The organism is Maricaulis maris (genome assembly GCF_003634045.1).
GTDB lineage: Bacteria > Pseudomonadota > Alphaproteobacteria > Caulobacterales > Maricaulaceae > Maricaulis > Maricaulis maris.
Genome location: NZ_RBIM01000001.1, coordinates 55,897 through 109,439, shown reverse-complemented (window position 1 = coordinate 109,439; position 53,543 = coordinate 55,897). Strand labels below are relative to the sequence as shown.

Annotated in this window: 65 protein-coding genes (1 of these 65 running past the window's edge); 39 read left to right on the top strand and 26 right to left on the bottom strand. The window is 63.6% G+C overall.

The genetic code is table 11. The annotated features are described in order from the left end of the window. The 8 genes from C7435_RS00630 to C7435_RS00595 all read left to right on the top strand — a co-directional run. Positions 1-2,426 carry the 3' portion of an ATP-binding protein gene (locus C7435_RS00630; protein WP_121209639.1) on the top strand. 187 nt of this gene lie to the left of the window's left edge, so the window shows 2,426 of its 2,613 coding nt (coding positions 188-2,613); its start codon lies beyond the left edge, outside the window; its stop codon occupies positions 2,424-2,426. Further along, positions 2,423-2,875: a response regulator gene (locus C7435_RS00625; protein ID WP_075188606.1), complete on the top strand. Its 453-nt coding sequence runs from the start codon at positions 2,423-2,425 to the stop codon at positions 2,873-2,875. The genes C7435_RS00630 and C7435_RS00625 overlap by 4 nt, the downstream gene beginning before the upstream one ends. Positions 2,876-2,947: 72 nt before the next feature. Continuing rightward, positions 2,948-3,526, top strand: a complete 579-nt coding sequence (locus C7435_RS00620; protein ID WP_121209638.1) for a tetratricopeptide repeat protein — start codon at positions 2,948-2,950, stop codon at positions 3,524-3,526. Between the two features lie 3 nt (positions 3,527-3,529). Further along, positions 3,530-4,522: an alpha/beta fold hydrolase gene (locus C7435_RS00615; protein ID WP_233350638.1), complete on the top strand. Its 993-nt coding sequence runs from the start codon at positions 3,530-3,532 to the stop codon at positions 4,520-4,522. A gap of 55 nt (positions 4,523-4,577) precedes the next feature. Then, positions 4,578-4,862, top strand: coding sequence for a DUF2312 domain-containing protein (locus C7435_RS00610; protein ID WP_075188604.1), 285 nt, complete (start codon positions 4,578-4,580; stop codon positions 4,860-4,862). 27 nt (positions 4,863-4,889) lie between these two features. Further along, entirely contained in the window at positions 4,890-5,348 is a 459-nt protein-coding gene (locus tag C7435_RS00605; protein ID WP_233350637.1) for a hypothetical protein, read from the top strand. An 88-nt stretch (positions 5,349-5,436) separates the two neighbouring features. Beyond that, complete coding sequence (locus tag C7435_RS00600; protein ID WP_147422586.1) at positions 5,437-5,877, top strand: hypothetical protein; 441 nt, start codon at positions 5,437-5,439, stop codon at positions 5,875-5,877. Positions 5,878-5,949: 72 nt separating this feature from the next. Next, positions 5,950-6,426 carry an ASCH domain-containing protein gene (locus C7435_RS00595; RefSeq protein WP_121209636.1) on the top strand — a complete coding sequence of 159 codons (477 nt, stop codon included), beginning with the start codon at positions 5,950-5,952 and terminating at the stop codon, positions 6,424-6,426. A gap of 95 nt (positions 6,427-6,521) precedes the next feature. On the opposite strand, the gene C7435_RS00590 is transcribed toward C7435_RS00595, so the two are convergent. After that, positions 6,522-7,985, bottom strand: coding sequence for a sigma-54-dependent transcriptional regulator (locus C7435_RS00590; RefSeq protein WP_121209635.1), 1,464 nt, complete (start codon positions 7,983-7,985; stop codon positions 6,522-6,524). Between the two features lie 193 nt (positions 7,986-8,178). Here C7435_RS00590 and C7435_RS00585 point away from each other — a divergent pair, with 193 nt between their 5' ends. Both C7435_RS00585 and C7435_RS00580 read left to right on the top strand, forming a co-directional pair. After that, a complete protein-coding gene (locus tag C7435_RS00585) occupies positions 8,179-9,012 on the top strand; it encodes a CPBP family intramembrane glutamic endopeptidase (RefSeq protein ID WP_121209634.1) in 834 nt (277 codons plus the stop codon). A 31-nt stretch (positions 9,013-9,043) separates the two neighbouring features. Beyond that, positions 9,044-9,991, top strand: coding sequence for an alpha/beta fold hydrolase (locus tag C7435_RS00580; RefSeq protein WP_121209633.1), 948 nt, complete (start codon positions 9,044-9,046; stop codon positions 9,989-9,991). 21 nt (positions 9,992-10,012) lie between these two features. On the opposite strand, the gene C7435_RS00575 is transcribed toward C7435_RS00580, so the two are convergent. Continuing rightward, a complete protein-coding gene (locus tag C7435_RS00575; RefSeq protein WP_075188554.1) occupies positions 10,013-10,270 on the bottom strand; it encodes a hypothetical protein in 258 nt (85 codons plus the stop codon). A gap of 209 nt (positions 10,271-10,479) precedes the next feature. On the opposite strand from C7435_RS00575, the gene C7435_RS00570 reads away from it, so the two are divergent. The 7 genes from C7435_RS00570 (at position 10,480) to C7435_RS00540 (ending at position 15,125) form a co-directional block, all read left to right on the top strand. Beyond that, a complete protein-coding gene (locus C7435_RS00570; RefSeq protein WP_075188553.1) occupies positions 10,480-10,785 on the top strand; it encodes an aa3-type cytochrome c oxidase subunit IV in 306 nt (101 codons plus the stop codon). Positions 10,786-10,913: 128 nt separating this feature from the next. Then, complete coding sequence (locus tag C7435_RS00565) at positions 10,914-12,044, top strand: Re/Si-specific NAD(P)(+) transhydrogenase subunit alpha (RefSeq protein WP_121209631.1); 1,131 nt, start codon at positions 10,914-10,916, stop codon at positions 12,042-12,044. Beyond that, positions 12,044-12,454, top strand: coding sequence for a hypothetical protein (locus C7435_RS00560; protein WP_121209630.1), 411 nt, complete (start codon positions 12,044-12,046; stop codon positions 12,452-12,454). Before C7435_RS00565 ends, C7435_RS00560 begins: the two co-directional genes overlap by 1 nt. Further along, positions 12,441-12,785: an NAD(P) transhydrogenase subunit alpha part 2 gene (locus tag C7435_RS00555; RefSeq protein WP_075188551.1), complete on the top strand. Its 345-nt coding sequence runs from the start codon at positions 12,441-12,443 to the stop codon at positions 12,783-12,785. The genes C7435_RS00560 and C7435_RS00555 overlap by 14 nt, the downstream gene beginning before the upstream one ends. After that, the gene (locus C7435_RS00550; RefSeq protein ID WP_147422585.1) at positions 12,782-13,354 is read left to right on the top strand and encodes a hypothetical protein; all 573 of its coding nucleotides are present in this window, start codon (positions 12,782-12,784) and stop codon (positions 13,352-13,354) included. The genes C7435_RS00555 and C7435_RS00550 overlap by 4 nt, the downstream gene beginning before the upstream one ends. A gap of 25 nt (positions 13,355-13,379) precedes the next feature. Then, positions 13,380-14,783: an NAD(P)(+) transhydrogenase (Re/Si-specific) subunit beta gene (locus tag C7435_RS00545; protein WP_075188549.1), complete on the top strand. Its 1,404-nt coding sequence runs from the start codon at positions 13,380-13,382 to the stop codon at positions 14,781-14,783. Positions 14,784-14,825: 42 nt separating this feature from the next. Beyond that, the gene (locus C7435_RS00540) at positions 14,826-15,125 is read left to right on the top strand and encodes a 7(1) septoil knot domain-containing protein (protein WP_121209627.1); all 300 of its coding nucleotides are present in this window, start codon (positions 14,826-14,828) and stop codon (positions 15,123-15,125) included. 17 nt (positions 15,126-15,142) lie between these two features. Here the strand turns inward: C7435_RS00540 and C7435_RS00535 are convergent, their stop codons facing one another. Then, entirely contained in the window at positions 15,143-15,616 is a 474-nt protein-coding gene (locus C7435_RS00535) for a DUF6265 family protein (RefSeq protein ID WP_121209626.1), read from the bottom strand. Between the two features lie 106 nt (positions 15,617-15,722). After that, on the bottom strand, positions 15,723-16,343 hold the full coding sequence (locus tag C7435_RS00530; protein ID WP_121209625.1) for a class I SAM-dependent methyltransferase: 621 nt from the start codon (positions 16,341-16,343) through the stop codon (positions 15,723-15,725). A gap of 124 nt (positions 16,344-16,467) precedes the next feature. Here C7435_RS00530 and C7435_RS00525 point away from each other — a divergent pair, with 124 nt between their 5' ends. Further along, complete coding sequence (locus tag C7435_RS00525; RefSeq protein ID WP_170150289.1) at positions 16,468-17,022, top strand: DUF4269 domain-containing protein; 555 nt, start codon at positions 16,468-16,470, stop codon at positions 17,020-17,022. On the opposite strand, the gene C7435_RS00520 is transcribed toward C7435_RS00525, so the two are convergent. Together C7435_RS00520 and C7435_RS00515 are read right to left on the bottom strand one after the other, a co-directional pair. Next, positions 17,019-17,762: a 2OG-Fe(II) oxygenase gene (locus C7435_RS00520; RefSeq protein ID WP_170150288.1), complete on the bottom strand. Its 744-nt coding sequence runs from the start codon at positions 17,760-17,762 to the stop codon at positions 17,019-17,021. The two genes, C7435_RS00525 and C7435_RS00520, sit on opposite strands and share 4 nt — an antisense overlap. 102 nt (positions 17,763-17,864) lie before the next feature. Then, positions 17,865-18,188 carry a TraR/DksA family transcriptional regulator gene (locus tag C7435_RS00515; RefSeq protein WP_121209622.1) on the bottom strand — a complete coding sequence of 108 codons (324 nt, stop codon included), beginning with the start codon at positions 18,186-18,188 and terminating at the stop codon, positions 17,865-17,867. A gap of 89 nt (positions 18,189-18,277) precedes the next feature. On the opposite strand from C7435_RS00515, the gene C7435_RS00510 reads away from it, so the two are divergent. From C7435_RS00510 to C7435_RS00500, 3 genes are all read left to right on the top strand, one after another. Continuing rightward, positions 18,278-18,775: a DinB family protein gene (locus C7435_RS00510; RefSeq protein WP_121209981.1), complete on the top strand. Its 498-nt coding sequence runs from the start codon at positions 18,278-18,280 to the stop codon at positions 18,773-18,775. A 93-nt stretch (positions 18,776-18,868) separates the two neighbouring features. Then, positions 18,869-19,807, top strand: coding sequence for an ABC transporter ATP-binding protein (locus tag C7435_RS00505; protein ID WP_121209621.1), 939 nt, complete (start codon positions 18,869-18,871; stop codon positions 19,805-19,807). Beyond that, positions 19,807-21,207, top strand: coding sequence for an ABC transporter permease (locus C7435_RS00500; protein WP_075188944.1), 1,401 nt, complete (start codon positions 19,807-19,809; stop codon positions 21,205-21,207). Before C7435_RS00505 ends, C7435_RS00500 begins: the two co-directional genes overlap by 1 nt. A gap of 126 nt (positions 21,208-21,333) precedes the next feature. On the opposite strand, the gene rpsU is transcribed toward C7435_RS00500, so the two are convergent. After that, positions 21,334-21,570 carry a 30S ribosomal protein S21 gene (rpsU, locus tag C7435_RS00495; protein WP_075188542.1) on the bottom strand — a complete coding sequence of 79 codons (237 nt, stop codon included), beginning with the start codon at positions 21,568-21,570 and terminating at the stop codon, positions 21,334-21,336. A gap of 153 nt (positions 21,571-21,723) precedes the next feature. On the opposite strand from rpsU, the gene C7435_RS00490 reads away from it, so the two are divergent. Continuing rightward, positions 21,724-22,401 (top strand): COQ9 family protein, encoded by a 678-nt coding sequence (locus C7435_RS00490; protein WP_233350636.1) that lies wholly within the window; start codon positions 21,724-21,726, stop codon positions 22,399-22,401. Between the two features lie 143 nt (positions 22,402-22,544). Continuing rightward, positions 22,545-23,189 carry an alternative oxidase gene (locus C7435_RS00485; protein ID WP_121209980.1) on the top strand — a complete coding sequence of 215 codons (645 nt, stop codon included), beginning with the start codon at positions 22,545-22,547 and terminating at the stop codon, positions 23,187-23,189. On the opposite strand, the gene C7435_RS00480 is transcribed toward C7435_RS00485, so the two are convergent. The 3 genes from C7435_RS00480 to purE are packed head-to-tail and all read right to left on the bottom strand — an operon-like array spanning position 23,186 to position 25,617. Continuing rightward, positions 23,186-23,971 carry a bis(5'-nucleosyl)-tetraphosphatase PrpE gene (locus C7435_RS00480; RefSeq protein ID WP_121209619.1) on the bottom strand — a complete coding sequence of 262 codons (786 nt, stop codon included), beginning with the start codon at positions 23,969-23,971 and terminating at the stop codon, positions 23,186-23,188. The genes C7435_RS00485 and C7435_RS00480 overlap by 4 nt on opposite strands. A 40-nt stretch (positions 23,972-24,011) precedes the next feature. Then, a complete protein-coding gene (locus C7435_RS00475; RefSeq protein WP_121209618.1) occupies positions 24,012-25,091 on the bottom strand; it encodes a 5-(carboxyamino)imidazole ribonucleotide synthase in 1,080 nt (359 codons plus the stop codon). 4 nt (positions 25,092-25,095) lie between these two features. After that, complete coding sequence (gene purE, locus C7435_RS00470) at positions 25,096-25,617, bottom strand: 5-(carboxyamino)imidazole ribonucleotide mutase (protein ID WP_075188537.1); 522 nt, start codon at positions 25,615-25,617, stop codon at positions 25,096-25,098. 158 nt (positions 25,618-25,775) lie between these two features. On the opposite strand from purE, the gene C7435_RS00465 reads away from it, so the two are divergent. Continuing rightward, on the top strand, positions 25,776-26,516 hold the full coding sequence (locus C7435_RS00465; protein WP_121209617.1) for a GGDEF domain-containing protein: 741 nt from the start codon (positions 25,776-25,778) through the stop codon (positions 26,514-26,516). A gap of 17 nt (positions 26,517-26,533) precedes the next feature. On the opposite strand, the gene C7435_RS00460 is transcribed toward C7435_RS00465, so the two are convergent. Continuing rightward, positions 26,534-26,746 (bottom strand): YdcH family protein, encoded by a 213-nt coding sequence (locus C7435_RS00460; protein ID WP_083634880.1) that lies wholly within the window; start codon positions 26,744-26,746, stop codon positions 26,534-26,536. Positions 26,747-26,997: 251 nt separating this feature from the next. Between C7435_RS00460 and C7435_RS00455 the strand changes: the two genes are divergently transcribed. The 5 genes from C7435_RS00455 to C7435_RS00435 all read left to right on the top strand — a co-directional run bounded on the left by C7435_RS00455 (position 26,998) and on the right by C7435_RS00435 (position 32,356). After that, positions 26,998-28,401, top strand: a complete 1,404-nt coding sequence (locus C7435_RS00455) for an amidohydrolase family protein (protein ID WP_121209616.1) — start codon at positions 26,998-27,000, stop codon at positions 28,399-28,401. Between the two features lie 180 nt (positions 28,402-28,581). Further along, complete coding sequence (locus C7435_RS00450; protein ID WP_121209615.1) at positions 28,582-29,058, top strand: hypothetical protein; 477 nt, start codon at positions 28,582-28,584, stop codon at positions 29,056-29,058. Positions 29,059-29,066: 8 nt separating this feature from the next. Then, positions 29,067-29,465: a hypothetical protein gene (locus C7435_RS00445; protein WP_121209614.1), complete on the top strand. Its 399-nt coding sequence runs from the start codon at positions 29,067-29,069 to the stop codon at positions 29,463-29,465. Next, positions 29,462-30,466, top strand: a complete 1,005-nt coding sequence (locus C7435_RS00440; RefSeq protein ID WP_121209613.1) for a hypothetical protein — start codon at positions 29,462-29,464, stop codon at positions 30,464-30,466. The genes C7435_RS00445 and C7435_RS00440 overlap by 4 nt, the downstream gene beginning before the upstream one ends. Before the next feature lie 9 nt (positions 30,467-30,475). Next, the gene (locus tag C7435_RS00435) at positions 30,476-32,356 is read left to right on the top strand and encodes a VWA domain-containing protein (protein ID WP_121209612.1); all 1,881 of its coding nucleotides are present in this window, start codon (positions 30,476-30,478) and stop codon (positions 32,354-32,356) included. A gap of 7 nt (positions 32,357-32,363) precedes the next feature. On the opposite strand, the gene C7435_RS00430 is transcribed toward C7435_RS00435, so the two are convergent. Beyond that, entirely contained in the window at positions 32,364-32,951 is a 588-nt protein-coding gene (locus tag C7435_RS00430) for a UbiX family flavin prenyltransferase (RefSeq protein WP_121209611.1), read from the bottom strand. Between the two features lie 88 nt (positions 32,952-33,039). Between C7435_RS00430 and C7435_RS00425 the strand changes: the two genes are divergently transcribed. From C7435_RS00425 to C7435_RS00415, 3 genes are all read left to right on the top strand, one after another. Next, entirely contained in the window at positions 33,040-33,228 is a 189-nt protein-coding gene (locus tag C7435_RS00425; protein WP_075188529.1) for a YdcH family protein, read from the top strand. Positions 33,229-33,319: 91 nt separating this feature from the next. Beyond that, positions 33,320-34,189, top strand: a complete 870-nt coding sequence (locus C7435_RS00420) for a tetratricopeptide repeat protein (RefSeq protein ID WP_121209610.1) — start codon at positions 33,320-33,322, stop codon at positions 34,187-34,189. A gap of 102 nt (positions 34,190-34,291) precedes the next feature. Next, positions 34,292-35,092, top strand: coding sequence for an SDR family NAD(P)-dependent oxidoreductase (locus C7435_RS00415; protein ID WP_075188528.1), 801 nt, complete (start codon positions 34,292-34,294; stop codon positions 35,090-35,092). An 82-nt stretch (positions 35,093-35,174) separates the two neighbouring features. Here the strand turns inward: C7435_RS00415 and C7435_RS00410 are convergent, their stop codons facing one another. Together C7435_RS00410 and C7435_RS00405 are read right to left on the bottom strand one after the other, a co-directional pair. Then, complete coding sequence (locus C7435_RS00410; RefSeq protein ID WP_075188527.1) at positions 35,175-35,843, bottom strand: DUF1013 domain-containing protein; 669 nt, start codon at positions 35,841-35,843, stop codon at positions 35,175-35,177. 164 nt (positions 35,844-36,007) lie between these two features. Continuing rightward, on the bottom strand, positions 36,008-37,000 hold the full coding sequence (locus C7435_RS00405) for an NAD(P)H-quinone oxidoreductase (RefSeq protein ID WP_121209609.1): 993 nt from the start codon (positions 36,998-37,000) through the stop codon (positions 36,008-36,010). Between the two features lie 61 nt (positions 37,001-37,061). Between C7435_RS00405 and C7435_RS00400 the strand changes: the two genes are divergently transcribed. Together C7435_RS00400 and rcdA are read left to right on the top strand one after the other, a co-directional pair. Next, the gene (locus C7435_RS00400; RefSeq protein ID WP_075188525.1) at positions 37,062-37,259 is read left to right on the top strand and encodes a DUF1192 domain-containing protein; all 198 of its coding nucleotides are present in this window, start codon (positions 37,062-37,064) and stop codon (positions 37,257-37,259) included. Positions 37,260-37,338: 79 nt separating this feature from the next. Continuing rightward, positions 37,339-37,866 carry a protease adaptor protein RcdA gene (rcdA, locus tag C7435_RS00395; RefSeq protein WP_121209608.1) on the top strand — a complete coding sequence of 176 codons (528 nt, stop codon included), beginning with the start codon at positions 37,339-37,341 and terminating at the stop codon, positions 37,864-37,866. Between the two features lie 86 nt (positions 37,867-37,952). Here the strand turns inward: rcdA and rpmE are convergent, their stop codons facing one another. Continuing rightward, entirely contained in the window at positions 37,953-38,171 is a 219-nt protein-coding gene (rpmE, locus tag C7435_RS00390; protein WP_075188523.1) for a 50S ribosomal protein L31, read from the bottom strand. A 199-nt stretch (positions 38,172-38,370) separates the two neighbouring features. On the opposite strand from rpmE, the gene C7435_RS00385 reads away from it, so the two are divergent. Both C7435_RS00385 and C7435_RS00380 read left to right on the top strand, forming a co-directional pair. After that, on the top strand, positions 38,371-38,634 hold the full coding sequence (locus C7435_RS00385; RefSeq protein WP_121209607.1) for a type II toxin-antitoxin system CcdA family antitoxin: 264 nt from the start codon (positions 38,371-38,373) through the stop codon (positions 38,632-38,634). Further along, positions 38,635-38,943, top strand: a complete 309-nt coding sequence (locus C7435_RS00380) for a CcdB family protein (RefSeq protein ID WP_121209606.1) — start codon at positions 38,635-38,637, stop codon at positions 38,941-38,943. Positions 38,944-39,517: 574 nt separating this feature from the next. Here the strand turns inward: C7435_RS00380 and C7435_RS00375 are convergent. The 3 genes from C7435_RS00375 to C7435_RS00365 form a co-directional block, all read right to left on the bottom strand. Then, positions 39,518-40,351 (bottom strand): hypothetical protein, encoded by an 834-nt coding sequence (locus C7435_RS00375; RefSeq protein WP_170150287.1) that lies wholly within the window; start codon positions 40,349-40,351, stop codon positions 39,518-39,520. A 182-nt stretch (positions 40,352-40,533) separates the two neighbouring features. Further along, positions 40,534-41,523: a peptidoglycan-binding protein gene (locus tag C7435_RS00370; protein WP_121209604.1), complete on the bottom strand. Its 990-nt coding sequence runs from the start codon at positions 41,521-41,523 to the stop codon at positions 40,534-40,536. A 3-nt stretch (positions 41,524-41,526) separates the two neighbouring features. Further along, positions 41,527-42,519 (bottom strand): hypothetical protein, encoded by a 993-nt coding sequence (locus C7435_RS00365; RefSeq protein WP_075188519.1) that lies wholly within the window; start codon positions 42,517-42,519, stop codon positions 41,527-41,529. 260 nt (positions 42,520-42,779) lie between these two features. Here C7435_RS00365 and C7435_RS00360 point away from each other — a divergent pair, with 260 nt between their 5' ends. Beyond that, complete coding sequence (locus C7435_RS00360; protein WP_121209979.1) at positions 42,780-43,388, top strand: FMN-dependent NADH-azoreductase; 609 nt, start codon at positions 42,780-42,782, stop codon at positions 43,386-43,388. 40 nt (positions 43,389-43,428) lie between these two features. Here C7435_RS00360 and mddA read toward each other — a convergent pair whose 3' ends face one another. The 5 genes from mddA to thiE all read right to left on the bottom strand — a co-directional run bounded on the left by mddA (position 43,429) and on the right by thiE (position 47,734). Further along, positions 43,429-44,187 (bottom strand): methanethiol S-methyltransferase, encoded by a 759-nt coding sequence (gene mddA, locus C7435_RS00355; RefSeq protein WP_075188518.1) that lies wholly within the window; start codon positions 44,185-44,187, stop codon positions 43,429-43,431. Between the two features lie 117 nt (positions 44,188-44,304). Beyond that, positions 44,305-45,102: an inositol monophosphatase family protein gene (locus C7435_RS00350; protein ID WP_075188517.1), complete on the bottom strand. Its 798-nt coding sequence runs from the start codon at positions 45,100-45,102 to the stop codon at positions 44,305-44,307. A gap of 4 nt (positions 45,103-45,106) precedes the next feature. Beyond that, a complete protein-coding gene (gene efp, locus C7435_RS00345; protein WP_075188516.1) occupies positions 45,107-45,673 on the bottom strand; it encodes an elongation factor P in 567 nt (188 codons plus the stop codon). 138 nt (positions 45,674-45,811) lie between these two features. Next, positions 45,812-47,023, bottom strand: a complete 1,212-nt coding sequence (locus C7435_RS00340; protein WP_121209603.1) for a tetratricopeptide repeat protein — start codon at positions 47,021-47,023, stop codon at positions 45,812-45,814. Between the two features lie 93 nt (positions 47,024-47,116). Beyond that, the gene (gene thiE / locus C7435_RS00335; RefSeq protein ID WP_121209602.1) at positions 47,117-47,734 is read right to left on the bottom strand and encodes a thiamine phosphate synthase; all 618 of its coding nucleotides are present in this window, start codon (positions 47,732-47,734) and stop codon (positions 47,117-47,119) included. A gap of 168 nt (positions 47,735-47,902) precedes the next feature. Here thiE and C7435_RS00330 point away from each other — a divergent pair, with 168 nt between their 5' ends. Then, the gene (locus C7435_RS00330) at positions 47,903-48,367 is read left to right on the top strand and encodes a peptidase S1 (protein ID WP_075188513.1); all 465 of its coding nucleotides are present in this window, start codon (positions 47,903-47,905) and stop codon (positions 48,365-48,367) included. A gap of 82 nt (positions 48,368-48,449) precedes the next feature. Here C7435_RS00330 and C7435_RS00325 read toward each other — a convergent pair whose 3' ends face one another. The 3 genes from C7435_RS00325 to gap all read right to left on the bottom strand — a co-directional run bounded on the left by C7435_RS00325 (position 48,450) and on the right by gap (position 51,909). Next, the gene (locus tag C7435_RS00325) at positions 48,450-49,487 is read right to left on the bottom strand and encodes a class I fructose-bisphosphate aldolase (RefSeq protein ID WP_075188512.1); all 1,038 of its coding nucleotides are present in this window, start codon (positions 49,485-49,487) and stop codon (positions 48,450-48,452) included. A 176-nt stretch (positions 49,488-49,663) separates the two neighbouring features. Further along, the gene (locus C7435_RS00320; protein ID WP_121209601.1) at positions 49,664-50,875 is read right to left on the bottom strand and encodes a phosphoglycerate kinase; all 1,212 of its coding nucleotides are present in this window, start codon (positions 50,873-50,875) and stop codon (positions 49,664-49,666) included. A gap of 23 nt (positions 50,876-50,898) precedes the next feature. Then, entirely contained in the window at positions 50,899-51,909 is a 1,011-nt protein-coding gene (gene gap, locus C7435_RS00315) for a type I glyceraldehyde-3-phosphate dehydrogenase (protein ID WP_121209600.1), read from the bottom strand. 377 nt (positions 51,910-52,286) lie between these two features. Here gap and C7435_RS00310 point away from each other — a divergent pair, with 377 nt between their 5' ends. Beyond that, on the top strand, positions 52,287-53,495 hold the full coding sequence (locus tag C7435_RS00310; protein ID WP_075188509.1) for an NAD-dependent epimerase/dehydratase family protein: 1,209 nt from the start codon (positions 52,287-52,289) through the stop codon (positions 53,493-53,495). Positions 53,496-53,543 lie beyond the last annotated feature (48 nt).

Below are 53,543 nucleotides of genomic sequence, written 5' to 3'. Positions count from 1 at the left end.
TGACACTGCCCTACGGGCTTTATGTCCTGGATGCGGGGCTGGATCGCTCGCTTGCCGGCAGTTTCGGACTCGCTGCGGCGGCCGTTGCGCAGGCCGTGATTGCCAAACGCCTCATCCATCCTGGCGACCGGTCAGACCTGTCGCTCGAATCCGGCGCCCAACTCATCCGCTTGATCGCGTTCGGCGCCATTTTCGCCAGCATGTGCGGCGCAGCCCTGGCCTCAGCCTGGTTGACCATCGGCGGATTTGCGCCCCCCCAACTCGACTTCTTTACGGCTTTTCTGCGCAACTGGACCGGCAACGCGGTGGCGTGCGCCTCGCTGACCCCGATCATCCTGCTCCTGTTTGCCAGCAAGCGGGTCAGCCGAACCCGAAAACGCAATGTCGCGCTGGCCTTTCTGCTATTGTGTGCCATCGGGATCGGCTTGTTTTCACTTGCCCGCATCAATGCCATCGAGCGGCGTGACGAATTGTTCAACGCCCAGGTCACCGAAGACCACATCGCCCTGCAAGAACGCCTGAACGGCGCCCGTCGACGCCTTGAATCACTGGAAGGCTTTTTTGCTGCCTCGGAGAATGTGACCCGCGACGAGTTTGAAATATTCATCGATATCGCGTTCGGCCAGTTCGACAGCGTCAACTCGGTCCACTGGCTTGTTGTCGAGGACGCGGACTCGCGATCAAGCCACGCCATTCTCGCCCCGGTCGATCACCTTCGGTTTGATACCCGCAGACGCATCCCGGTGGCGCCCGGACGCCGCTTGGTCACCGATTTCTATTTTGAGGGCCTGACCGACCTCATAGACGACTTGCTTGCCTCCGGCACGCTCTCGGCATCATCCCTGCGCGGAGACGATCATACGGCCTGGCTGGCCTTGGCGATCCCGGCCTTTTCAGGGCGAAGCCTGCCCGACGACGTCGCACAACGCCGGGAAAACCTGCAAGGCATCGCGATCGGAACCTTCCGCATTGACGCCATCCTGACCGGATCCTTTCAGCGCGAAAGGCAGGTTTACAACTATCGGGTCAACGGGCTTGCGGCGGACGGGTCTACGGCCTGGCAATACGGGTCAGCACCGGCTGACAGCCCGCTCGCAACGAGCCGCGAACTCCGGCTCGGAGGCCAGATCTGGCGCATTGATTATGTCGCAACCGACCGCTTCCTTGCCGCCCAGCAGGACTGGGTCTCGTGGGCCGTGATTGTGGTCGGCCTGTGTTTTGTCTCCGTGCTCAACGCCCTCGCCCTGTTGTCGACAGCGCGGACGGATCTGGTGCAACGCCTCGTCGACGAGAAGACCGTGGAAACGCTCGCCCTGTCGCGTAACCTGTCGCTCATCCTGGAACACGCCGCAGACGCGATCATGGGTCTGGACGCGGACGGTCGCGGCGTTCTGGTAAACCCGGCGGCGGCCAAACTGCTCGGATATGAACCCGAAGAGCTCACCGGCCGGAACGTGCATGACCTCATCCATCCGGTGGACATGGATGGCAAACCGCATGCGCGCGCCGACTGCCCCCTCGTTCTGCGCGGTCGGGAGTCGGACCAGCATAGCGGCGTCGAGCGCTTCCGTCGCAAGGACGGTAGCGACTTCTTCGCCGAATATTCGTCGGAAGTGATCCGCGACACCGATGGCCGGTCGCTGGGCGATGTGACGATCATGCGCGACATTACCGAGCGGCTGGAGGCCGAGGCCGATCGTGACCGCTTCATCGAACGCCTGACCCGTGCCAACGAAGAACTGGAACGCTTTGCCTTCGTCGCCAGTCATGACCTGCAGGAACCGCTGCGGCTGATCTCGAACTTCACCGGGCTCCTGGCCAGTCGCTACAATGACAATCTCGACGAGGCGGGGCGGACCTATATCCGCCACACGCTCGACGCCACCGTGCGGATGCAGGCACTGATCACCGACCTGTTGGCCTATGGCCGTCTCAATTCCGACGTCGACATGATGAATCGCGATGTCGATCTGGCGCAGCTGGTCACCAGCACGCTCGACACGCTCGGCCCGTCAGTACAGGCCGCCCGCGACAATATCAAAATCGGACCGCTGCCGGTGGTACGCGGAAATCCGGCGCGACTCGGGCAGTTACTGCAAAACCTGATCGGCAATGCGGTGAAATTCCAGCCCGTCGGCCAAGATGCTCACATCACCATCGACGCCGAGGATATCGGTGATGCCTGGCGCCTATCAATCACCGACAACGGGATCGGAATAAAGCCCGAGTATCGCGAACAGGTTTTCATGCCGTTCAAGCGTTTGCACTCACCCGACACCTATCCCGGCAGCGGCATGGGCCTGGCGATCTGCCGAAAAATTGTTGAATCGCATGGCGGCGTGCTAACTGTTTCAGACAATGAACCCTGCGGTAGTGTCTTCCGCTTCACACTCCCGAAGACCGGACCAGACAAACAAGATCAATGAAGATGCCACGCTCCGCCAAAATCCTGCTTGTGGAAGACAATTCCGGCGATGAATTCCTCGTCCGCGACGCCTTCGAACGTGGTCGCGCGCGCCACGAACTGGAAGTCGTCCGCGATGGCGAAGCGGCGCTGCAGCGCTTGCGCGGCCTCGGGGAACATGCCGAGAAGCCGGTGCCGGACCTGATCCTGCTTGACCTCAACCTGCCCAAGATCGATGGCCGGGACGTCCTCAAAACCGTCAAGACAGACAATAGCTTGGCCAATATTCCGGTTCTGGTCCTAACAACGTCTTCCTCGCCGCTCGATATCGAGAACTGCTACGCCCTGCACGCCAACGCCTATCTGACCAAACCGTTTGACGCGCTGGGCTATGAGGAGATCGTCGACGCGGTTGAAAGCTTCTGGTTTGCGACCGCCGTGCTGCCGCCGCACGGGAACGGCACCCACTGATCCGACTTAAATCTCGTCCATCATGTGGACACGACATCTGGACGCAGCCGATGGCCGGGCTATGTTTTGCCCATGATCCAGCTGCTCCTCTCCGGCCTGATATTCGCGACCACGCTGCAGGACGCGCCTGCGGCCGACGTTCAGATCGCACCGCAGACCGAATTCCAGACGCCTGAAGTCCGCCTGACCGAACGGCTCGATGCGCTCGCCGAGGCCGGCCCGCGCGAAGCCGCGCCGCTGATCGATGAAATTCATGCCCTGTGGGCCCATTCCGGCAGCGCGACGATTGCCCTGTTGATGGATCGCGGACGCGCCGCCGAGCAGGCCGACAATGCCGATATCGCCGCGCGCATGTATGATCACGTCACCCAGATCGATCCGGGCTTTGCGGAAGGTTGGCTTGCCGCCGGTCGCATGGCAGCCCAGGCCGAAGACTGGGCCTATGCGCTGGAATCGCTGAACACGGCCCTGACCCTCGAACCGCGCCGCTACGACGCCTATCTGACCATCGCCCGACTGCTTGAGCGGGCCAATGAAGTCGAGGCAGCGCTGGAAGCGTATGAAGATGCGCTCGCCATCTATCCGGCCCATCCCGGTGCCATCGAAGCCCGTGACCGCCTGCTCGCCCTGCAGGCCGGACGGGCCCTCTAACCGGTGGTGCTGACCGACCCGGTCCTGATCAGCAGTGTGGCCGCGCTCGCCATTCTGGCCGGGTTCGCGATCTGGGCCGCCCGGCGGGCCGTCAAGCGTATCGAGACCCGTTTCCCACCGCGCGCCGATTTCATCACCATAGACGGTACCCGGCTGCATGTGCGCCGGACCGGGCCGACGGACGGCTCTGCGGTTCTCGTCCTGCACGGGGCCGCGTCAAACCTGGAAGAACCCTATCTCGCCTTGGCCGACAGCTTGGCAGATCAGTCTGTGATCTGGCTCGACCGACCGGGGCTTGGCTGGAGCGAACGCCCGGCCGGGCCTTGGAGTCCGCAAACAGAGGCCGCCCTGATCGCGCGCTTGCTTGAGACGCTGGATTGCGGCCCCGTCACCGTTATCGGGCATTCCTGGGGCGGCGCGATCGCCATGCGGCTGGCGATGGATCATCCGGCTCAAGTCAAAGGCCTCGTGCTGATTGCACCGGCCCTGTCGGCCTGGATCGGTGATGCCGCCTGGTTCAACGCGGCCAGTTTCTGGCCCGTATTGGGGCCGTTGATCACCCATGTCATCGTGCCACTGACCGGCGAGGCCCAGGCCAGACGCGGTGTCGCCAGCGCCTTCCATCCCGAACCGGTGCCGGAGGCCTATGTCGAACGTTCGGCGCTGCCGCTCCTGCTTCGGCCACGCACCTGGCGGGCCAATTCGCGAGACATGATGCGGGTCAATTTCCACCTGGAGGCCCAGGAGGACCGTTATGAGGATATCGACCAGCCCGTCGAAATCCTGCTCGCCCGGGCCGATACCGTGCTGTGGTCGCATCGCCATGGCGGCATGGTGGCCGAGCGCATGCCGCGCGCGCGGGTGCACTGGATCTCCGGCGCCGGTCACAATCTCCACCATCATCACCCGGAGCGGGTTGCGAAAGCCGTCGCGGATATCCGGCAACGCGCTGCCGATCTGTCGGGAAAAGCCGCGATGACTGGCCCCGCCGCTTGAGGCCGCGAAGGGCTGGTTCTAGTCTCCCGCTCCGTCCATCTGAAAGGCTTCCCCCATGGCATTCATCGATCCCGCGAACGAAACCCACAAAGACGAATCCGACGCGATCGGCGCTGCCGCGCGCGAGCAGCTGAAGGCCTTTGTGGCGCGCATCGAACGCCTCGAGGAAGACAAGGCCAATGTCATGGCCGACATGAAGGAAGTCTATGCCGAGGCCAAGTCGTCGGGCTATGACACCAAGATCCTTCGCAAGGTGATCGCCCTGCGCAAGATCGACCGTCACGAACGCCAGGAAACCGAAGCGCTGCTGGAATTGTATCTCGGCGCCGTCGAAGGCTAGACTGGCGGCCTTCTCCGGGAGGCCCGCTTGGTCCGCAAGATCGACGAAAAGAAGACGCGACGCGCCTTGCGACGGCTCGAACGAGCCCGCAAGGCGGCCGCTGATTCCCCGGACGACACGCCCGACCTGTCCGAGTGGGAAGGCGAATTCCTCGGATCACTCGAAGAGCGTCTGGAGAAATTCGGCTCCGCCTTCAATGATCCCGACAAGGGCAATACCGACGACGCGCTCTCCGCACGCCAGACCCTGAAGCTTCGCGAGATCGAGAAAAAGGCCAAGGGCAAGGCCCGCAAGCCGATGTCGCGCGGCAATGGCTTCAAACGAAAATCCGGCGCCAGCCCCCCGCCGCGCGGGCGGGACATCTATGATGATCTCGACACCCCGCCCGGGCCGGACGCATCCGAGAAGACCGAACCACCCGCCGCACCGGAGGTTCGACGCGCCGGTTTTCGCGTCATCCCCGGTGGGAGTGGCGACGCCAATTAGCACTTCGTTCAGGGTTAATCCGGCTTTCGCGCGCCGATGCGCCTATGCCCGGCTAGGCTGACCATCTTGGATACACAGGATGGGTGCGATGTTTCAGGACGTGGATGTTTTCGATCATCACGAGCAGTCGCTTTTCCGCTCGCTCGAAACCGCGCAATGCGACGGTCTGGCCAGCGCGACCGGGCATGCGGCCTTCAGCGAGGCAATGACGGCACTCGACCGGCTGGTCGATGAGCGGGAGGAGCATCTCTATTCCCCCCTCGCCGCGGATCCTCTGACACGCGACTATATCTCCCGCCTCGACGGGCAAATCCACGGCCTGTCGAGCCGGATCGACATCCTGCGCACCCATATCGAACTGGGCCTGATGGCCGACAGCGACAACCGCGACGCCCTGGACGCCTCCTTGCACAATCTGATCCGGCAATTGCGAACCCGCTTTCGCCGCGAGGCCGCCCTCATCCCGGTCTATGCCGGCTGGCTGGATCGCACCGCGAATTCCGCAGCTGCGGCTGTCGCCGCACGCTGACGCCAATCGCAGGGTCTTGACCCTGGCATTGCGATAACGCACCTGGTCAGGCCTTCACGCTGGAGGCCTGACATGACCCCGTCTCAATCCGCATATTGGCAGGAATTTTGTGCTGCGACGGGGCATGACCGGGCGCCCGATGACGTGTTTGCCTTCGGCGACAGTCCCGAACTGGCCGATGAATTGCTGGCACTCGTCCTGATCGACCGCAAGAAGGCGACAGCCTCGCACAGTCGCTGGTATGAACCCGGCGGGGATCCGTTGCCCAAGCCGGGCGACCTGGCCTTGGTGCTCGACGGCCGCGGTGAACCGGCCTGTATCATCAAGACAAGCCGGGTTGATCGCCATCCCATCAAGGACACCACGGAAGAATTTGCCTGGGTTGAGGGCGAAGGGGATCGCAGCCTGGCTTGGTGGATGGACGCCCATATCGACTTTTGGACCCGCGAAGCCGCCCGCGAGGGCTATGTCTTCGATACCGGCCAGGACGCCATCTTCCACCGTTTCGACCGCATCTGGCCCCTGCCGGCGGCCCCACTGGGGAAATGAAAACGGGCCGGCGCGCATGGCAGCGCCGGCCCGTTCCGTCCCCCACCCCGAGGGGCAGGCCTCCTCCCGTGGCGGGGAGGCTTTTTTCTGATTGATCAGCCGGCGGCGCGAACACCGTCCACATCGAGCTCGTATTCGCGAACCTTGCGGTAGAGCGTCGAACGACCGACGCCAAGGCGACGCGCCACTTCGCTCATCCGCCCGGCATAGGTCTCGATCGCGAACTCGATCAGGTCACGCTCGATCTCTTCGAGCGAGCGCAGATGACCGCCTTCATCCATGATATCGACCGGGCCCAGATCGGCACCAGCCGTGGCGTCACCACCGGCCAGCGACGTCGCCATCGCGGTCAGCGCACCGGTATCCGGCATCTCACCGATTTGCGGCGTCAGGCCCGAGATCTGCGGGAAATCTTCCGGCTTGAGATGGTCGTCATCCGACAGCACCACCGCACGGAAAACCGCGTTTTCCAGCTGACGCACATTGCCCGGCCAGTCATAGGTCGACAGCAAGGCATGCGTTTCCGGAGCCGCGTCCTGGATCGACTTGTTTTCCTGGGCATTGAAGCGACCGATGAAATGGCGCACCAGGGCCGGAATGTCGTCCTTGCGCGAACGCAGGGAGGGCACTTCGATCGGGAAGACATTGAGGCGATAGAACAGGTCTTCGCGGAAAGCGCCGCAGGCAACCTGCTCGGCGAGATCGCGATTGGTCGCCGAAATGATGCGGACATTGACCTTGACGGGGCGCTTGCCGCCGACCGGATCAACTTCGCCTTCCTGCAGGGCGCGGAGCAGCTTGACCTGCATGTCGAGCGGCAGCTCGCCGATCTCGTCCAGGAACAGTGTACCACCATCGGCTTCCTGGAACTTGCCCATATGCTTGCCGACAGCGCCGGTGAAAGCGCCCTTCTCGTGACCGAACAGGGTCGATTCAACGAGATTTTCCGGGATTGCACCGCAGTTCACAGCGACGAAGGGACCACCGGCACGCTTGGAAGCGGCCATGATCGAGCCGGCGACCAGCTCCTTGCCGACGCCGCTTTCACCCGTGATCAGGATCGGAATGTCGGACTGCGCGGCGCGTTCACCCAGACGCACGACCTGACGCATGGTCGGGGCCCCGGCAATCATGTCGGCAAAGCCCAGCGTGCCTTCGGCCTTGCGGCTGAGACGCTTCACTTCACCCGACAGATTCTGGACCTTGAGCGCATTGCGGATCGATACCGTGATGCGTTCCGGACTGGCCGGCTTCACGAAGAAGTCCACCGCGCCGGCGCGCATGGCCGCCACGACGGTCTCGATACCCCCGCTCGCCGTCAGCACGATGACCGGGAGGTCCGGCTGTTTGCGCTTCAGCGCTTCCAGCGTCTCCATCCCGTCCATGCCCGGCATGATCAGGTCGAGCAGCATGACGTCGATCCCGGGCTCGGCCACACGATCCAGCGCCGCCTCACCGCTCTCCACGGTCTCGGCCCGATACCCCTGCTTCTCGATCACCGCCTGAAGGAGGCGGCGTTGCGTCGGATCGTCATCCACGATCAGAACTGATTTCACCATCACCCACGCCTTTTCGGTCGCCTTGTTATTTCGCCGGACCTTTTGGCCTCACCACCCTTGCGAGCGGGGCGTCTATGCGAACCGTTATGGGACACTTGTCTAAATTTGACGTTTAAGAGGCGGCAACGACCGGTTAAGCATAAGGATCAAGACCCGCTTAACGACTGGCACGGAAGTGGCATCCGCCCGCGACATGGCTGTTACCCCAGGATCACAAACCCGCTGGCCCTTTGCCCGCCACGACGTCTTCGCCGCACTGGCGGAACCCTATCGCATGCGGGTTATCCGCTCCTTGCCGGGCATGATCGTCTGGCCGGCCCTGATGTTTGCCCTGATCATCGCGGCACAGCTTGCGACCCTGGTCGGCTGGAATGCGGTGGGCGGACCGCGCACCGGATTCAGCGAGGGCAGCGCCGTCTTCCTGGGCAATATCATCGGCTATTCCGGTCTCGCCCTGGTGATGTGGGCCTGGATGAAACGCTATCAGGCCCACCGGCCGGTCTTCAGTGTCTTCCCGCTGCGCCTCACCGATTTCCTCGCCGCGGCCCTGGTCATGGTCTTCATGGTGCTGATCGCCAGCCCGCTGACCCTGAGCTTCCACGAATTCGCCATGAGCGATCCGCAGCTCACCCTGTCGGGCGGGGCCACGCGTGATGACTTGTCCAATGTCGATGATTTCGCCGGTGCAGGGGCCAGTGTGTGGCTGGTCATCGGCCTGACCCTGATCGCCGCACCGATCGTCGAGGAAATCCTGTTTCGTGGCTGGATGTTGCCGATGATGATGGCCCGCGGCGTTCCGGCCCTGTTCGCGGTGATCATTTCCGCCATGGCCTTCGGCCTGGTCCATATCGCCCAGGGCCTGCTGGTTATGACATCAACCTTCTTCCTGGCCCTGGCACTGGGCGCGGCACGGGTGTGGACCGGGCGGCTGGCAGCGCCGATCCTCGGCCATGTCGCCAATAATGCATGGGCGGTATTCGCCGTGCCCTACCTGATCTCGCTGGCTCCGGCGACCGGCGGCAATTGACGGCACGCCCGCCCGGGGCTAGCGCTAGACAATGAGCCAAAAAGCCGCCGCCTCCCCTCGCCCCCCCGCTCCGCTTGTCGCCTTCAACGGCGACCGACCGCCCGCCCCGGACTGGTTTGCCAAAGCGCTCGCCGTTCCGACCGAGCGCGGGACCGTGACCGTCGAGGGCGCCACCATCCATTGGAAGGCCTGGGGCCAGCGCGGCAATGCCGGGCTGATCCTTGTCCATGGCGGCGTCGCCCACAAGGACTGGTGGGACAGTATCGCCCCCTTCCTCGCCGATACGCGCCGGGTCGTCGCGCTTGACCTTTCCGGCATGGGCGACAGCGATCATCGCGACCGCTACGCCATGGAAACCTATGCGCTGGAAGTGCTGGCTTCAGGCGAAGCCGGCGGCGCCTTTGAGGCCGGCAAACCCTTCCTGGTCGGTCACTCCTTCGGCGGCTTCGTGTCGCTGGCCACTGCGATGGAACATGGCGAACGCCTGCAGGGCATCGCCGTACTTGACAGCCCGGTCCGGCCCCGCGATGAGCAACGGCGCTCGTCGCCGCCATCACGCGGCGGCATGATCTACAACACGTTCGAGGCCGCCCTGGCGCGCTTTCGCCTGTTGCCGGAACAGGGTTGCGACAACGCCTTCCTGCTCGACCACATCGCCCGGCAATCGCTCAAACAGGTCACCCGCCCCGACGGCTCAGAGGGCTGGACCTGGAAATTCGATCCCAAGCTCTGGGACAAGCTGGACTATAACCGCCCACCGCCGGCCGATATTGTCGGCGCGTTGAAGACCCGTATCGCCCTGTTCCGGGGCGCCGAGTCGCGACTGGTGAATGACGAGGTCTGGGCTTTCATGCGCGAGACTTTCGGGCCGCAGACTACAATGGTGTCGATCCCGCAGGCCGAACACCACCTCATCCTCGATCAACCGATTGCCGTCGCCGCCGCACTGGAAGTGCTGACCGGTCCGGGCTGGGGCTGACGCGCCGTTTCGACAATCGGATCAGTGTTCGGGGTGGCGCCGGATTTCCCGCGCCACATCGTCCGGCAATTCGCTCGGCGGCGGTGTCGTCGCCTTGCGCAAGCCGGACACAATGCCGACGATCACAACCAGCACCAGCCACACGCCAGCCACTTTGAGGGCAATCGGCCACACGTGCGCGAACTCGATCACACCGAAATTGAGATACTCCCGCCCTGCCAGGGCCGCGACGGCCAAAACGGCGATGACACCCGACCAGAGGGCAAAGGGAATGCGCATGCGAGGCTCCGAACTAGCTGCAGCGCGAACAGTCTAGGACAGGGGTTTTCCGACAACCACCCCTTTCGTCGGGCCGGGTGCGCACGCTTGATGCGGATGTGGGACCGGAGCATGACAGCTGTCATCTGCGGCATATGGCGCCGGCATCTTGGCGGAGCATTCAACGCGTGCTATCCGCACCAGACCTGATTGACGGAGGCACGCGACCAATGGCGTCTGATTATGTTCGTGGCGAAATGAACATCGCCGACCAGAAAGCGACTTTTGGCGGTTTCATCGCAGTGTCCGTCTGGGGCAGCCTGCTCACCGTCGTCAGCGTGCTCTACCTGACGCTGGCCTTTGCTGTGGGCATGGACTGGCTGGTATCGCTGATCGCGGTCGGCATTGTCGGCGGCGTGCTGGGCTTGGCGCTTGGCATGAAGACGTCCTGGTATGTCACCCTGGGCGGGCTTTTCGTCTTCGGACTGGTTTGCGGTGGCCTTGTTCAACTATTCGGTATGGCGTTGGGCGGCTGATTAAGACGCTTTTTCTTCGCACTGCACAATTTTTCCCGATTTCGGTCTAGAAATTTCCCGGAGGGGCCTTCCCCTCAAGGGAGAATTCGCGCATCCTCGCCCCATCAAGCCAAAAGCGGCGGGACGAAATGCGAATTGCCATTCTGAAAGAACGACATGCGGGCGAAACCCGCGTGGCGGCCACCCCGGACACCGTCAAGAAATTCGTGGCCGCCGGCCATGAGGTCGCCATCGAAAAGGGCGCCGGCCTGACCGCCGCCGTGACCGATGAGGCTTTCACCGACGCGGGTGCGAAGATCGGCACCGCAGCCGCAACACTGAAAGGCGCAGACGCGCTCTTTGCGGTGCGCAGCCCGGACGAGGCCACACTGGCCAAGTTGAAGGGTGTGCTGCTGGTCGCCCATCTCAGCCCGCACGGCAATACCAAGATGGCGGAAGGCTTAGCCAAGGCCGGCATCAATGCCCTCGCCATGGAATTCGTGCCGCGCATCACCCGCGCCCAGGCCATGGACGCCCTGTCCTCGCAAGCCAATCTCGCCGGCTATCGCTCGGTCATCGAGGGTGCCGAGCTGTATGGCCGCGCCTTCCCGATGATGATGACGGCCGCCGGCACGGTCGCCCCGGCCAAGACCTTCGTGATGGGGGTCGGCGTTGCCGGCCTGCAGGCGATCGCCACGGCGCGCCGCCTCGGTGCCATCGTCACCGCCACCGATGTCCGCCCGGCGGTCAAGGAACAGGTCGCCTCGCTGGGCGCGAAATTCGTTGCCGTCGAGGATGACGAGTTCAAGCAGGCCGAAACCGCCGGTGGCTACGCCAAGCAGATGTCACCGGAATACCAGGCCAAACAGGCCGAGCTGGTGGCCAGCCATATCGCCAAGCAGGACATTGTCATCACCACCGCCCTGATCCCGGGCCGCCCGGCCCCGACCCTGGTCACCAAGGCCATGGTCGAGAGCATGAAGCCGGGCTCGGTGATCATCGACCTCGCAGCCCCCAATGGCGGCAATTGCGAGCTGACCAAGCTCGACGAAGTCGTCGAGCACAAGGGCGTCAAGATCGCCGGCTATGGCAATCTCGCCGGCCGCCTGGCCGCCGACGCCTCGGCGCTTTACGCCAAGAATCTCGCCAATCTCCTGCCGCTCCTCGTCAATGAGGAGGGCGGCCTCGCCCCGCACTGGGATGATGAAGTCATCCAGGGCATGGCACTGACCAAGGATGGTGCTGTCGTGCATCCGAGCCTGGTGAAGGAAGGCGCGTGATGGCCAACTGGAATCTGCTGATTGCAATGACTGCTTTCGCTGCTTTCATCTCGGCAACTATGATCGGGCTCATCTACATACCTAGCTGGATATTGCTTATCAGCTTGATTTGTATGGGCTTTATAGTGCCACTTGGACGCATCTACGTTACCAAACCCAGCCAATTTCCCTGGGCTCGGACCTTGACCCGGCAGAAGCGGGACCGGGTATGGTTTGTGCTGGTGGAGTCATCAATCTTGGTTGTCGCACTCTACCAGCTGACCCACTCATCCAATGATTACGCATTCGACACGATGGCTTGGCTCTGGATTGTAGTGATCGCGCTGTTCAGCATGCTGCTGGGCGTGGCTCTGGGCCAACTCGCGCCAGCGAAAGACAACGACAATGGAGACATCGATGGAAGCCGTTGATCCCGTCATCTTCCGCCTGGCGATCTTCGTCCTGGCGGTCTTCGTGGGCTATTACGTCGTGTGGTCGGTGACGCCGGCCCTGCACACACCGCTGATGGCTGTGACCAATGCCATCTCCTCGGTCATCATCGTCGGCGCCCTTCTGGCGGCCACGGCGACTGCGACCGGGTCCGGTGATGTCGCTGCCACGGCGGCGCAGACCGAAGGGGCCGGCTTCTCGCGCGGGCTGGGCTTTGTCGCCATCATCCTCGCCAGCGTGAACATATTCGGCGGCTTCCTGGTCACCCAGCGGATGCTGGCGATGTACAAGAAAAAGGAGCGTCCGGCATGATGAAGCCACTGATTCTCCTGTCTGTCCTGGCGGTGGGCATTTCGGGCGCCGAAGCCCAGAACCAGCCACAACCGCAGACCCGGACAGCTTTGCCGACCCTGCGCAATCCGGCCATCCTGCAGCGCCCGGGCGCCGAGCAGCTCGCCGAGAGCGAGGACGACGCCTCGGACACTCCGGTCATGACCCGCCGCACTGTTGAACTGTATCAGCAAGCCCTGGAAGCCGAACAACGCCGCGCTGCCGGTCCCCGCCCCCGCTTTTACGAGGTCGAATGCAATTCGGTGATCGAAATGCGGATCGATGTCACGGATATGCGGATCACCTGCGACCGCAATGACCCTTACGGGCAGAATTATTACATTCTCTGGCTCGACGTCAGCGCCTTCCCGGCCCAGGACGGCGGCACCAATGAGGAACGTCGCTGGCGTGCCGAACGCTTGGTCGAAGCAGTGAACATCACCCGCAATGATCCGGACGCGCACCTGACCTTGATGATCGGACCGCTGGACCTGAACGGCGGCACTACCGTCCGCGACCTCAGCGGCTACACGATCCGCTACTCCGACTAATCGCCACAACTCGCAAGAGAGCGCCATGTCTGCAAATCTCGCCGCACTGCTCTACCTCGTCTCGGGGATCCTGTTCATCTTCGCGCTGCGGGGCCTGTCCAATCCGGAGACCGCGCGCCGTGGCAACCAGTTCGGCATGGCCGGCATGGCGATTGCCATTGTCACCACCCTCTTGGCCGTCAATCTGGACGGAGCCTCGATTGCCCTGATCATCGGTGGCGTCATGATCGGGGGCGGGATCGGCGCGATCATCGCCCGCCGCATCCCGATGACCGCCATGCCGCAGCTCGTCGCCGCCTTCCACTCGCTGGTCGGCCTCGCCGCCGTACTGGTCGCCGCCGCGGCGCTCTACGCACCCGGCGCCTTCCACATTGCCGACGCGATGGGTGACCTGAAACACCTCTCCCTGTTCGAACTGTCGCTAGGCACGGCAATCGGCGCCATCACCTTCTCCGGCTCGGTGATCGCCTTTGCCAAGCTGAACGGCAACATGTCCGGCGCGCCGATCATGCTGCCGGCCCGTCACCTCATCAACATCGCCATTGGCGGCTTCATCGTCATCATGATTGCCTTCCTGATGGCCTCGGGCGGTGACGCCAAGACGGCCTTCTGGCTGATCACCCTGGCCGCCTTCGTGCTCGGCGTGACCCTGATCATCCCGATCGGCGGCGCCGACATGCCGGTCGTGGTGTCGATGCTGAACTCCTATTCCGGCTGGGCCGCCGCCGCGCTCGGCTTCACGCTGGAAAACACCGCCCTGCTGGTCACCGGCGCCCTGGTCGGCTCGTCCGGTGCGATCCTGTCCTACATCATGTGCAAGGGCATGAACCGCTCCTTCATCTCGGTCATCCTGGGCGGCTTCGGCGAGAGCGGCGACGCGGCAGCCGCCGCCGGTCCGCAGGGCAATGCCAAGCAGGGTTCGGCCGAGGATGCCGCCTTCGTGATGAAGAATGCCGGCAAGGTCATCATCGTGCCAGGCTATGGCATGGCCGTCGCCCAGGCCCAGCACGCGCTCAAGGAAATGGCCGACATGCTGAAGGCCGAAGGCGTCGATGTCGCCTATGCCATCCACCCCGTCGCCGGGCGGATGCCGGGGCACATGAATGTGCTGCTGGCCGAAGCCAATGTCCCCTATGACGAGGTCTTCGAGCTGGAGGATATCAATTCGGATTTCTCGAATGCCGACGTCGCCTTCGTGATCGGCGCCAATGACGTCACCAACCCCGCCGCCGAGGATGATCCCGGCTCGCCGATCTACGGCATGCCCGTCCTGCAGGTGTGGAAGGCGCGCACCGTCTTCTTCATCAAGCGGTCGCTGGGCTCCGGCTATGCCGGCGTCGAAAACCCGCTCTTCTTCCGCGACAACACGATGATGCTGTTGGGCGATGCCAAGAAGATGACGGAGAGCATTTTGAAGGCGCTGGACTAGGCGTTCATCGCCGGATCAGTTTCGACGGGCTAGGCTGACGCCATGCTCATCGAACTCGCCCTCTCGCAATCTGCCGCCCTTTCCGGCCCTGTCGCCGAAGACTGCACCTTCAACGGCATCCCGCTTCATGGTGATGTCGAGATCGTGGAGAGTTTTCCGGACATTCGGGTGCAGCTCGTGACCAGCTTCCCCGACCTCAAGGTCAAGCGCGTCACATCCTTCCCCGATGATTGCGGGGAGTGGGAATTCGTTGACAGCTTTCCGGACTTCACCATCCAGTTCGTGTCCAGCTTCCCCGACATCAAGATCGAATACGTGTCGAGCTTTCCCGGCCTGCCCTAAAGCGCAAAGCCCCGCGACTACGGCGATATCCGGCTGAATTCGAACACCTCGGTCGTCAGGCTTCCATCCCGCTGTCTCATGTCGAGCCGGGCCGTAAACGCATCCGGACCATCGAATTCCAGCACAAGGCCCCCGAATTCAATCCGGGTCTCCGAGACTTGTCGATAGTCGAACGTGATTTGCTCGTTCTGGCTTTCCCAGCCCGTGAAGTCGCGATTGAAATGCTTCACATGATAGCCAAATTCACCCTCGGCATTGGTGCCAATCATCAACATTTCGGTGAATTGAAGCGTGCCCTGGGCGGAGTATTGGAAGGCCCCCACCAGCTCGCCGCTCTGCGTGCGCATCCAGCATTCCGACATCTCGCCGGCGAACCCGTCCGCCTGCCAGCAGCCTTCCATCCACGCCAATTGCTCGAGAATGCCGGCATCAACGGATTCAGCCTCGGCCGACTGAACCATCAAGGCCAAAGCCAGTATTGCATATGTCATCGCCGCCACCCCTTTGTTGTGATCGCGATGACCCTAGCGGAATGTAGAGCACTCGGCGTACCCGATCTTGCTGTTCCGGCCCCGCACCGCGCAGGGGTCGCCCCCCTCAGCGTGCCTCCGCCAGCCCGCGATAGACATAGCCTGCAAATTTCGGTGTCCGCGGTTCATAATCGGCCTCCAGCCGATTGATCCGGAAGCCACCTGCCTCGATCAGCCGATCCATGGGGCGGGTCAGATGACAGCCACCGCCGGTGATTTTCCAGATCGGCTCCAGCCGCCTCTGCCATTTCACAATGCCTTCATCCGGTGCCAGGCCATGCTCCATGAAGACAAGCCGACCGCCCGGTTTGAGCACACGCCGCATCTCAGCCAGGGCCTGATCATAGTCGGGGATGGTGCACAGGGTGAAGGCGAGCAGGACCGTATCGACGGCGTGATCCTCCAGCGGCAGGGCCTCGCCCGGCGCATCCAGCAGTTCGACCGGAATGGACTGGCGAGCGATCGCCCGCTGTGCCTTGCGCCGCATCCCGGCCGAAGGCTCCACACCAATGACCTGCGACACGCGCGCCGCGTCATAAAAGGGCAGGTTGGGTCCCGACCCCATCCCGACTTCCAGCACCCGACCCGACGCTTCCGGCACCATGATCTTGCGATGATTGGCGACCGGCTTGCTGTCGCAGGCACAGGCAAGGAGATTGGGCAGAATGCGTTCGTCGTAAAATCCCATGTCGCTCGTCCCGGTTTCGACACAGGCTGGCCCGGCACAGCCTGCATGTCCATGCACACAATCGTCAACGCGTACACGCGTCGACAGGATTGACACAGGCACGACTTCGCGCGAAAGCGCGGCGATGACAGATGCCTTCCTGCCCTGCCGCGACGCCCGCCAGATCATCACCCGGCACGGGCTGATGCGTCGCCTGGCGGGGTTCACGCCGCGATGGGTCGGCTCGATCCCGCTCAACATTCACGGACCAGGCGCCGATATCGACATCGCCTGCTCTGCCACAGGCGGGCTGGCCAACTTCAAAGCGGCGTTGGATGCATTCGTCTCGCGTTTTGCGGACGCGACCGTCAGTGACAACCAACATGCCGGAGAGGCGTCCGTCATTGCCAAGCTGGAAATCGAGGGCGTGCCGGTGGAAATCTTCGGCCGGGAACGCCCGGTGGACACACATGAGAGCTATGTCCACTGGCTCGCCGAACATCGCCTTCTCGACCTCGCCGAAGACCGGCTGCGCAGCGATGTCCGCGACGCCAAGGCCGGCGGGTTGAAGACCGAACCGGCCTTCGCGCAATGCCTGAAACTCGGCGGCGATCCCTATGTCGAACTGCTCAAACTGGCTTCACCGGGCGATGACGCCCTGCGCCGCCTGGTCCGTCAGGCCGGCTACGCCACCCGCTAACGCGTGCCCGCTTCCGGCCCCGGGTCACGACCGGATCGCAGCCATCCGGTCACCGAAACCCGGTCGGCCGTCACCGTCGATGCAACCGGCGTGACCGCGTGCGGCTGGGGAACCTTGAACAGCGACAAAGTATTGCCGCGCGGCACGAAACGCTCGGTAACGCGCCCGTCGGGCAGCTGGAATTCAAGGACACCGCCCCAATCGCCCTGCCAGCCCTCCGACAGGGTGAGCACATAGGCCGCGACGCGGTTCTTGCCCTCGATCCCGTCATCATGCGTGGTCAGGAAATGGCCGGCGCGGTAGCGCGTCAGCTGGGCATCGGCAAAGCTGATCTCCGGCGCATCCAAGAGGTCGCGCATCGGATCGAGGAAGGCGGCGCTGTTGAGCGCGGTGAACAGCTCGGCCAGCACCGGCGCCTCATCAGCCAGCACGCCACCATGCCATTTGTCGTAAAGCGGGTAGGTCTCGTAGAGATATTGAAAGCCCTGTGCCGCCTCGGCCCGGACACGCAGGTCGAATTCGGCCCGCTGGGCCTTTGGCAGGGCTTGCATCGCCGCGGCATCAAGATCGAGATGGCGGCCAGCCAGCCGCGTGACCAGCGTCCAGCGCGGTATGCGGGCCACCGCAGCGAGAACCGCCGCCTGCGCCGTTGCCGTCAGGGCGTGATCGACCTGGCCGCGGGTCAATGCCCGCATCTGGTTTTGTGCCTGGGCGCAGCCCTGCGCCGACAGATTGAACATTTCGGTCACCTCTTCACGGCCAGTCTTCCAGACCATGTGGCAGGATTGAAGTGACTCAACGGCAATTCGCCCGGGCGATGACAGTGCCCGATGCCGTCACGGTCAGGCGCAGCCGGAACAACGCGGCGCGGCCGGGTCGATCTCCAACCGGGCTTCCTCGATCGGCTCGCCACACTCGGCGCACCAACCGAACTCATCCTCGTCGATACGCGCAAGGGCGGCATCGATCCGCCGCAATTCCTGGGTCCGGCGCGCATCCGCGGCCTTGGCCATGGCCTGGACCTGCATCGAGTCCTGGCGCGACAGGCGCCCGACCGATTGCTGGTCGAGTTCAACCGGTTTGCGATCCTCGCTGGAGGCATCGGACAGGTCGAGTATTTCCTGGCGCAGGGCGTTGAGCCGTGCGCGGGCATTGTCAGGGGTCATGTATCCTCGCCCTTGCATGCCAAGACGGCGCGGGCACTATCTGCGTGATTAAGACCGCCGACCAGCGCGGCACACAGCCGGAGTCCCCCATGCGCGCCCATTTCCTGCAACTTGCCGATTACAACGCTTGGGCCAATCAGCGGATCTATGCCGCCACACGCGAAATCGGTGCCGAGGCGCGCAGCCGTGATATCGGGGCCTATTTCGGATCGCTGCAAGGCACGCTCACCCATATCCTCGTCGCCGATCATTTGTGGATGGCGCGCCTTCTGGGGCTGGCCGCGCCGCATGCGCGACTGGACGAGACTCCCACTCATGATTTCGAGATCCTGTGGGCGGCGCGGCGCGAGCAGGATGCCGCCACCCGCGCCTTCATCGGCGGGCTGGACGACGCCGCCATCTCGGCGGATTTTGACTACAAGGACATGAGCGGCAATCCGCGCACCCTGCCACGCCGGATCATCCTGACCCACATGTTCAATCACGCCACCCATCACCGCGGCCAGGCACATCACCAGCTGACCCAGCTCGGCCTGGCCGAACCGCCGCCGCTGGATCTGCCCTACTTCGTCCTCGACCTTGTCTGAGCGGACAAAAGGGGGGACGGTCCACTGCCCAATGCCGGTGGCCGTCGCTCTGCATCCTCACTAGGCTCCGCCGCAAACATGACAGGGGGCATCATGTCCGAAACCATTCTCGAACTCTCCAATGTATCCAAGACCTATAGCGGCAAACCAGCGGTTCGGGATGTCAGCTTCAAGGTCCAGCGCGGCCAGATCACCGGCTTTCTCGGACCGAATGGTGCGGGCAAGACAACCAGCCTGCGCATGTCCCTGGGCATTCTCACGCCTGACAGCGGGACCGTCAGCCTGTTCGGCGGCAAGCCCCGACCGGCAGCGCTGGACCGGGTCGGCTTCCTGCCGGAAGAACGCGGCATCTACCGCAAGATGAAGGTGATCGATGTCATCACCTTCTTCGCCCGTCTCAAGGGCGTCGGCGCCGCCGAGGCCCGCAGGCGCGGCCTGGCGATGCTGGAGGAATTCGGCCTGCCCGACGTTGCCGACAGCAAGGTGAAGACCCTGTCCAAGGGCATGGCCCAGAAGGTCCAGATCATCTCGACCCTGGTGCACGAGCCGGAATTCATCATTCTCGACGAGCCCTTTTCGGGCCTCGACCCGGTCAACCAGAATGCGCTGGAACAGATCGTGCGCCGCCAGGCCGAGGCCGGACGGACCGTCTTGTTCTCGACCCATGTCATGGAACATGCCGAGCGCCTGTGTGACCAGATCGTGCTGGTTGCCAAGGGGCGCAAGGTCTTCGATGGCAGCGTCAAGCAAGCGCTCGGCGAAGTGCCGCGCCGGGTGACGGTGGAGGCGGCATCCGACCATGACCTGTCGCAAATACTGGTCGGCAAGGGCGAGATCGCCCGTAGTGAGCTGGACGGCAATGTCGTCTGGACCATCGATCTCGCCGCCGGCGTCGATGCCCAGGACGTGCTCAAGGCCTGCGTTGACGGTGGCGTGAAACTGGCCCGCTTCGAGCCGGTGCGCGCCCATTTGCATGACGCGTTTGTCCATCTTGTCGGCTCAAGTGCCACTGCCGAAACGGAGGCCGTGTGATGCGCGCCATCTATCTCATCGCCCGCCGCGAATATCTGTCCTACGCCGCCACTTGGGGCTTCTGGCTGTCGCTGGCCTCTATGCCCTTGTTCATGGCCCTGGGGTTCGGCCTGCCGATCCTGATCGAGAACTCCCAGCCCACCCGCTATTATGTGCTGATCGACGAGACCGGCGGTTCGCTGGAGACGGCACTGGAAGCGCAAGCCGAGGCCAGCCAGGCGGAAGCGCTGGAAAGGGCTCGGGAAACAGCCCGGGAGCTGTTCGGCGACCTGCCCCAGGTGAACGCGGCGCTCGCCTCCCAGCCGCAATTGTCCGATGAGCGCTATCTGCGGGTGGATGTCGGCGTTTCCGAACTGGACGCCTTGCGGCCCTACCTCACCGGCGACGCGACCTTCACCGCCGCGGATGGCGAACATCGCCTGTTTGCGGCGATCTATCTGCGCCAAAACGCGGATGGGGCGATCCAGATCGATTACTGGAGCGCCAATGTCTCCGATGGCGGGCTGCGCTCGCAGATCCGCAACGCCCTGCGTGCCTACATGCAGACGCAGTTTCTCATCGATTCCGGCGTTGACCCGGGCCTGATCGAGACCGCGGACGAGCTGTCACCATCGGTGCGCGAACTCAATCCGGAGCGCACCGGCGACACGGCCGAGGTCACCGACGCTGAACGCATCCCGCTGGTCGTCAGCACGATGATGGCCATCGGCCTGTGGGCGGTCATCTTCTCTGTCGTCAACATGCTGCTGACGGCGATGATCGAGGAGAAGGGCAACAAGGTGCTGGAAATGATGCTGGCCTCGACCCGGCACCATGAAATTCTCACCGGCAAGCTGATCGGCGTCGCCGCCGTCTCGGCAACCCTGCTGGCCGTCTGGGGCGGGATAGGCTTGCTCGGCACGCTGGGCTTGCAGCAGGTCGCGGCTTCGTCCGACATGCCGATCGCGGACATTCTCGCCGCCGTGCTCGATCCCGGCCTGCTGCTGCCGGCATTTGGCTATTTCATCATCGGCTATCTGATGTATGGCGCGGTCTTCCTGGCCATCGGCTCGCTGTGCGAGACCCTGCAGGACGCCCAGACCCTGATGAGCCCGATGATGCTGATCATGATGGTGCCAATCATCCTGATCATGATGGCGCTCAACGCCCCTGATAACCCGATCGTGGCAATTGCCAGCTGGGTGCCGCTGTGGACTCCCTTCATCATGCTGGCGCGTCTGCCGCATGATGTCGGTCTCATCGACATTGTCGGCACCACGGCCGCTATGATCGCCTTTGCCGTCTTCGTGATCTGGGGATCAGGCGTGCTGTTCCGCATGGGGTCACTCAACCAGGCCAATCAGGACACGGTGAAGGGCTGGTTCAGGATCGGCCGCAAGAAAAAACCGGCAGCGTCCTGATACAAAACAACCGGCCGCCCTTCGGGGCGGCCGGTTGCACTACGGTCTGAATTGCAGGCAAAAGGAAACCGCCGCGTCCGAACGGACACGGCGGTTTCACTTTACTCGCAATGAGGCCTGGCGACCCTAGCGACGCGTCGTGCCGCCACGCTTGGCGACGAGACCTTCGCGCTGGGCCCGCTTGCGAGCCAGCTTGCGCGCCCGGCGAATGGCTTCAGCCTTTTGGCGAGCCTTCTTCTCCGAGGGCTTCTCGTAATGATTACGACGCTTCATTTCGCGGAAAGTACCTTCCCGCTGCATCTTCTTTTTCAGCGCGCGGAGCGCTTGCTCCACGTTATTGTCGCGCACAACGATCTGTACGATGGCTCTCTCTCCATAGGTTGGACGCGAGGGCCATTCCTCGTGTCGCTAGTTCGCCAGAGGCGGGGCTACTAGCAGAGCTGCGACCACGTGTCCACACTGTCAGCACACACGGGCGAGGTGACGAAGTCACCGCACTGGTCTAGACAGATCGACATGATGGAAGCCGATACCCTGCCCCGCTCCGTGAAGGATAGCACACGCGACGCGCTTTTAGAGTCGATTCTACCGTTGGCAGCCTTTGATGGCTGGACCGATGACAGTTTCGCCCAAGCCTGCACCGATGCCGGCATCGACAAGGGCCAGGCCCTGCTGGCCTGCCCGCGTGGCGCACTCGACCTGATCGTGCGCTGGTCAAAGCAGCTCGACCTGGCCGTGGTCGCGGCTGTCCGGGGTGCCGACATCAAGGCGATGAAGATCCGCGAGCGGGTCCGATTCGGTGTGATGGCGCGGCTCGAAGCGATCGGTCCGCACGAGGAAGCCGCCCGCCGCGCCCGCGCCCGCCTGATGCTGCCGGATGCCGCCAGCGAGGCGCCGCAGCTTCTGTGGGCCACCGCCGACACGATCTGGCGCACCATTGGCGACACCTCGACCGATGTGAACTTCTATTCCAAGCGGACCATACTGGCCGGCGTCTATGGCTCGACCCTGTCGACCTGGCTCAACGAGGCCGACATGGACAAGACCGAGGCCCAGGCTTTCCTCGATCGCCGCATCCAGAATGTGATGGATTTCGAGAAGACCAAGGCCAATATCGCCAAGCTGACCGCCGATCTGCCCGACCTCGCCGGCCTGCTGGGCAAGCTGCGCCACGGGCCGGGTCCGCGGATTTAGCGTCCGCGCCGGGTTTAATTCGGTCGCGGCAATACCCACATCCCGATTGCGAGATTTATCGACGCGCGGCGCCGTGCCACCTTCCGCCTCGCCACATCCGGGCGCACAGTGTCGGCATGCACCGTCCCAAACGGGAGAGCGACATGCCGAAGACGGACCACATCATTCTCGACCAACACCGCAAGCCCGAGGGCATAGGCGACCATATCGCCCTTGGTTTCGTGAAATTCCTGCGCTTTTTCGCCGACACTTTCTTCGCCAAACGCTATGGCCACCGGGCCGTGGTTCTGGAAACCGTTGCGGCCGTGCCCGGCATGGTCGGCGGCCTCTTGCAGCACCTCAAGGCGCTACGCCGCATCCGCGATGACGAAGGCTGGATCCGCACCCTGCTGGACGAGGCGGAAAACGAGCGCATGCACCTGATGACCTTCATCGAAATCGCCAAGCCGACCCTGTTCGAGCGGATCGTGATCATGGTCGTGCAGGCGATCTTCTATAATTGCTATTTCTTCCTCTACCTCTTCGCCCCGCGCACGGCGCACCGCGTGGTCGGCTATTTCGAGGAAGAGGCCGTGATCAGCTACACGCAATATCTCGAAGGCATCGACGCCGGGAGGCACGAGAATGTGCCAGCGCCGCAGATTGCCATCGACTATTGGGACCTGCCCGCCGATGCACGACTGCGCGAAGTCGTCGTCGTGGTCCGCGCCGACGAAGCCGGCCATCGCGACGTCAATCATGACTATGCCGATCAGCTCGGCCGCAAACCACGCGCCCAGACGGCTTAACCGCTGTTGTCGTCCACGGCCCAGCGCGGCGAGTGGAACCAGGCCTCCCGAGCCGGCACCTGGACATAGTCGCGCTCGGGCCAGCGCATGGCGGTCAGATGGCCACCGAACACGCAACCCGTGTCGATACAGATGACATTGTTGCGCTCACGGATTTCCGGCTCGGCAACATGGCCGTGCACGATCGTGGCGTCGCCGGAATAATTGCGGGCCCAGTCGCGCCTTATCGGCAGACCGTGCAGGTCGCGCTCGCCGGTGATCTCGCCATACATGGCAAAGGCCCGCACGCGTGACGAATCCTCGCCATGCATGTCGGCCTGGACACCGGCATGAGCCACGACCAGCCGCCCTTCATCAAGGATGAGGTGATGCGGCAATCTATCGATAAAATCGGCCAATTCCTCACGGAACGGGTCCGGCTCGGCCTGCATCTGATCAATGGTTTCGCGAATGCCGTGCGAGATTTTCACATCCCGCCCGGCCAGCCAGCGCCGGAACTTGTCATCATGATTGCCAACCACGCAATAGCCGCGACCCGCCGTAACGCTCGCCTTCACCGTGCGCAGCACGCCCGGACTGTCCGGCCCGCGATCAACGAGATCACCGAGAAAGACCGGGCGGCGGCCCTCCGGATGGTGCCAGCCATGCACGTCGCGCCGGTCATAGCCCAGCCGTTCGAGCAAGCTCACCAGCTCGTCGAAACAACCATGAATATCGCCAATCAGGTCGAACGGGCCGCGGTCCTCAATAAAGGCGCGCGGATCGGGGGGCGTTCGGATCATGCCCCTAACATAGGATGTCCGGCGGCCATTGGAAGCCGGCTCAGAGCGGCGACAGCCGGTTCACATGCCCCATCTTGCGGCCATCGCGGGTCTCGCGCTTGCCATAGAGGTGGAGGCGGGCCCGCGGATCGGCGGCCAGCTCGGCCCAGGCATCGGCGTCGTGTCCGATCAGATTGCTCATCACGCAGGCCGAATGCGCGGCCGGGTCGCCCAGCGGCCAGCCGGCAACAGCGCGCATATGCTGTTCGAACTGGTCGCAGCCGCAGCCATCCATGGTCCAGTGGCCGGTATTGTGGACCCGCGGCGCGATCTCGTTGACGATCAGCTCGCCTTCGCCAAGATCGAACAGCTCGACCGCAAACACGCCGACATGGCCCAGACCATCGCCCAAGGCGCGGGCTATCGCCAGGGCGCGGTCCTGGGTCGTGCTGTCAACGCCGGGCGCCGGTGCGGTGGTGGTCTTGAGGATGCCATCGCCATGGACGTTCTCGGACAGGGGATAGGTCAGAACCTCGCCGGTCACCGAGCGCGCCGCCACAACCGACAACTCCCGCGTGAAGGCCGCTGCGCCTTCGAGGATGGCTGGCTGGTGGCCGATGGCGGCCCACGCCGTCCGGGCATCCTCGACGCTGCGGACCCAGGCCTGGCCCTTGCCGTCATAACCGAAACGCCGGGTCTTCAGCACCGCCGGCAGGCCGATATCCTCGATTGCGGCTTCCAGGCTGTCGATATCGTCAACCTGGGCGAAGGGGACGGTCCTCACCCCCTGCTGGTTGATGAAATGCTTTTCGATGAAGCGGTCCTGGGTCAGCTCCAGCGATTTCGCACCGGGACGCAGCGGAGCGGCTGCAGCGGCAATCGCCACCGTGTCGACCGGGACATTCTCGAACTCATAGGTGATGGCGTCGCAGCGATTGGCGAAATTGGCGACGGCGCCGGCATCATCCCATGGTGCGCAATAACTGCGCGCGGCGACGCGGCTGGCCGGGCAATCGGGCTCGGGGTCATAGATATGGACGTCGAAACCGAGGGCCGCACCGGCGCCAGCCAGCATGCGACCGAGCTGGCCGCCACCGAGGATCCCGATCACACTGCCCGGAGCAAGCGGCGCATCACGCATCGGATCAGTCCTCGACCGTCACCGGAACGCTGTCGGTCTGGGCCTGACGCCAGGCGTCAAGGCGTTCCGCCACGCCGGCATCCATCAGTGACAGGATGGAGGCGGCCAGGAGGCCGGCATTCTTGGCCCCGGCATCGCCGATCGCCAGCGTGCCGACCGGCACACCGCCAGGCATCTGGACGATGGAGAGCAGGCTGTCCTGACCACTCAATGCCTTCGATTTCACCGGCACGCCAAGCACGGGCAGCGACGTCATCGAGGCGACCATGCCGGGCAGGTGAGCGGCCCCGCCGGCGCCGGCGATTACCACCTTGATGCCGCGTCCGCGCGCACCCTTGGAAAACTCGACCAGACGATCCGGCGTCCGGTGGGCGGACACGACCTGCGTCTCATAGCTGATCCCGAGATCGCCGAGCACGTTGGCGGCCTTCTTCATCGTCGGCCAATCCGAGCGTGAACCCATGATGATGGCGACGTCGATATCTGAATTCGGGGAGGTCGGGGACTGGGGCGAAACTTCGCTCATGACGCTTCCTGCGCGTGAAAAGGAAGCGCGCGACCATAACTCTGCGCGCGTGAAGGTCAAGAACATCCCGCAAAGCAAGCGCGATCCGTCCGCGCTTGACCGTTTCTTAACCACACTTCGCGACGCTGCGACCGAACAGAATCGAATTGGAACGTGCCATGCGCATCGGACCGACCAGCCCCACAGGGAATATTTCCCGCCCCAGCAAGACCGACACAGCCCGCCGCAGCAGCGGTGGCGCCCAATCGACTGCGGCGCCCTCTGATGCCGCCTCGATCATGGGCGTGCCGGAAGCCGAGCTCACGCCGAATGTGCAACGCGCCCTCTTGTCGCTGATGGGCGAGGTCGACCAGCTGCGCAAGGAGACCGAACGCCTGCGCGGCCGGGTCCGCGAACTGGAATCGCTGGCCGATCACGACGTCATGCTGCCGGTGCTGAACCGCCGCGCCTTCCTGCGCGAAGTCAGCCGCGCACTGGCCCTCGCCGAGCGTCATGGCGCGCCGTCAGCGCTCGTCTATTTCGACCTCAACGGCTTCAAGGCCATCAATGACCAGTATGGCCATGCCGCCGGCGATGCCGCCCTGCATCATGTCGCCAACCTGCTCACGGCCCATGTTCGCGAAACCGACGCGGTCGGCCGGCTGGGCGGCGATGAATTTGCCGTTGTGCTGACACTGACCGGTGCTGACGGGGCGCAAGCCAAGGCAAGCGAACTGGCCGATCGGGTCTCGACGACCCCGTTCGATTATGCCGGTCGCAAGCTGACCGTCGGGACGGCTTGGGGCTGCCAGCCGCTTGAGGCTGGCAAACGCGCCGAAGACGTCATGGCGAGCGCCGATGCCGCCATGTATGCCTGCAAGCAGGCGCAGAAATCAGGCGATGAACGCAAGCAGGCCTGATCCGGTCGCCGCCTGCTTCAGGCAATGATGTCCGGCGTCAGCTGGTCTTCAAGCTGTGAAATCACGTCCTTGATCTTCAGCTTTTCCTTCTTCAACCGAGCGTATTTGAGCTGATCGACAACGCCGTTCTCGGTCAGCGCGTCGACTTCATGATTGAGGGATTCATGCTGCTCCCGCAGGCGCTCGATCCGTTCGGTCAGCGCCTGCTGGTCCAGGGATTCTCCATCCATTCCTCAGCCGTCTCTTTCTGATCTTGTTCTGATCCGCTTGCTCCGGAGGTCGGAACCGGCGCCCTGGTGGCAGGTTCGCCCGAGCCAGTGTGGCGAAGCGGGTAGGATACCGGCATTCGCCGGTCAAATAAATTCCCGATCACGCTGCAGATGCGAAGAATTGGAGCTGGACGCTGCGCCGCACGACGGATAGCGTCAAGTCAGTTACATATGTAACACTACGGTCACGAATGTAGCAAAGAAACAGAGCCATGCTTCGAATGATCGCCCTCCTCGCAAGCCTTGCCGGCTGGGCCGGCGCGTCGGCGCAACCTGTTGCGGACCTGTCCGACCGGGTACGTCAGCATATCCGCCATGACGCGCCGCAAATCGCACTGGTCGGTGTCCGCCTTGTCGATGGCAGCGGTGACCCGGCGCGTGCCGACCAGACCGTGTTGATCGAAGACGGTCGGATCCGGCAAGTCGGCCCGGCCGCAGACATAAGTGTGCCGGATGGTTTTACCGTTCTCGATCTGGCCGGTCACAGCGTCATCCCGGGCCTGGTCGGCCTGCACAACCATCTCCACTATCCCGGCACGCCGGCCAGCCATCACACAGCGCCGCACCTCTACCTCGCCGGCGGTGTGACGACGCTGTTCTCGGCAGGCAGCGCCGCACCGGTCGCCGAACTGAACATGGCGCGAGCGGTCGAGCGCGGATACGGACCCGGCCCCGACATGCGCATCGCCGCACCTTATGTCACCGGTCCGGACGGTAATTGGGTCATGGCGCAGCCGGACACCGCCGAGGCCGCCCATCGTTTCGTCGATTACTGGACCGAGAACGGCGTCGCGGGTTTCAAGCTTTACCGGCATGTGACGCCAGACATTGCCCGCGCCGTGATCACACGCGCCCATGCGCACGGCCTGCCTGTCACCGGCCATCTGTGCTCGCTGACCTATCGGCAAGCCGCCGAAATGGGCATCGACCGTATCGAGCACGGTTTCCTGTCGATGTCAGACCTGGTCGGGGACAAGCCGGAAGGCGTCTGCACCGCGACGCTGGCATCGCTGGAAACCAGTGATCCCGATGGTGAGGCCATCGGCGCCGTCATTGCGGCCCTCGTCGATCATGATGTCACCCTGACCTCGACCCTGGCCATCATAGAAAGCCATTTCGCGCAGCGGCCCCAGGGCGATGCCCGCTCGCTGACCATGTTGGCGCCCGAGGCCCGCGCGGCCTATGACAGCCGCCAGGACGCCCTCGCCGCGCGACTCGAGACGACCCGTTTCACGCCGGAATTATTCGGCCGTGTGCTCGCCTTTGAACGCCGCTTTGTCGCCGCTGGCGGACACCTCGTCGCCGGCCCCGACACAGGCCGCCACATCATTCCCGGTCATGGCGACCAGCGGAACGTGGAATTGCTTGTTGAAGCCGGCTTCACGGTCGAGCAGGCGGTCCGGATCGCGACCCATAACGGCGCGGTCGAGTTGGGCCTGGGCACGGATCGCGGCCTCATCCGGGCCGGCTATCGGGCCGACCTGGTCGTGCTGCAAGGCGATCTGTCGGCGGACATCAGCCGGATCCGCCACCCGCAAATCGTGTTCCGCAACGGTCTCGGCTATGACCCTGAAAGCCTGGCTGAGGCCGCGGTCGGGCAGGTCGGACTGCGCTGATCATCGCCATCATTGACCACGAAGCGACGAAACAGGTTTCCTGAAAAGACTACCCATTTCGACCAGGCAGTGTAGCGTGGCGATCAACACGCCCCGCGAACCGGTCCTTGCTGACCGGGTTCGATCCGGCAGGAGCCGGCAAGGGGCGTTTTGACAGCGGCAGACAAAGGGGGACCTGCCATGACGAAAACCTTGAAAACCATGCTCGCACTGACCGCCTGCGCCCTGCCTCTCGCCGCCTGTGGCGGCGACACCGAACAGCCGGTTGGCCCCGACAGTCCTGCCCGGTCCGGAAGCGACGCGCCGCAAGTTGTGATGGAGCAGAATGTCGGCGGTCTGCAATCGCAGGCCGGCGCCAATCTGAACCTGCCCGCCGGATTTCCGGACGATGTCGCCCACTATCCGGCCCTCAACATCTATGGCGCCAACACGATTCCGAACATGGGTTTCTCGCTGGCCGCCCTGGCCGACGGATCGCCGGACGACGTCACCGCTTTCTACGCCCGCGAGATGGTGGCACTGGGATGGACCGAAGCGGCCAATGCCCCCAGCGGTCCGGGGCACTTGCTGCGTTTTGAAAAAGACGGGCGCGTGGCGACATTCAACCTGATCCCGAACGGATCAACCACGACACTGTCCGTCACGGTCTTGAACTAGGACGCCCCGTGTCGCCGCGCCTCACCCGCATCGCTCTGAGCCTGCCCGTCATCATCGCCATGGTGGTCTTGGCGTTCGGGCTCGGTACTTATTTTGGCGGCAAGTATCTCGTGCCGCCCGGTCAGGGACTGGCGGCGCCCGCCGAGGCCTTGGGCTATGGCCTGCTCGCGAGCTTGGCCGGCTTGGCGGTGTCGATCGTCGCGGCGACCAGAATGCCGATGAAAGCGCTGATTGCCTGCGCCGTCGTCGGCATGCTCGGCCTCACCATTCTGGCCATCGCCATCGCGATAGCGGTGAACAATGCCGACCACGACGGTCAGCCCGGATCCGACGCGCTGCCGCCACGAACAACAACGACGACGCCCGTCACCGAGCCGGCGCTGCCCGACGGCGAGCCAACACGGTGAGGGGTTCGACCGCAACAATTGGCGTTATCGCCCTGATCGCAGCCTGCCTGGCCGGCCTTGTGCCGAGCCGCGCCGCCGCAGAGAGCTGCACCAACACAGCGCTGCACCATGCCATCCCGGTCAGCGGCGAGGTTTCCGGGGACCGTCAATACGCCGCGGATATCGGCTTCGGCTGGACATTCCTGCTGGCGCCGGCGCCGCACGGTTGGGACATCAATGTGCTCGACGCAGGTGGCTATAATCTCGCCCTTGCCACCTTGCCGCTCCATGGCAACACCAATCCGCGTTTTCTTTATGGCTGGCACTTCCGCAACGCCGCCAATACCGGCCCCAATGAGGGCGACGTCAATGCGCCCCAGCACGAGCGCCGCTTCATGCTGAATGATCCACGCGGCGGCGCCTTTCGCGATACCGGACTTGGCTGGCTGCGCATCACCGATTTCGGACTGGCCGACCTGGAGCCCGGCGAGCGCGCCCGCATGGTCTATCTTCAGTTCAACGCCTGCATCCTCGTCCCCAAGACCGACGAGGAGCGCGCCCGCGAGCTGGACGCCACCAGTCCGGTTTACATTGACGAAGAGATGGAGCTGATCCGCACCTGCGGCCTCGATCTCGCCTACCGACCCGAGGCCTGGGTTCTGCCGCGAATGCTCAACGGGGATTTCGACGCCGATGGCGCCCATGATTTCGCGGTACCGATTGTGCGGGACGTCGACGGTCAGCACGGTATCGCCATCTGCCGCGCCGGCACCTGGACATCGATCCACGGGATCGACGATGCCCCGCCGGGCAGCGATCTCGCGCCGGACTATTTCAATCAGGTGGAGGCCTGGCGGATCGGCCCGCGCGACACCGTGGCACACTATGTCGACGATGCCGGGCTGCCGGAGGGGCCGGGCGACGCCCTCACCCTCGAGCGTATCGAGAAGTCGGCCTACAGCCTTTATTGGAACGACGCCGCCTTTCGCAGCCATCACCACTACACACTGGTCGAACCCTAGGAGCCAGGCATGCGTTTTCTGACCGGCCTTTGCGCCCTCATTCTTCTGACGATCAGCCCGGCACCGGCCCAGGACTGGCAGATCAGTGCACCGACCGAGGCGCATATCCGGCAGGGCATCGAGGTTGAATGGACCGCCCCTGAAGCACGCGGTGACATTCTCGAAGTGCGACCCGCCGACGGCGAAGGTCGGCGGCTCTCCTACGCCTACACCCACAACAACCCGCAAGTGATCATGGCACCGGAAGCACCGGGTGAGTATGTACTGGTTTACGTGTCGGGCGGCGAGGTGCGCGCCAGCCTGCCCCTGACCGTGACCCTGCCGGACGCGTCCATTACTGCACCCGCCGCTGTCAGCGCCGGCGAGACCTTCAGCCTCGACTGGACCGGCCCCGTCAGCCGCAGCGACAATCTGACATTCGCGGTCCGGGACGGCTCACCCATCCGCGGAACGGGTTACGCCTATGTCGGCAATCTGGACGGCGGGCCGGCCAGCTTGCGGGCACCCGCCGATGCGGGGAGTTATGACATTGTCTATGTCAGTGGCTCGACCGTCCTCGCCCGCTCACCGATCGAGGTCGGCGGCATCGAGGCGATCCTGACCGCCCCGTCGGAGGTCTTTCAGGGCGGGCCCGTGCGCGTTTCCTGGGTCGGACCGGAGAACAGCCAGGACCGTATCACCTTCGCCGCGCGCGATGGTGAACCGCTTGGCGGCGCCAGCTACTACTATGTCGGCAATGCCGGAGCGGACGACACGGCCATTCTGACCGCATCCGAGACGCTGGGTGCCTATGACATCGTCTATGTGTCCAGTGGCCGGGTGATTGGACGCACATCCATCGACGTCGTTGCGGCCCATATCGCTATCGACGCGCCCGCCGAGGTGGCAGCCTATACGCAATTTCCTGTCACCTGGGCCGGCACCGGCAATCAAGGCGACCTGATCGAGATGCACGCGAGCGACGGTTCGCGCGCGACGTTCAGTTATATCGACCCCAATTCAGACAGCGTCACGCTGGGCGCGCCCGAGACCCCGGGCGACTACACCCTCATCTATCTCACACGGGCGGGACGCGAGATGGCGCGTCGGACCCTCATCGTCCTGCCGCCGCCGGCCGAGCCGGGGCAATTGCTGGTCGAACAGACACGCGCCGCGCTTGGTCCCGACGACGCTGTCGGCGTTATCCTGGATGCGTCCGGTTCCATGCTGCAGCGGGTTGGCGATGAGCGGCGCATCGCCATTGCGCGGGAAACGCTGACCAGCCTGGTCAACGACACCATCCCCGCGAGGACCGGCTTTGCACTGCGGGTCTTCGGGCATCGCGAGGCCGACAGCTGCCGTACCGATCTGGAAATGCCACTCGGTCCGCTCGATCCGGCAGCCGCCACCGGTGTGATCCGCGGCGTCGACGCCATGAATCTCGCCCGCACCCCGCTGGGCCGCTCAATCGAAATGACCGCAAGCGACCTGGCCGACGTCGCCGGCACCCGGATCCTGATTGTCCTGACAGACGGTGAAGAGACCTGTGACGGCGATGCCGCTGCGGCCATTCAGGGCCTGCGTGACCGCGGCTGGGATATCCGGGTGAATATTGTCGGCTTTGCCATCGACGATACCGATCTCGAAGCCGTCTTCCGCGCGTGGGCGGCCAGCGGTGGTGGTGGCTATTTCAGCGCCGCCGACGGGACCCAACTCGCCGCGGCCCTGACCCAGGCTGTCACCGGTGCTTTCGAACTTGCCGATTCGGCCACCGGCGAGGTCATCACAACCGGTCGCCCGGGTGAAATCCTGACCATTCCCGCCGGCGCTTACACCATCCGATGGGGCAATGACGCCGAGCAGTCAGTCGAAATCACGGCGGGCGACATTACCCGCATCACATTGGAATAGGGGCGGCTCAGCGCCGTCCGTCTTCCAGGTCCTCACCCCAGCGCCGCGTGCCATCCCAGTCGAGACCGAACAGGTCAAGGGCGCGTCCGACCGACTGGTTGACCAGGTCGTCAATGGATTTCGGCTTGGCATAGAAGGCCGGCAGTGGGGGGCAGATGACGGCACCCATTTCGGTCAGCGCTTCCATCGTGCGCAGATGACCAAGATGGAAGGGCGTCTCGCGAACCATCAGGACAAGCCGTCGACGCTCTTTCAGGACAACATCGGCGGCCCGGGTCAACAGGCTGGACGTCACACCGGTGGCGATCTCCGACATGGTCTTGACCGAGCACGGCGCGATCAGCATGCCGCGGGTCGCAAACGAGCCCGATGCGATCGGTGCACCGACATCCGGCATTTTGTAGACATGGTCGGCCTTGTCCCGGAAGTCCTTGATCGAGATATCGGTTTCATAGCCAAGCGTCATCTCGGCCGCCTTCGAGGCAACCAGGTGGGTCTCGATGCCCAGCGCCTTCAGCGCCTCCATCGCCCGTATGCCATAGATGATCCCGGAGGCGCCCGAGACGCCGACAATCATCCGCTCCGGCTTCATCATATCTTATCCTCGAAACGTTTCGTGAGTAGACATAATGCGGGAACCTGCTTCAATCGAGTGTTCCACTTCACAAGAGGGAGACGTCTCCATGCCCATCGAAGCCCGCATCCGTGAGCTCGACGCTAAACATACGCGTCTGGATACACAAATCGACGAGGTCAAGAAGCACCCGTCGGCGGATTCCCTGGAACTGGCGCGACTCAAGAAGCAGAAGCTTCGAATCAAGGAACAGATAGAAAGTTTGCGACTATCGGCGCACGCGACCCTTACGGGCTAGCTGATTACAACAGCGCAATTATCAACGGGGCGGCTTTCGGGCCGCCCTTTTTGCGCGCTACACTGAGAAAACGCCACTCCCGGAGTTCCCGATGCGCCTTTCTGCCCTCCTGCTGGCCGCCGGCCTGGTGCTCGCACCCGCCACCCATGCCGCCGCACTTGTCCAGGCATCGTCCGATGCGTCCGAATGCGCGGCCGGACAAGCCGCGCTGGATCGCGGCGAGAATGCCGAAGCGATCCGCCAGTTCAGGGCCTGCCTGGACCATGCCGAGCTCGACATGAACCAGGAGGTCGGCGCCTATGCCTCGCTGGGCGCCGCCTTGCTGGCCGAACAGGAATTCCAGGACGCGCTGGACGCCTATAATTTCGCCTTCGCCATCATCGAGACAGGCGGTGCCCGTGCCGTCGAACCGACGCTTTACCGCAATCGCGGCATCGCCCGGTCCGAGCTTGGCCAGCACGAGCGGGCGCTGGACGACCTGCGAATGGCCGCCGCCGCAGCCCCCGACGACACGCTGACCCAGATCACTCTGGGCATTGTCTACCAAGCGCTCGGCCGCGACGCGGAGGCGGTTGTCGCCTTCGACAATGTCGTCCGGCTGCAACCGGACTGGATCGGCTCCTGGATCAACCGGGCCGGCGCCCTGCTCGACCTCGGTCTGACCGGGGCCGCCGTCGAGGATGCCCGCCGCGCGGTCGAGCTGGCGCCTGAGGACGGATCGACCCTGAACATGCTGTGCTGGACCCTGATCAAGGATGATCGCGCCGAGACCGCCCTGCCCCTATGCGAACAGGCTGTGGCGGCGGAACCGGACTCCGGGGCCATCGTCCACTCCCACGCCACGGCGCTGGAAGCGGTCGGCCGGATGCGGGAGGCGCGGCCGCTTTATCGGCGTGCCTGGCGGTTATCGCCGGAGGATCCGGAAATCCTCCATGACTATGAGCGAACCCACAATCCCTGACCGCGCTGTCGCGGCGCCCGGATGGATTGCCAGCGCCGCCCGCCTGTGCAAGGTCAGCAATCCTGATCGCGCGTTTCTGCGCGCTGGCCATGAGGACTGAAGATGGGTGACCGCGTCGCAATCATAACCGGAGGCGCCAACGGCATTGGCAAGGCCTGTGCCCGTCGTCTCGCCGAAGACGGCTGCCATGTCGTGATCGCCGATGTCGATGCCCGCGCCGGCCAGGCCCTCGCCGAGGAATTGGGCGCCGACAAGGATCGCGCCCTCTTTGTCTCCTGCAATGTTGCGGACCGACTTGCCGTCAACAATCTGCTGTCGGAAACCCGCTCGACCTTCGAACGGCTCGACGTGCTGGTGAACAATGCCGGCATCGTGGCCAGCGGCGATATCCTGACCCTCTCGGAGTCCGATTTTGACAAGGTGATGGGCGTCAATCTGCGCGGCGCCTTCCTGGTGGCCCGCGAGGCCGCACGGCAGATGGTCGACCAGATCGAGGAAGACGGCGAACGGACTGAAGATGTGCGCCGCCGCTATTCGATCATCAACATGTCATCGGTCAACGGCGTCATGGCGATCCCCGACCAGCTCGCCTATTGCGCCACCAAGGGTGCCATCAACCAGATGACCAAGTCGATGGCGCTGGCGCTCGCCAAATACGGCATCCGCGTCAATGCGATCGGACCGGGCAGCATCAATACCGACGTGCTCAAGGCGGTGAATGACAATCCCGAAGCGATGGACAAGATCATGTCCCGCACCCCGCTGCAGCGGATCGGCGACCCCGACGAGATCGCCTCAGTGGCGTCTTTCCTGGCGTCAAAGGATGCCAGCTATATCACCGGCACCACGATCTATGCCGATGGCGGACGCCTGGCGATGAATTACACGGTGCCCAAGGGCTGAGGCCGCGACGCACAACGCAATAAGAAAGGCCTGGAACCGACGGGTTCCAGGCCTTTTTCAATTCTGGTGACAGAGGTCCGGCCTATTCGGCCTTGGGACCACCGAACAGCGTTTCCAGGTCGATCTCGGCCTCTTGGGCGGGCTTTTCCTCGGCCTGGTGCAGGTCTTCCTGGGCCTTCAGCGTATCGGTCAGCAGTTCCGGGTTTTCTTCCTCGAGCTTGCGGCGACGGGCCGAGGCCTTCTTGACCTGCTCATCCAGGTCGATCTGGGTGCAGAGCCCCAGCGACACCGGATCGGTCGGCTTGATGTTGGACGAGTTCCAGTGACTGCGCTCGCGCACGGCCTGGATCGTCGTCTTGGTGGTGCCGATCAGCTTGGAGATCTGGGCGTCGGCCAGCTCCGGGTGGTTGCGGACCAGCCAAGCGATGGCGTCCGGACGGTTCTGGCGGCGCGACAGTGGCGTGTAGCGCGGGCCGCGACGCTTGGCCGGCTGGTGCAGCTCGGAATATTTCGGCTTCACCACCGTCATGCGGTATTTGTCGCTCTTCTCGGCCTTCTCGATTTCCTCGCGCGTCAGCTGCCCGTTGGAAATCGGGTCAGCGCCGCGCACGCCGACAGCAACATCGCCATCGGCAATGCCCTTCACTTCGAGCGGATGCAAGCCACAGAAATCGGCGATCTGGTCGAAGGTCAGCGAGGTATTGTCGACGAGCCAGACGGCCGTCGCTTTCGGCATCAGGATCTCGGTCATGGTCTCAGCTCCAAGGCATGGGATTGAAGTACAAAAACAAAAAAAGCCCGACGCGGCGGCCGGGCTTGGGCTTCCGACGCTGGTGGCAGGTCTGCACCATCCAGCGATTTGATGCATTTATAGCGCAGACCGCGCGGGCTGCAAAGCGGGGCAGCCTGCACAAATCAGCAATCCAGCAGTATCTTTCCCGCATGGGCGCCGGAATCGAGCCGTTCGTGTGCGGAACGAACATCATCCAGGGCAAAACGGCTGTCGATCAGCGGCGCCAATTTGCCGGCGGCGATCCAGGGCCACACGGTGTCACGGACAGCGGCCGCGAGACGGGCCTTTTCCGCCAATGACCGCGCCCGCAGGGTTGAGCCGGTCAGCGTGATCCGCTTGAGCATGACCCGCATCAGATCAACCTCCACGCGGCTGCCGGTCAGAAAAGCGATCGAGACAATCCGCGCACCCATGCGGGCACAATTGATGTTTTTCTGGACATAGGCGCCGCCAACCATGTCCAGGATGACGTCGGCACCGCCGGCTTCGGTCACAACCGTCTGGAAGTCCTCGTCCCGGTAGTTGATCGCAATATCGGCACCGAGCGCCTTGCACTGCGTGACCTTGTCCGGCGTGCCGGCTGTTGCGATCACCCGCGCCCCCGCCGCCTTGGCCATCTGGATCGCCGTCGATCCGATCCCGCTTGTTCCGCCATGGACCAGAAATGTTTCATCACGCGACAATGCGCCGATCTCGAACACATTCGTCCATACGGTAAACACGGTCTCGGGCAGTCCGGCCGCATCGGCCACTGCGACAGTGTCCGGCACCGGCAGGACCGAGCCGGCCGGGGCGACCGAGAAATCGGCATAGCCGCCGCCCGCCACCAAGGCACAGACCGGATCGCCGACCGCAAACGCGCTGACACCCGCGCCCAGCTCGGCGACATGACCGGCCACCTCCAGGCCCAAGCCTTCCGGTGCGCCGGGCGGGGCGGGATAAAAGCCGAGCCGCTCGATCTGGTCCGGCCGGTTCACGCCGCAAGCGACATTCCGGATCAACAGCTCGCCCGGGCCAGGGACCGGCACGGGCCGGGTCACGATTTCAAGCACATCCGGGCCGCCTGGCTCGCGGGCGATAACGATGCGGTTTTCAGTTTTCGCGATCTCGATCATGGGACTTTGCCTTCCTTCGCGTTATGCTGCCCCCAGGAGCCAAGCATGTGGAGGCCGATCCATGTTTCATGACGAGGAGAGCATCGCAAGCCAACGGGCACGCCAGGGCATCATTCCCGGCGAGGATCTCAGCGCCTTGTCGCTGGACGATCTGGCCGAGCGGCGTGGGCTGTTGGAAGACGAGATCCGCCGCATCGACGATATCACTGAAAAAAAGAAGGCCGGGCTGAACGCGGCGGACGCCGTGTTTAAGTTTTGATCAAACTCTTTGGGCAGTCTGGCCCGAGCCTTGCTACGATTCGCCCGTAACCCGTGATCGACGCACGAATGGACGCGTAATGACCGATAGTCACACACCGACCCTCTTCCCAGCCGGCGGCGGCCCTGCTGCCCGGGCTCAGGATTTTGCCGCCTCGGAGATGTTCCAGAAACTCTTCCGCGAGGGCATGGACCTGGTCGAGGAGACTGCGAGCTATCTCGATGGGCCGGGCCGTGACGACTCCAAATCACTCGATCGGGCCGGCGCCCTGTCCTACGCCACCGAGAGCATGAAGCTGACCACACGTCTGATGCAGGCCGCCTCCTGGCTGTTGGCCCAGCGCGCTGTCGCCGAAGGCGAGATGTCGGCCGAGGCTGCAACCGATGGCAAATACCGCCTGTCCGCGGATCGACCGAGCGAGAAGTTATGGCCGGAAGGCGAAACCCCGCCGGCCGTGCTCGGCGACCTCGTGAAACGGTCGCGATCGCTCTATGATCGCCTCAAGCGGATCGACGACAATCTCTATACCGACGGTGTGGTCGACACGGACGCCAATCCGGTTGCCGACCAGATGGCCATGCTGCGCGGCGCTTTCGGCCAACGCTGACCCGCACGACACACATCGCCGGACAGAAAAAAGGCCCGCTCCAACCGGAACGGGCCTTTTTCTTGTCGCGGAGGACGTCGAAAAGCTTACGCGAAGCCCTTGAACTTGTCCTTGAAGCGCGAAACACGGCCGCCGCGGTCCAGCATGTGCTGATTGCCGCCGGTCCAGGCCGGGTGCGACGTCGGATCGATGTCGAGATTGATCGTATCGCCTTCCTTGCCCCAGGTGGATTTGGTCTGGAAGGTGGTCCCGTTGGTCATCACAACATTGATGATGTGATACTCGGGATGGGTATCCTTTTTCATCGGTCCGGCTTTCTCTTGTCCGCCGCGCAACGGGATTACGTTGCCCCGCACGCAGCTCATATAAACTCAGGAGCGGGGCTAGTAGCCGAAGATACCGGCCATGGCAAGCGGGGCATGGAGTCTGACGGGCCGGGTCACCAATCGTGATTGGAGACGGCCGCAAATGTGTGTATAATCATACACACACCGGAGCCTGACCATGTCCGAACCGCGATATCCGCAAGCCGAACGCCGCAAGCGCACCAATCTCACCGTCCGCGAAGACGTGATGGCCGAGGCCAAGGCCCTCGGCCTCAACACCTCCCGTGCCGCCGAGGCGGGCATCGAGGCCGCCATCCGCGAGGAAAAGGGCCGCCGCTGGCTGGAAGAGAACCGCGAGGGGATCAAGGCCTATAACGAGCGCTATCAGCGCGATGGCCCCCTGCTGCCTCCCCCTTGGTGGGCCCAACCGGACGACGATTGAATGGCCCGCTTCGACGTTCACCCGTTGAAGGGAAGCGGTGTTGCGCTGGTTGTCGACATTCAGGCCCACCTCTTGAGCGAGCTGCCCAGCCGGATCGTTGTCCCGCTCCTTGCGACCGCCGATCTTAAACGCCCGCCAATTTCCCGCCTCGAGCCGATACTGGACATTGACGGCGAGGCCTATCTTTTCGCGACGGCCGGTCTGGGTGTGCAGTCTGCGAACCAACTCGGCACCGCTATCGCCAATGTGGAAGCCCGGCATCGGGACGATATCGTCAACGCGCTGGACTTTCTGTTTCAAGGGTATTGAGTGCGGCCTCCTCGCTTCGCTCGGCCCCATCGGCCCGATGCTCCGCATCGGCCCACTTCCCCATGTAATGGGGAAGAAAACGGAGAACACGTGAGCCGGATGGCGCGCCCCGGCGCACACCCGCCCATACATCCCTTGCCGAGAGAAAGCCGTATCCGGGTCTTCAGCTCAAGGGTGAAACCGCGAAGCGGCCGCATTGCGGCCCTTGACCTGAAGACCCGGATACGGCCCGCCGGCTGACAAGGGATGTATGGGTCCCTCCGCGCGTTGCGCGATTGGATCCACCTTCCAGTTCATAATGCAGGCTGCCACAGGTCCTCACCCCGACAAGGCGAGGTGGATCGCCCGACAGGGCGAGACCGAGTGGGTGACGAGCGGCCCGTGAAAGAACGCTGGCGCGGCGGAATGACATCATCTCGATCGCAGCTTCGACGAGACCCACGTCACGATTTTCCACCCTGCGGCGCTTGATGCTCTCCGCTGGCTCTACAGCTACCCGCCCTACGATTACGGCCCGGCTCCCTGGTATCTGCGCGAACGCGCCGGTCCGGAAGATGACGAATAGCCGACAGCGCTAGACCAGCGAGATGATCTCGCCCAGCGCGCCGGGAAGCGCCACGCCACCTGGAAACAAGCCAGCAATCCGAATGCCACGGAGCTGCGTCTCCCCAGCTGGGTGAAAGACCAGCTCCACGCCGGCAGGGGACAGCCAGCGCCCCGGCAAAAGCGGGTTTGCGAGGACCGTTTTCCAGGTCGTCGCAGCCCGGGAATCGGGCGCCAGGTCAAGATCAATGGAAACTGTGTAGTCGCCCGCGTCGAGGCCGCCAAACCGACTGGCAAAGTCGGCCTTGGCAAGCATGCGTCGGCGCTGGGCTTCGTCCGCGGGATCAAAATGAAGGAAGAAGAGCAGCTGCCCCTGGATGACGGCGTTCAGACTGCGCAACCCGCGCGGGGATCGCGCCATCCCGTCGGCAACCCGCGCCAGCCACCGCGAAAGGCCATGTCGTCCGCCGAACCGACGCCCTAACCAGAATGTCCGCGGTTCGGAATCGAGCGCACCGCCAACAACGGTATTTGTCCACGCCATCTCCCGGGCAGGGTCAGCAGAGACAAAGGTCGGCGGGACGTGCTTGATATCCGCCGCACGCAAAGCCTCGGCAAGGTCCCACGGCGCCTGGCTGGTCGACAGTGCCAAGCCTGCCAAGCGGGTCGGAATGTTGCGCGCACCATCAAGGCGGGCGACTTCAATTGCCATCTTTCCAGCCCAGACGGCTCCGGTCTGGATCGCCCCAAAGTCCCGATAGGGCCAAGCTTCCGGAAACCCGGTCACCGTCTGCAACAGTTCAAGGTCCGCTTTCGGGGTCTCACTGAGGATCAAGACATGATCCACATCCACGCATTCAATCACACGACTCTCCCGGCGCGGCTCGCCGCGCAGCTTGGGAATAGGCCTTCACTGGCGGGCAGCCCCGACAGCGGTGTGACAAGGCGTTCCTGGTTCAACCCCGAGCGGGATAATACTAAGCAAGGGCGTTGAGGGTGTCGTGGTCATTCGACAGCGTGACACTTCACATTCCAGTGCGCCCCTCCCTAGCGCGACGTCAGCTTCAACTCGATCCGCCGATTGCGCTGGTTGGCCTCCGCGCTCCGTCCCTCGACAATCGGATAGTGCTCACCAAAACCGGCGGCGACCAGGCGGTCCGACGGGACGCCCAATTGCTCCATCCAGTTGACCACCGAGATGGCGCGGGCGGCGGAGAGGTGCCAGTTGGAGGGGTAGGTGGTGCGGATCGGGACCGGGTCTGTGTGGCCGTCAATGCGGATCACCCATTCCAGGTCGGCCGGGATTTCGTCGGTCAGCTGGATGATCGCATCGGCAATCGGGCGCAGGCTTTCGCGGCCCTCATTTGACAAGGCGGCCGAGCCGGACGGGAAAAGGACATCCGTTTCGAACACGAAACGGTCACCGACAATGCGTACGCCGGTGCGGTTTCCGAGAATGGCGCGCAGGCGACCGAAGAAGTCGGAGCGGTAGACGGCCAGCTCGGCGGCGCGCTCGGCCAGGGCCGCATTGAGGCGTTCACCGAGATTGATGACCTGGGCCTCAGCCTCCTCGGCGCGCTGTTCGGCAGCGTCCAAGGCGGCATTGAGCGTGGCGATCTGGTCGCGCAGGGCCTGGATCTGCAGGTTGAGCATCATCAGGGCGCGGCGGCTCTCTTCGGACAGTTCACGCTCGGCATCGAGCTCGGCCTGCAGCGCCGCCGTCTGGGTGCCAGCCATCGCCAGCGCATCGCTCAGCGCATCGCGCTCAGTCTCCAGTCCGGAGACGCGCAGTTCGAGCTCGGTGTTTTCCGCCTGGGTCAGGGCCAGCTCGTCGGCCAGCTGGGCGAGCTGGGCGTTGAGGGCAGCCAGCTGTTCGTCGCGCCCGGTCAGGGCGCGCGACAGGGCAAACTGGCCAGCGACAAAGATCGACAGCAGGAAGACAATGACCAGCAAGAGCGTGGCCAGGGCATCGACAAAGCCCGGCCAGTGATCGCCATTATCGGCTTCCTGGAAACGCGCGAAACGCGGCGAGGCCATGGCCTATTCCCCTCCCCGCTCCCGCGATTGCAGGGCCCGGATCAGCACCCGGATCTCGTCACGCAGGGCGCGCATCGACTCTTCCTGGCTGGCCCGGCTGTCCTCAGCAAAACGCTGCAGCGTGGTGTCCATCTGGCGGGCATTGCGCTCCAGCGTGTGGGACAGACGGTCGAGCGTCTCGGCGGTCTGTTGCAGCAGGGCGCCGACATAGGCGGACGAGACCTCGCCATCATCACCCGTTGCCGGGCCGGCGGCGGCAAGCCGCGAAATCGACGACAGCCATTCCTCGATCTCGTTGTAGAACCGGTTCTGGGCGCGGCTGGCCTGCAGGTCGAGGAAGCCGATGACCAGCGAGCCGGCCAGACCGAAGAGCGAGGAGGCAAAGGCAGTGCCCATGCCCTGGATCGGGTCCTCGATCGCCGACATCAGCCGCATCACATCGGCTTCACCACCGGTCGAGCTTTCGGTGACGGCACGGACCGCCTCACCGACATCTGAAACAACCGATAGCAGTCCCCAAAAAGTGCCGAGCAAGCCGAGAAAGATCAGAAGACGGCCAAAATAGCGAGTGAAGGCGCCGGCTTCCGACATCCGCGCGCCAACCGAGTCGAGCACGGTGCGCACCGAGCCCGCCGACAGCGAGACACGGCCATCGGCCTGCGAGATCATCGAGGCCATCGGCGCGATCAGGGCCGGCGGGCTGGGCAAGCTGGCCGGATCTTCTGCCGAGCGGAAGCGGATCAACCAGCGCGCCGCCGGACCGATGCCCAGCGCCTGGGCAAAGGTGTAGAGCACACCGATCACCAGCACGCCCAGAATGAGACCATTGATCGCCGGATTGGCCCGGAAGGCCTCTTCCAGTGGTTCGATCAGGAAGATGCCAAGCGCCGCAACCACGGCCGTGAACAGTGCCATCCAGATGATGTAACGCCACGGCCCGGTGAACCGGACGCTGGGTGCCTGGGACATATCCTGATCGGAATTGAGAACGGGCATGCTGACCCCTCGTAAAAGCCGCCGTCTTTCCTACCCCCCGGATTGGGACAATTTGGAGGCGAGGTCAAAGGGCTGGTGCGAACTAATCGCGGATGCCGCTATTTCATAACCACTGGCATGGCGGGTTTATGTCCAAAGCGGAAACAATAAGTCGCCAGATCGGTGGTTTTTCGCGGGTGGAGCGATAGCCATCTTCCGAGCATCGAATTCAGGGCCACACGCCCACCGCCCGTTGCCACTGCCTGCTGATGGAGTTTGCCATGACCAATCCAGCCACCCGCCACATCCTTCGCGTTGATGCCAGCATGCGCCATGACGGCTCGGTAACGCGCCAGCTTACCGAGACGCTGGTCGATCGCCTGTCCTCTGGCGACACTGCGGTCCGCATCACCCGCCGCGACTTGGCCGATAATCCGCCAGCCTATATCGACGAGGCTTGGATCGGTGCCAATTTCACGGATGCGGACGCTCGCAGCGACGCCCAGAAGGCCGTGCTCGCCCGCTCCGATGCACTGGTCGCCGAACTTCAGGCCGCCGACACGCTGGTCATCGCCACGCCGGTCTATAATTTCGGAATTCCTGCCGCGCTGAAGGCCTGGATCGACCTCATCGCCCGCGCCCGCGTCACCTTCAAATACACCGAGACCGGTCCGGTCGGCCTGCTGACGGGCAAGCGCGCCATCCTGGTCGTCGCCTCCGGCGGTACCCGGGTCGGCAGCGAGATCGATTTCGCCACCAACTACATGAAACACGTACTCGGCTTCATCGGCATCCACGATGTCGAAATCATCGCCGCCGACCAGCTCGGCCAGGGCGCCGACGAAAAGCTTGCTGCGGCCGGTGAAGCGATCGAGCGTCTGGCGGCCTAGACGGCTTGGCGCCGGCCAGGATCTGGCCGGCGCCAAGCGCCTACTCCCCAGGCTGGGCCAGGGAATCCTTTCGCCCAATCTTGGGGAGAAAGGCACCGGCTTCCTTGCGATAATCCAGATAGTCATCACCAATTTCGGCGATCAGATCCTTTTCCTCAAAACGATAGACCGCGATGATCATGTAGGCCGTCGTGACGACCGCGAAGAGGAGATGGCCCAGCGTCATCACCGGCGCCGCCCAGAAGGCGATCATGAAACCGGTCATCATCGGATGCCGCACCAGACGGTAGAACAGGTGTTTGCGGAAGGGGGCGCCCTTGAAGGGGCGCCGCCGCAGATTGGCGTAGATCTGGCTCAGGCCGAACAGGTCGAAATGGCTGATCAGGAAGGTCGAGATCAGCACGATCAGCCAGCCGGACCAGAACAGGGCCTGCACCGCATAGGTCGCCAGCCCCTCGGGCACCGACCAGACCAGGCCCGGAATCGGCTGCCAGAAGGCATAGATCAAGGCGAGAGCGATCGAGGACAGCAGCACGTAAATCGTGCGTTCCAGATAGGTCGGCACAAGTCGGGTCCAGGCCGCCTTGAAGGCCGGACGCGCCATGACGCTGTGCTGCACGGCGAACAGGCTCAACAATGCCAGATTGACGATAATGGCCGTCACGACCGGCCCGGCCACACCGGAATCGATGGTTTTCGGCACGAGAAGATTGCCGACAAACCCGATCGAATAGAGGAATACAACGAAGAAGAATGCGTAGACGGCAATGCCGAATACAAACCCGATAGCCCGGCCCATAGCGAGCCCCCCTGCCTTGCCGACGCCCGAAACGGCACGTCATGATTGCAGGCTAGGCCATATTCTCCCGAAAAGATGCCCCAAGCGGGACGCCGCTTCGAAAATGGGTCCGGCTGGCTAGGCGGCGGCCTTCTTCAGACGCTCGACCACCTCGGCCAGCATGGGCTCGTTGCCGGCAGCGATATTACCGGTTTCCAGCAGGTTTTCCGCACCATCGGCTTCGGCGACGAAACCACCGGCTTCGCGGACCAGGATGATGCCGGCGGCGATGTCCCAGGATTTCAGGCCGCGCTCCCAGAAGCCGTCATAGCGACCGGCAGCGACCCAGGCGAGGTCGAGGGCGGCAGAACCCATGCGGCGAATGCCGGCGCAATGCGGCATGATCTGGTGGAGTTCCTTGAGGAAACGTGCCTGGCCCGGCTTGCCGATATAGGGCGTGCCGGTGGCGATGACGGCTTCGTCGAAATGCTTGCGCTCGGCAACCCGCAGACGGCGGTCGGCCAACCAGGCACCGCGGCCCTTTTCAGCGTGGAACATCTCGTCGGTGGCCGGATTGTAGACCACACCAGCAACCAGCTCGCCCTCGCGCTCGAGCGCGATCGAGACCGAAAAGTGCGGCATGCCGTGCAGGAAGTTCAGCGTGCCGTCGAGCGGATCGACGATCCAGCGGTGCGACTTGTCGCTGCCTTCAACAATCCCGCGTTCCTCCATCAGGAAGCCATAACCCGGACGGGCCTGGCTCAGACGGTCATAGATGATGTCCTCGGCCTTGTGATCGGCGACCGAGACGAAATCGGCCGGACCCTTGCGCGAGACCTGCAGGTGCTCGATGTCGCGAAAATCGCGATTGAGCGAACGGCCGGCGCGGGCGGCGACATCGGTCATGACAGTGAGGAGCGGAGACAGCGTACCCATGATATCAGTCCGCCCGCTTCACATAGCTGCCGTCTTCGGTGGCGACGATGATGCGCTCGCCAACGCCAACGAAGGGCGGAACCGAGGAGCGCACGCCATTGGATAGGATGGCCGGCTTGTAGGAATTGGCGGCAGTCTGGCCCTTCACCACCGGCTCGGTATCGGCCACTTCCAGGGTCACGTGCTGTGGCAGGGAAATGCCGATCGGCCGTTCCTCGTGGAACTCGACAACGACATTCATGCCATCGGTCAGATAGGCCGCACGTTCCTCGCCGACGAAATCGGCCTGCAGCTCAATCTGCTCATAGCTTTCGGCATCCATGAAGGTCAGCATGTCATCGCTGGCGAACAGGAAGGTGTGATCCTTCTGCTCAAGGCGCACGCGCTCGACCTTGTCGGCGGCGCGGAAGCGTTCGTTGAGCTTGCGACCGTCGAGGAGGTTTTTCAGCTCGACCTGGGCGAAAGCGCCGCCCTTGCCCGGCTTGACGTGATCCGTCTTGACCGCGACCCACAGCGTATCCTGGTGCATCAGGACATTGCCGGGGCGGATTTCGTTACCGTTGATTTTCATAACTCACCTGTTGCCGCGCCAATGCGGCCCATATTTCGCGTCGGCGCGCGCGCGCCGCAAAGTGGCGCTCTCCTATCAGCGGGCATGCGGAACGGCAAGCCGCGCGGCACCGGCCCGACGCCGGGGCGCGCCAAACCGTCAGCGCAGCGCGTCGAATTCAGCCCGTATCCGCTGGCGGACATCCGGTGGCAGGGCGCTTGCCAGCCCGGCCTCGAGCCGGTCGCGGTCACGATCATGCACCGGCGCGCCGAGATGATCAGTCGCCGCCAGCAAGGACCAGCGATAGGCCAGCTCAAGATCCTGTGACACGCCCTCGCCGCGCGCCAACACGAATGCGTAGAGGAATTGGCTCTCGGCATCACCGCCACGGGCGCCGCGCGAAAACCAGTAGGCGGCCAATTCCGGATCCGTATCGCCGCCGCGACCCTGATACATCATCAGACCGTATTGGCCCTGGGCTGGCGCGTAACCACTTTCGGCGGCGATGCGCATCCAGTTCCGGCCGGTCACATCATCCTGCGCCCCGCCCTCGCCGTCGACCCACATCATGCCAGCCTGGAAGGCGGCTTCGGCGTGGCGCTGATTGGCGGCACGTTCATACCAGACCCGGGCGCCCGCCGCGTCACGCGCACCGCCCAAACCCTCGTCGAGCAATTGGGCGAGCTGGTACATGCCTTCCGCCGAGCCCTGCTGGGCGGCGCGGCCAGCCCACTCGCGGGCGGCGATGGCGTCCTGGGGCACGGGCGAGTTTTTCAGCGTCACCGCATGCGCAACCATGGCCGGGATATGACCGGCCCGGGCGGCGCGCTCGAACCAGGGCTCAGGCTGACCAAGCGCCAGCGACTCATCCCCGAGCGCCGCCAGTTGCCCGAGATTATAGAGCGCGACCGGATCGTCGCGGTCCGCGGCACGTGTGAACCAGCGCGCGGCCGCCGTCAGATCAACCGGGCCACCCTCGCCATTGCGCGTCATGATGCCCGAAAGAAGCGCGGCATCGACAATGCCGCCGGCAGCCGCGGTCGCGGCATAATTGCGGGCCGAGGCCCAGTCTTCACCGAGATAGGCAATCTGGGCCCGATACCAAGCCGCCTCGGCGCCGCCCATTCCGGAAGGAATTTCAGCGTTGTCCGCTTCCAGCCCCTCGACCGCAGCACTCTGGACGTCTTCGGGCAACAGGATGAGTTCGCGCGGGAAGACCATCGCGGGCGACGTGTCTTCGGTCGGCGCGTCTTCGGTAAGCACCGGCTCCGGCGCGACCACGTCCTGGGCGTGGGCTGGCACGGCGGCAAGCAACAGGGAGGCGCTGATGGTGAGCGCGGCAAGAAGGGCGGTGTGGTTGGAAGCGATCATGCCCCTTCTAGAGCGCGTCGATTGCGGCACCGTCAAGCCTGCACTGCGTTTGCTGGGTGAAATGTAATCCGGCGGCCGGCCGCGATCATCCCGTCAGGCCTCGCCGGTCAGCGCCGCAAAGGCCCTGACGGCCGCCGCCGGCCCGTCCGGGTGCGCCCAGATGCCGGCCGAGACGGCGAGGAAGTCGGCGCCGGCCGCTATCAGCGGCGCGGCGTTGTCGGCGGTGATGCCGCCAATGGCGACACAGGGCAGCTCAAACAATTCCACCCACCAGGTCAGGATGTCCGGCGTCGCGACATGGTCGGTTGCCTTGGTCGCGGTCGGATAAAAGGCACCGAACGCGACATAATCCGCCCCTGCCTCACCCGCGACCATCGCCAGGTGACGGCTGGCATGGCAGGTCACGCCCACGCTCCGCTCCTTGCCCATGATCGCGCGCGCATCCTTCACCCGGCCATCGGACTGACCGATATGGACACCGTCGCAGCCGAGTTGGTCGGCCAGTTCGGGACTGTCATTGAGGATGGCAGCAACGCCGCGCGTCTGGGCCGCCCGAATGAGATCCGGCGCGAGACGGCGGATATCCGCCTCGTCATGATCCTTGAGACGTATCTGCAGGGCCGACACCGGACCGGCATCCAGGGCGGTTTCCAGCCTTGCAAGGAAGTGCGCATCAATGCGCGGCGGGGTGATCAGGTAAAGTTCGCTCATGCGACGCCTTTTGGCAGGCCTGCGCGACCGGCACAATGGCGCCGCGACAATCGGAGATGAACATCACCCAATCGGGTCATTCATCTTCCTTTCATCCAGTTTATACAAGGGTGACGCGCAACACGGGTAGGCGTGATGTCTGCGTGTCTTAAAAAGGGGATTTTTCACATGTCTTTCAAAACCATTCTCGCCGCCGGCATCGCTGCCGCGTCCTTCGCCGGCCTGGCCGCTGCCCAGGACTGGTCGCAGCCGCCGACCTTCGGCTCGGTGTCGTTGAACTCGGGCTTCACCCCGGATCCGTACACCACGTCGATCACCGCGGGCGGCACCATCCAGGCGTCCAACCTGTCCTCCTCCTGCGCCGGCATGATCGCCAACGCTCCGGACTTCCGCCTGAACTTCAATGCCGGCTCGCTGCCGCTCTACATCAGCGCCTATTCCAACGCCGACACCACGCTCGTGGTCAACGCACCGGACGGTTCCTGGTATTGCAATGACGACAGCAACGGCCTGAACCCGTCGCTCGCCTGGGGCAGCCCGATGTCCGGCCAGTACGACATCTGGATCGGCACCTACGGCACCAATTCCGACCTCGCTTCCTCGACGCTCCACATCTCCGAGCTCGGCGGCTAAGCCAACCGGATATCCGGAACGGAAAACCCCCAGCCAGACGGCCGGGGGTTTTTTGTTGTGCGTCGGTCTGGGAGGTCGTGACCTAAGCCGTCTCTTTTTCCATCTCCGGCTTGTACTCGCCCAGCGAGGCGAGGCCGTTCATGCGGGCGCGATGGTTGAAGGCGGCCTGGGCAGCCGCGTAATTTTCCGCCTTGCCGGCCCAGGCTTTCAGCGGGGCGGCCTGCAGGGCGCGGCCGTAGGAGAAGGTCATCGGCCAGGGCAGGTCATAGGCCTCATTCATGATCGAGAGATGATCGGTGGCTTCCTCGTCGGACTGACCGCCGGACAGGAAGGCGATGCCGGGCACCGCCGCCGGCACGCAATTGGCCAGGCACTGGACCGTCATGTCGGCGACTTCCTCGCGGCTGGCGCGATCATCATTGGTGGTACCGGAGATGACCATGTTCGGCTTCAGGATCGTGCCTTCCAGCACGACGCCCTGATCGAACAGCTCGCGGTAAAGCGTCTTCAGCGCAAACTCGGTGACTTCATAGCAGCGCTCGATCGAGTGATCGCCATCCATGATGACTTCCGGCTCGACGATCGGGACGATATTGGCTTCCTGGCACAGGGCGGCATAGCGGGCCAGGGCGTGCATGTTGGTGTTGATGCAATACTGGCTCGGCACGCTGTCATCGCTGCCACCGCCGATATTGACCACGGCGCGCCATTTGGCGAAGCGGGCGCCCAGCTCGTAATAATCAGCCAGGCGATCGCGCAGACCGTCGAGGCCCTCGGTGATGGTTTCGCCCTCGGCACCGGCCAGCGGCTTGGCACCCATATCGACCTTGATGCCCGGGATCGAGCCGGCATCGGTGATCAGCTTGGTCAGAGCGGTGCCGTCCTTGGCGCTCTGGCGGATGGTTTCATCATAGAGGATGACGCCGGAAATGTGCTTGCTCATGGCCGGCTCGGTGCGGAACAGCATGTCACGCCAGTCGCGGCGATTGTCCGGCGTGTTGTCCAGACCGATCGAGGCAAAGCGCTTGCCGATCGTGCCGGTCGACTCGTCAGCGGCCAGAATACCCTTGCCCGGGGCCACCATGGCGCAGGCGATTTCGTTGAGTTGATCGAGATCCATCAGGATACCCCCAGCTGTTCAAGCATATTGCGGCAGGCGCCCGCCTGCCCGTTCCAACGCCGCCCTTTTAGCGCGGGACGGCGTGAATTCCCACCGGTCAGGCGCGGATTTTCGCGCCGCGCCCGACTTTTCATGTTACCGATACCATCCGATATGCGGCAAGTCATCCCGCCGCGTCACGCGACCAGTTCTGGCGTCCCCATGACGGCGGCCACACCCGGCAGCGTCTTGCCTTCCATCCACTCCAGGAAAGCACCCCCGGCGGTCGAGATGAAGGTGAAATCACCGGCGACACCAGCCTGGTTCATGGCGGCGACCGTGTCGCCACCGCCGGCCACGGCAATCAGCTCGCCTTCGACGGCGGCGCGGGCGGCGTGGCGGGCTGCCTCGACCGTCGCGGTATCAAAAGGCGGCGTCTCGAAGGCGCCGAGTGGTCCGTTCCAGATCAGCGTTGCCGACTTGTCGATCGCCTGGCCGAGCGCGACCACGGTGGCCGGACCGCAATCGAGGATCATCTCGTCGTCAGCAACATCGGTGACGGCGGCCAAGCGGGTCTCCGGATTGGGTTTGAATTCCTTTGCCAGCACCACATCGCTCGGCAGCATCAGCTTGCAGCCGCTTTCCTCGGCCGCCGCCAGGATGGCGCGGGCGGTGTCGACGAGGTCCTTCTCGCACAGGCTGGCACCGATCTTGATGCCCTGAGCGTGCAGCAGGGTGTTGGCCATCCCACCACCGACGAAGAGCGTGTCGACCTTCTTCACCAGGTTTTGCAGCAGGTCGATCTTGGTCGAGACCTTGGCGCCGCCCACCAGGGCGATGACCGGACGTTTCGGGCTTTCCAGCGCCGCGACCAGATGGTCGATCTCACGCTGCAGGGCCAGACCGGCATAGGACGGCAGGTGATGGGTTACGCCTTCTGTCGACGCATGGGCGCGGTGCGCGGCGGAGAAGGCGTCATTGACGTAAATGTCACCGAGTGCGGCAAGCGCCTTGGCAAAACCGGCCTCATTTTTCTCTTCGCCCGGCTCATAGCGCGTATTCTGCAACAACAGGACATCGCCATCGGACAGGCCGGCGACAGCCGCGGCGGCATCGTCACCCGCGACATCGTCCACAAAGCTGAGCTCGACACCCATCAGATCCGCCAGCGGCTGGCAGACCGGCTCCAGCGACATCTCCGCAACGCGCTGTCCCTTGGGACGACCGAAATGGGCCATCAGGATCACTTTCGCGCCGCGCTCGACAAGATGGTCAATCGTCGGCAGGGCCGATTCCAGACGCGTCGCGTCACTGACCTGCCCGTCCTTCATCGGCACGTTGAAATCAACCCGGACAAGCACGCGCTTGCCCTGGACATCGGCATCCTGGATGCGGCGGATCGTGGTCATGACGGAGCCTCTTGGCGCTCGAACTACAGGAATTTGCCCATGGCGACGGTGGTGTCGACCATGCGGCAAGCAAAGCCCCACTCATTGTCATACCAGGTCATGACCCGGGCCAGGCGCTCGTCGATGACCTTGATCTTGTCGAGGGCCACGATCGAGGAACGGCTGTCGTGATTATAATCGATCGAGACCAGCGGCAGGCTGTCATAACCCAGCACGCCCTTCATCGGACCGTCAGCGGCGGCCTTGACGGCTTCAGCCAGCTCTTGCGCTGTCGTGGCGCGGCCCGGCGTGAAGACGAGATCGATCAGCGACACATTCGGGGTCGGCACGCGCACGGCGGCGCCATCGAGCTTGCCGACCAGTTCCGGCAGGACCAGGCCGACAGCCTTGGCGGCCCCGGTCGAGGTCGGGACCATCGACATGGCGGCGGCGCGGGCGCGGTGCAAATCCTTGTGATTGCGGTCCAGCGTCGGCTGGTCGCCGGTATAGGCGTGGATGGTGGTCATGTGGCCACGCTCGATGCCGACGGCGTCATTTAGCACCTTGGCGACCGGGGCCAGGCCATTGGTCGTGCATGAGGCGTTGGAGACGATGATGTCGTCGGCGGTCAGCTGGTCGTGATTGACGCCATAGACGATGGTCTTGTCGGCATTCTTGGCCGGAGCCGAGCACAGGACGCGTTTGGCGCCTGCCTCGATATGGGCCATCGCGGCCTCTTTCGAGTTGAAGGCCCCGGTGCATTCCATGACGATATCGACGCCCATATCACCCCAGGGCAGCTCGGCCGGATTGCGGTTGGAGACTTTCTGGATCTTGCCGAAACCGGCATCGATCCAGTCATCACCGACCTTGATCTCGCCGGGATAGCGGCCGTGGACACTGTCATAGGTCAGGAGGTGGGCATTGGTTTCGGGGGTGGAACTGTCATTGATCGCGACAATCTCGACCTCGTCCCAGCGCTTGTTCTCCAGAACCGCGCGCAACGCCAGACGGCCAATACGACCAAAACCGGTAATCGCAACCCGAAGGGCCATGCTCATCTCTCCTTGTCAGATCGACCGGACGCAGGGCTCGTCCGGAAGAAGTTGGCGCGGATTTAGCGGCCTTTGAGGCCCTAGTCCACCGATGCGGTGCCGCAAAACAGCAAGGGACGGAATTTTTTACAAATCACGACTGCGCCGCCCATTTCATCGCTTTTTTAAGTCAACACGCAAGCATCATGCCGAAAATGCCGCATTCTCGCACCAACCATTGATGATAACGCTACCGCTTGCACCAAGCAGCTCGCGCCGGTCGAGCCAAGCTTGCCCGCATGACGCGATCAGCTGGACAGCAGACCACCCCTTGCCATGCCAGCCCCTCACTGCGAGAACAAAAAACCTAGGGATTTAACGTCAAGGGCAGACGTCGCATGAAAGTAATCGTTCTGGGCGGAGACGGCTTCTGCGGATGGCCGACCGCACTCCACCTTTCCAATCTCGGCCATGACGTCGTCATCGTCGACAATCTCTCGCGCCGCAAGATCGATATCGAGCTGGAAGTCGAAAGCCTGACACCGATCCGTCCGATGTCGGAACGCCTGGCCGCGTGGAAAGAGGTGTCGGGGCGCGACATCGGCTTCGTGAACATGAATGTCGGCAAGGACTATCAGGAACTCGTCGATCTGATCGAGGCCGAACAGCCCGACACGATCATCCATTTCGCGGAACAGCGGGCGGCCCCCTATTCGATGAAATCGGCCCGCCACAAGCGCTATACGGTCGACAATAATCTCAACGCCACCAATGACGTACTCGCTGCGATCGTCGAGACCGGCCGCGACATCCACCTCGTCCACCTCGGCACGATGGGCGTCTATGGCTATGGCACGGCCGGGATGAAGATTCCCGAGGGCTATCTGAAGGTGAAGATCGAGACCGATGAGGGCCTGAAGGATCAGGAAATCCTCTATCCGGCCAATCCGGGTTCGATCTATCACATGACCAAGACCCAGGATCAGCTCTTCTTCCATTTCTACAACAAGAACGACAAGGTGAAGATCACCGATCTCCACCAGGGCATTGTCTGGGGCACCCAGACCGAAGAGACCAAGCGCGATGAGCGCCTGATCAACCGCTTCGACTATGACGGCGATTACGGAACGGTGCTCAACCGCTTCCTGATGCAGGCGGCGGTGAACTATCCGATGACCGTGCACGGTACGGGCGGCCAGACGCGCGCCTTCATCCATATCCAGGACACGGTGCGCTGCATCCAGCTGGCGGTCGAGAACCCGCCCAAGCCGGGCGACAAGGTCCATATCCTCAACCAGATGACCGAGACCCACCGGGTCCGCGACCTGGCCAAGATGATCTGCGACCTGGCCGGCGCCGAGATGCAGCTCGTCCCCAATCCGCGCAATGAGGCGGACGAAAACGACCTGCATGTCGAGAACAACACCTTCCTCCAGCTGGGCCTGAACCCGACCACGCTCGCCGACGGGCTGATGGAAGAAGTCACCGACATCGCCCGCAAATATGCGGACCGCTGCGACAACTCGAAAATCCCCTGCATTTCCTATTGGGGCAAGGGGCGTGAGGACGCGGCCATCGCCAAGCCGGCGGAGACGGCGGCGGAGTAGGCGAGTCTGACGCCACGATCAAAGGGCGCCCGCTGCGGCGCCCTTTTT

Bases quoted from the DNA above. Each gene is read 5' to 3' on its own strand.
- C7435_RS00625 (WP_075188606.1), top strand. From the start codon at position 2,423: ATGAAGATGCCACGCTCCGCCAAAATCCTGCTTGTGGAAGACAATTCC.
- C7435_RS00620 (WP_121209638.1), top strand. From the start codon at position 2,948: ATGATCCAGCTGCTCCTCTCCGGCCTGATATTCGCGACCACGCTGCAG.
- C7435_RS00610 (WP_075188604.1), top strand. From the start codon at position 4,578: ATGGCATTCATCGATCCCGCGAACGAAACCCACAAAGACGAATCCGAC.
- C7435_RS00600 (WP_147422586.1), top strand. From the start codon at position 5,437: ATGTTTCAGGACGTGGATGTTTTCGATCATCACGAGCAGTCGCTTTTC.
- C7435_RS00595 (WP_121209636.1), top strand. From the start codon at position 5,950: ATGACCCCGTCTCAATCCGCATATTGGCAGGAATTTTGTGCTGCGACG.
- C7435_RS00590 (WP_121209635.1), bottom strand. From the start codon at position 7,985: ATGGTGAAATCAGTTCTGATCGTGGATGACGATCCGACGCAACGCCGC.
- C7435_RS00585 (WP_121209634.1), top strand. From the start codon at position 8,179: ATGGCTGTTACCCCAGGATCACAAACCCGCTGGCCCTTTGCCCGCCAC.
- C7435_RS00580 (WP_121209633.1), top strand. From the start codon at position 9,044: ATGAGCCAAAAAGCCGCCGCCTCCCCTCGCCCCCCCGCTCCGCTTGTC.
- C7435_RS00575 (WP_075188554.1), bottom strand. From the start codon at position 10,270: ATGCGCATTCCCTTTGCCCTCTGGTCGGGTGTCATCGCCGTTTTGGCC.
- C7435_RS00570 (WP_075188553.1), top strand. From the start codon at position 10,480: ATGGCGTCTGATTATGTTCGTGGCGAAATGAACATCGCCGACCAGAAA.
- C7435_RS00565 (WP_121209631.1), top strand. From the start codon at position 10,914: ATGCGAATTGCCATTCTGAAAGAACGACATGCGGGCGAAACCCGCGTG.
- C7435_RS00560 (WP_121209630.1), top strand. From the start codon at position 12,044: ATGGCCAACTGGAATCTGCTGATTGCAATGACTGCTTTCGCTGCTTTC.
- C7435_RS00555 (WP_075188551.1), top strand. From the start codon at position 12,441: ATGGAAGCCGTTGATCCCGTCATCTTCCGCCTGGCGATCTTCGTCCTG.
- C7435_RS00550 (WP_147422585.1), top strand. From the start codon at position 12,782: ATGATGAAGCCACTGATTCTCCTGTCTGTCCTGGCGGTGGGCATTTCG.
- C7435_RS00545 (WP_075188549.1), top strand. From the start codon at position 13,380: ATGTCTGCAAATCTCGCCGCACTGCTCTACCTCGTCTCGGGGATCCTG.
- C7435_RS00540 (WP_121209627.1), top strand. From the start codon at position 14,826: ATGCTCATCGAACTCGCCCTCTCGCAATCTGCCGCCCTTTCCGGCCCT.
- C7435_RS00535 (WP_121209626.1), bottom strand. From the start codon at position 15,616: ATGACATATGCAATACTGGCTTTGGCCTTGATGGTTCAGTCGGCCGAG.
- C7435_RS00530 (WP_121209625.1), bottom strand. From the start codon at position 16,343: ATGGGATTTTACGACGAACGCATTCTGCCCAATCTCCTTGCCTGTGCC.
- C7435_RS00525 (WP_170150289.1), top strand. From the start codon at position 16,468: ATGACAGATGCCTTCCTGCCCTGCCGCGACGCCCGCCAGATCATCACC.
- C7435_RS00520 (WP_170150288.1), bottom strand. From the start codon at position 17,762: ATGTTCAATCTGTCGGCGCAGGGCTGCGCCCAGGCACAAAACCAGATG.
- C7435_RS00515 (WP_121209622.1), bottom strand. From the start codon at position 18,188: ATGACCCCTGACAATGCCCGCGCACGGCTCAACGCCCTGCGCCAGGAA.
- C7435_RS00510 (WP_121209981.1), top strand. From the start codon at position 18,278: ATGCGCGCCCATTTCCTGCAACTTGCCGATTACAACGCTTGGGCCAAT.
- C7435_RS00505 (WP_121209621.1), top strand. From the start codon at position 18,869: ATGTCCGAAACCATTCTCGAACTCTCCAATGTATCCAAGACCTATAGC.
- C7435_RS00500 (WP_075188944.1), top strand. From the start codon at position 19,807: ATGCGCGCCATCTATCTCATCGCCCGCCGCGAATATCTGTCCTACGCC.
- C7435_RS00490 (WP_233350636.1), top strand. From the start codon at position 21,724: ATGATGGAAGCCGATACCCTGCCCCGCTCCGTGAAGGATAGCACACGC.
- C7435_RS00485 (WP_121209980.1), top strand. From the start codon at position 22,545: ATGCCGAAGACGGACCACATCATTCTCGACCAACACCGCAAGCCCGAG.
- C7435_RS00480 (WP_121209619.1), bottom strand. From the start codon at position 23,971: ATGATCCGAACGCCCCCCGATCCGCGCGCCTTTATTGAGGACCGCGGC.
- C7435_RS00475 (WP_121209618.1), bottom strand. From the start codon at position 25,091: ATGCGTGATGCGCCGCTTGCTCCGGGCAGTGTGATCGGGATCCTCGGT.
- purE (WP_075188537.1), bottom strand. From the start codon at position 25,617: ATGAGCGAAGTTTCGCCCCAGTCCCCGACCTCCCCGAATTCAGATATC.
- C7435_RS00465 (WP_121209617.1), top strand. From the start codon at position 25,776: ATGCGCATCGGACCGACCAGCCCCACAGGGAATATTTCCCGCCCCAGC.
- C7435_RS00460 (WP_083634880.1), bottom strand. From the start codon at position 26,746: ATGGATGGAGAATCCCTGGACCAGCAGGCGCTGACCGAACGGATCGAG.
- C7435_RS00455 (WP_121209616.1), top strand. From the start codon at position 26,998: ATGCTTCGAATGATCGCCCTCCTCGCAAGCCTTGCCGGCTGGGCCGGC.
- C7435_RS00450 (WP_121209615.1), top strand. From the start codon at position 28,582: ATGACGAAAACCTTGAAAACCATGCTCGCACTGACCGCCTGCGCCCTG.
- C7435_RS00435 (WP_121209612.1), top strand. From the start codon at position 30,476: ATGCGTTTTCTGACCGGCCTTTGCGCCCTCATTCTTCTGACGATCAGC.
- C7435_RS00430 (WP_121209611.1), bottom strand. From the start codon at position 32,951: ATGATGAAGCCGGAGCGGATGATTGTCGGCGTCTCGGGCGCCTCCGGG.
- C7435_RS00425 (WP_075188529.1), top strand. From the start codon at position 33,040: ATGCCCATCGAAGCCCGCATCCGTGAGCTCGACGCTAAACATACGCGT.
- C7435_RS00420 (WP_121209610.1), top strand. From the start codon at position 33,320: ATGCGCCTTTCTGCCCTCCTGCTGGCCGCCGGCCTGGTGCTCGCACCC.
- C7435_RS00415 (WP_075188528.1), top strand. From the start codon at position 34,292: ATGGGTGACCGCGTCGCAATCATAACCGGAGGCGCCAACGGCATTGGC.
- C7435_RS00410 (WP_075188527.1), bottom strand. From the start codon at position 35,843: ATGACCGAGATCCTGATGCCGAAAGCGACGGCCGTCTGGCTCGTCGAC.
- C7435_RS00405 (WP_121209609.1), bottom strand. From the start codon at position 37,000: ATGATCGAGATCGCGAAAACTGAAAACCGCATCGTTATCGCCCGCGAG.
- C7435_RS00400 (WP_075188525.1), top strand. From the start codon at position 37,062: ATGTTTCATGACGAGGAGAGCATCGCAAGCCAACGGGCACGCCAGGGC.
- rcdA (WP_121209608.1), top strand. From the start codon at position 37,339: ATGACCGATAGTCACACACCGACCCTCTTCCCAGCCGGCGGCGGCCCT.
- rpmE (WP_075188523.1), bottom strand. From the start codon at position 38,171: ATGAAAAAGGATACCCATCCCGAGTATCACATCATCAATGTTGTGATG.
- C7435_RS00385 (WP_121209607.1), top strand. From the start codon at position 38,371: ATGTCCGAACCGCGATATCCGCAAGCCGAACGCCGCAAGCGCACCAAT.
- C7435_RS00380 (WP_121209606.1), top strand. From the start codon at position 38,635: ATGGCCCGCTTCGACGTTCACCCGTTGAAGGGAAGCGGTGTTGCGCTG.
- C7435_RS00370 (WP_121209604.1), bottom strand. From the start codon at position 41,523: ATGGCCTCGCCGCGTTTCGCGCGTTTCCAGGAAGCCGATAATGGCGAT.
- C7435_RS00365 (WP_075188519.1), bottom strand. From the start codon at position 42,519: ATGCCCGTTCTCAATTCCGATCAGGATATGTCCCAGGCACCCAGCGTC.
- C7435_RS00360 (WP_121209979.1), top strand. From the start codon at position 42,780: ATGACCAATCCAGCCACCCGCCACATCCTTCGCGTTGATGCCAGCATG.
- mddA (WP_075188518.1), bottom strand. From the start codon at position 44,187: ATGGGCCGGGCTATCGGGTTTGTATTCGGCATTGCCGTCTACGCATTC.
- C7435_RS00350 (WP_075188517.1), bottom strand. From the start codon at position 45,102: ATGGGTACGCTGTCTCCGCTCCTCACTGTCATGACCGATGTCGCCGCC.
- efp (WP_075188516.1), bottom strand. From the start codon at position 45,673: ATGAAAATCAACGGTAACGAAATCCGCCCCGGCAATGTCCTGATGCAC.
- C7435_RS00340 (WP_121209603.1), bottom strand. From the start codon at position 47,023: ATGATCGCTTCCAACCACACCGCCCTTCTTGCCGCGCTCACCATCAGC.
- thiE (WP_121209602.1), bottom strand. From the start codon at position 47,734: ATGAGCGAACTTTACCTGATCACCCCGCCGCGCATTGATGCGCACTTC.
- C7435_RS00330 (WP_075188513.1), top strand. From the start codon at position 47,903: ATGTCTTTCAAAACCATTCTCGCCGCCGGCATCGCTGCCGCGTCCTTC.
- C7435_RS00325 (WP_075188512.1), bottom strand. From the start codon at position 49,487: ATGGATCTCGATCAACTCAACGAAATCGCCTGCGCCATGGTGGCCCCG.
- C7435_RS00320 (WP_121209601.1), bottom strand. From the start codon at position 50,875: ATGACCACGATCCGCCGCATCCAGGATGCCGATGTCCAGGGCAAGCGC.
- gap (WP_121209600.1), bottom strand. From the start codon at position 51,909: ATGGCCCTTCGGGTTGCGATTACCGGTTTTGGTCGTATTGGCCGTCTG.
- C7435_RS00310 (WP_075188509.1), top strand. From the start codon at position 52,287: ATGAAAGTAATCGTTCTGGGCGGAGACGGCTTCTGCGGATGGCCGACC.